At 58.8% G+C, this 46296-nt stretch carries 38 protein-coding genes (1 of these 38 cut by a window edge); 23 read left to right on the forward strand and 15 right to left on the reverse strand.

From position 1 onward, the window contains the following. The 4 genes from IQ265_RS30710 to IQ265_RS22265 form a co-directional block, all read left to right on the forward strand. On the forward strand, positions 1-364 hold the 3' end of the coding sequence (locus IQ265_RS30710; RefSeq protein ID WP_347405003.1) for a glycosyltransferase. The gene continues 662 nt to the left of window position 1, outside the view; 364 of the gene's 1026 nt are visible here — the last part of the coding sequence; its start codon lies off the left edge, out of view; the stop codon is at positions 362-364. Between the two features lie 23 nt (positions 365-387). Further along, positions 388-1680: a UDP-galactopyranose mutase gene (gene glf, locus IQ265_RS22255; RefSeq protein ID WP_194057669.1), complete on the forward strand. Its 1293-nt coding sequence runs from the start codon at positions 388-390 to the stop codon at positions 1678-1680. A gap of 60 nt (positions 1681-1740) precedes the next feature. Continuing rightward, a complete protein-coding gene (locus IQ265_RS22260) occupies positions 1741-4032 on the forward strand; it encodes a family 1 glycosylhydrolase (protein WP_194057671.1) in 2292 nt (763 codons plus the stop codon). A 272-nt stretch (positions 4033-4304) separates the two neighbouring features. Next, positions 4305-4769 carry a hypothetical protein gene (locus IQ265_RS22265; RefSeq protein ID WP_194057673.1) on the forward strand — a complete coding sequence of 155 codons (465 nt, stop codon included), beginning with the start codon at positions 4305-4307 and terminating at the stop codon, positions 4767-4769. 139 nt (positions 4770-4908) lie between these two features. Here the strand turns inward: IQ265_RS22265 and IQ265_RS22270 are convergent, their stop codons facing one another. Next, a complete protein-coding gene (locus IQ265_RS22270) occupies positions 4909-5673 on the reverse strand; it encodes a peptidylprolyl isomerase (protein WP_194057675.1) in 765 nt (254 codons plus the stop codon). A gap of 187 nt (positions 5674-5860) precedes the next feature. Here IQ265_RS22270 and IQ265_RS22275 point away from each other — a divergent pair, with 187 nt between their 5' ends. Next, a complete protein-coding gene (locus tag IQ265_RS22275; RefSeq protein ID WP_194057677.1) occupies positions 5861-6793 on the forward strand; it encodes an isopenicillin N synthase family oxygenase in 933 nt (310 codons plus the stop codon). Positions 6794-6863: 70 nt separating this feature from the next. Here the strand turns inward: IQ265_RS22275 and IQ265_RS22280 are convergent, their stop codons facing one another. Next, entirely contained in the window at positions 6864-8354 is a 1491-nt protein-coding gene (locus IQ265_RS22280; protein ID WP_194057679.1) for a site-2 protease family protein, read from the reverse strand. Positions 8355-8591: 237 nt separating this feature from the next. Between IQ265_RS22280 and IQ265_RS22285 the strand changes: the two genes are divergently transcribed. Further along, positions 8592-9923: a pentapeptide repeat-containing protein gene (locus IQ265_RS22285; RefSeq protein ID WP_194057681.1), complete on the forward strand. Its 1332-nt coding sequence runs from the start codon at positions 8592-8594 to the stop codon at positions 9921-9923. Positions 9924-9984: 61 nt separating this feature from the next. On the opposite strand, the gene IQ265_RS22290 is transcribed toward IQ265_RS22285, so the two are convergent. Next, on the reverse strand, positions 9985-10884 hold the full coding sequence (locus IQ265_RS22290; RefSeq protein WP_194057683.1) for a transglutaminase family protein: 900 nt from the start codon (positions 10882-10884) through the stop codon (positions 9985-9987). A 196-nt stretch (positions 10885-11080) separates the two neighbouring features. Here IQ265_RS22290 and IQ265_RS22295 point away from each other — a divergent pair, with 196 nt between their 5' ends. Further along, positions 11081-12946 carry an ABC transporter ATP-binding protein/permease gene (locus tag IQ265_RS22295; RefSeq protein ID WP_194057685.1) on the forward strand — a complete coding sequence of 622 codons (1866 nt, stop codon included), beginning with the start codon at positions 11081-11083 and terminating at the stop codon, positions 12944-12946. A 383-nt stretch (positions 12947-13329) separates the two neighbouring features. Then, on the forward strand, positions 13330-13674 hold the full coding sequence (locus IQ265_RS22300) for a DUF1815 family protein (protein ID WP_194057687.1): 345 nt from the start codon (positions 13330-13332) through the stop codon (positions 13672-13674). Between the two features lie 156 nt (positions 13675-13830). Here the strand turns inward: IQ265_RS22300 and IQ265_RS22305 are convergent, their stop codons facing one another. Continuing rightward, the gene (locus IQ265_RS22305) at positions 13831-15642 is read right to left on the reverse strand and encodes an aspartate kinase (RefSeq protein ID WP_194057689.1); all 1812 of its coding nucleotides are present in this window, start codon (positions 15640-15642) and stop codon (positions 13831-13833) included. Positions 15643-16028: 386 nt separating this feature from the next. On the opposite strand from IQ265_RS22305, the gene IQ265_RS22310 reads away from it, so the two are divergent. From IQ265_RS22310 to IQ265_RS22330, 5 genes are all read left to right on the forward strand, one after another. Continuing rightward, positions 16029-17429 carry an NAD(P)/FAD-dependent oxidoreductase gene (locus IQ265_RS22310; protein ID WP_194057691.1) on the forward strand — a complete coding sequence of 467 codons (1401 nt, stop codon included), beginning with the start codon at positions 16029-16031 and terminating at the stop codon, positions 17427-17429. A gap of 194 nt (positions 17430-17623) precedes the next feature. Next, positions 17624-17905, forward strand: a complete 282-nt coding sequence (locus IQ265_RS22315; RefSeq protein ID WP_194057693.1) for a hypothetical protein — start codon at positions 17624-17626, stop codon at positions 17903-17905. A 22-nt stretch (positions 17906-17927) separates the two neighbouring features. Next, the gene (locus IQ265_RS22320; RefSeq protein ID WP_194057695.1) at positions 17928-18233 is read left to right on the forward strand and encodes a hypothetical protein; all 306 of its coding nucleotides are present in this window, start codon (positions 17928-17930) and stop codon (positions 18231-18233) included. A gap of 88 nt (positions 18234-18321) precedes the next feature. Then, positions 18322-19506, forward strand: coding sequence for a hypothetical protein (locus IQ265_RS22325; RefSeq protein ID WP_194057697.1), 1185 nt, complete (start codon positions 18322-18324; stop codon positions 19504-19506). 32 nt (positions 19507-19538) lie between these two features. After that, positions 19539-21491 (forward strand): adenylate/guanylate cyclase domain-containing protein, encoded by a 1953-nt coding sequence (locus IQ265_RS22330; RefSeq protein WP_194057699.1) that lies wholly within the window; start codon positions 19539-19541, stop codon positions 21489-21491. Positions 21492-21606: 115 nt separating this feature from the next. Here the strand turns inward: IQ265_RS22330 and IQ265_RS22335 are convergent, their stop codons facing one another. The 6 genes from IQ265_RS22335 to IQ265_RS22360 all read right to left on the reverse strand — a co-directional run bounded on the left by IQ265_RS22335 (position 21607) and on the right by IQ265_RS22360 (position 29246). Beyond that, complete coding sequence (locus IQ265_RS22335; RefSeq protein ID WP_194057701.1) at positions 21607-24210, reverse strand: polynucleotide kinase-phosphatase; 2604 nt, start codon at positions 24208-24210, stop codon at positions 21607-21609. After that, positions 24207-25589: a 3' terminal RNA ribose 2'-O-methyltransferase Hen1 gene (locus tag IQ265_RS22340; RefSeq protein ID WP_194057703.1), complete on the reverse strand. Its 1383-nt coding sequence runs from the start codon at positions 25587-25589 to the stop codon at positions 24207-24209. Before IQ265_RS22340 ends, IQ265_RS22335 begins: the two co-directional genes overlap by 4 nt. A 240-nt stretch (positions 25590-25829) precedes the next feature. After that, the gene (locus IQ265_RS22345; RefSeq protein ID WP_194057705.1) at positions 25830-27164 is read right to left on the reverse strand and encodes an MFS transporter; all 1335 of its coding nucleotides are present in this window, start codon (positions 27162-27164) and stop codon (positions 25830-25832) included. Between the two features lie 467 nt (positions 27165-27631). Further along, positions 27632-28135: an AAA family ATPase gene (locus IQ265_RS22350; protein WP_194057707.1), complete on the reverse strand. Its 504-nt coding sequence runs from the start codon at positions 28133-28135 to the stop codon at positions 27632-27634. A gap of 139 nt (positions 28136-28274) precedes the next feature. Then, positions 28275-28802: a DUF1579 domain-containing protein gene (locus tag IQ265_RS22355; RefSeq protein ID WP_194057709.1), complete on the reverse strand. Its 528-nt coding sequence runs from the start codon at positions 28800-28802 to the stop codon at positions 28275-28277. 42 nt (positions 28803-28844) lie between these two features. Next, positions 28845-29246, reverse strand: a complete 402-nt coding sequence (locus IQ265_RS22360; protein WP_194057711.1) for a VOC family protein — start codon at positions 29244-29246, stop codon at positions 28845-28847. 372 nt (positions 29247-29618) lie between these two features. Between IQ265_RS22360 and IQ265_RS22365 the strand changes: the two genes are divergently transcribed. Beyond that, the gene (locus IQ265_RS22365; protein ID WP_194057713.1) at positions 29619-30866 is read left to right on the forward strand and encodes a tetratricopeptide repeat protein; all 1248 of its coding nucleotides are present in this window, start codon (positions 29619-29621) and stop codon (positions 30864-30866) included. A 202-nt stretch (positions 30867-31068) separates the two neighbouring features. Here IQ265_RS22365 and IQ265_RS22370 read toward each other — a convergent pair whose 3' ends face one another. The 4 genes from IQ265_RS22370 to IQ265_RS22385 form a co-directional block, all read right to left on the reverse strand. After that, positions 31069-31854, reverse strand: a complete 786-nt coding sequence (locus IQ265_RS22370; protein ID WP_194057715.1) for a PhnD/SsuA/transferrin family substrate-binding protein — start codon at positions 31852-31854, stop codon at positions 31069-31071. A 28-nt stretch (positions 31855-31882) separates the two neighbouring features. Continuing rightward, positions 31883-32533: a phosphatase PAP2 family protein gene (locus tag IQ265_RS22375; RefSeq protein WP_194057717.1), complete on the reverse strand. Its 651-nt coding sequence runs from the start codon at positions 32531-32533 to the stop codon at positions 31883-31885. 298 nt (positions 32534-32831) lie between these two features. After that, positions 32832-33623 (reverse strand): sulfite exporter TauE/SafE family protein, encoded by a 792-nt coding sequence (locus IQ265_RS22380; protein WP_228038306.1) that lies wholly within the window; start codon positions 33621-33623, stop codon positions 32832-32834. Between the two features lie 185 nt (positions 33624-33808). Continuing rightward, complete coding sequence (locus IQ265_RS22385) at positions 33809-34843, reverse strand: sulfate/molybdate ABC transporter ATP-binding protein (RefSeq protein WP_194057721.1); 1035 nt, start codon at positions 34841-34843, stop codon at positions 33809-33811. A gap of 367 nt (positions 34844-35210) precedes the next feature. Between IQ265_RS22385 and IQ265_RS22390 the strand changes: the two genes are divergently transcribed. From IQ265_RS22390 to IQ265_RS22415, 6 genes are all read left to right on the forward strand, one after another. Then, a complete protein-coding gene (locus IQ265_RS22390) occupies positions 35211-36287 on the forward strand; it encodes a sulfate ABC transporter substrate-binding protein (RefSeq protein WP_194057723.1) in 1077 nt (358 codons plus the stop codon). A gap of 93 nt (positions 36288-36380) precedes the next feature. Then, a complete protein-coding gene (cysT, locus tag IQ265_RS22395) occupies positions 36381-37226 on the forward strand; it encodes a sulfate ABC transporter permease subunit CysT (RefSeq protein ID WP_194057725.1) in 846 nt (281 codons plus the stop codon). Beyond that, complete coding sequence (cysW, locus tag IQ265_RS22400) at positions 37219-38094, forward strand: sulfate ABC transporter permease subunit CysW (protein WP_194057727.1); 876 nt, start codon at positions 37219-37221, stop codon at positions 38092-38094. The genes cysT and cysW overlap by 8 nt, the downstream gene beginning before the upstream one ends. 43 nt (positions 38095-38137) lie before the next feature. Beyond that, entirely contained in the window at positions 38138-38449 is a 312-nt protein-coding gene (locus tag IQ265_RS22405; protein WP_194057728.1) for an NIL domain-containing protein, read from the forward strand. A 187-nt stretch (positions 38450-38636) separates the two neighbouring features. Then, positions 38637-39434, forward strand: coding sequence for a Crp/Fnr family transcriptional regulator (locus tag IQ265_RS22410; protein ID WP_194057730.1), 798 nt, complete (start codon positions 38637-38639; stop codon positions 39432-39434). A gap of 12 nt (positions 39435-39446) precedes the next feature. Beyond that, a complete protein-coding gene (locus IQ265_RS22415) occupies positions 39447-40223 on the forward strand; it encodes a class II glutamine amidotransferase (protein WP_194057732.1) in 777 nt (258 codons plus the stop codon). 35 nt (positions 40224-40258) lie between these two features. On the opposite strand, the gene IQ265_RS22420 is transcribed toward IQ265_RS22415, so the two are convergent. After that, entirely contained in the window at positions 40259-41761 is a 1503-nt protein-coding gene (locus IQ265_RS22420) for a peptidase S10 (RefSeq protein ID WP_194057734.1), read from the reverse strand. Positions 41762-41981: 220 nt separating this feature from the next. On the opposite strand from IQ265_RS22420, the gene IQ265_RS22425 reads away from it, so the two are divergent. The 3 genes from IQ265_RS22425 to IQ265_RS22435 all read left to right on the forward strand — a co-directional run bounded on the left by IQ265_RS22425 (position 41982) and on the right by IQ265_RS22435 (position 46063). Beyond that, positions 41982-42842: a DUF1361 domain-containing protein gene (locus tag IQ265_RS22425; RefSeq protein ID WP_194057736.1), complete on the forward strand. Its 861-nt coding sequence runs from the start codon at positions 41982-41984 to the stop codon at positions 42840-42842. 134 nt (positions 42843-42976) lie between these two features. Further along, positions 42977-44509: an AAA family ATPase gene (locus tag IQ265_RS22430; protein WP_194057738.1), complete on the forward strand. Its 1533-nt coding sequence runs from the start codon at positions 42977-42979 to the stop codon at positions 44507-44509. A 414-nt stretch (positions 44510-44923) separates the two neighbouring features. Beyond that, positions 44924-46063 carry a patatin-like phospholipase family protein gene (locus tag IQ265_RS22435; RefSeq protein WP_194057740.1) on the forward strand — a complete coding sequence of 380 codons (1140 nt, stop codon included), beginning with the start codon at positions 44924-44926 and terminating at the stop codon, positions 46061-46063. Positions 46064-46296: the final 233 nt, after the last annotated feature.

Consider the following 46296-nt stretch of genomic DNA (forward strand, 5'->3'; position numbering starts at 1 on the left):
CATTAGCCCCACTAAAACGCCCGAGTACCTGGCGGCTGGCAAACCCGTGGTGTCTACCTCGATTCGGGATGTGGTGCGACCCTACGGCGACGAGAACCTGGTTCACATTGCCGATACAGTGCCGGAGTTTGTGGAGGCGATCGCCGCCGCCCTCGACCAGGGTCGAACCCCTGCCGACTGGCTCGACCGAGTTGATGCCTTTCTGGCTCAAACCTCTTGGGATTTGACCTGGCAAGCCATGAATGACCGGATCGAGGAGGCGATCGCCGCCAATGCCCGCAAGACCACCCCTTCCACAACCACTTCGTCCAAGACCAAGTATCCAACGGCGATCGCAGCCAACCTAGACCAGCTAGCGATCTAATTTTCACCGCAAGGAGTAGCCCCATGTTCGACTATTTAATTGTTGGTGCTGGATTTGCTGGCAGTGTTTTAGCAGAGCGCTTAGCCAGTCAGCAGAATAAAAAAGTTCTGATTGTAGATACTCGTAACCACATTGGTGGTAATGCCTACGATCATTACAACGAAGACGGAATTTTGGTGCACAAATATGGCCCCCACATTTTTCACACCAACTCCCGCGACGTGTTTGAATATCTGTCGCTCTTTACCGAATGGCGACGCTACGAACACCGCGTACTCGCCAGCGTAGATGGTCAACTGGTCCCGATCCCCATCAATTTAGACACCATCAATAAGCTGTACGGCTTGAACCTAACCGCCTTTGAGGTTGAGGAATTTCTAGCTTCCCTGGCTGAGCCTAAAGACTATATTCGCACCTCCGAAGATGTGGTGGTGAGCAAGGTGGGGCGAGAGCTATACGAAAAGTTCTTCCGCAACTACACTCGCAAACAGTGGGGCATTGATCCCTCCGAGCTGGATAAATCGGTGACCGCCCGTGTCCCCACCCGCACCAATCGGGACGATCGCTACTTCACCGATACCTACCAGGCCATGCCGCTCCACGGCTACACCCGTATGTTCGATCAGATGTTGACGCATCCCAACATCAACATCATGCTCAACACCGATTATCGGGAAATTCAGAACATCATTCCCTACAAGGAAATGATTTACACCGGCCCGGTGGATGGCTTCTTTGATTACTGCTACGGCAAGCTGCCCTATCGCTCCCTTGAGTTCAAGCATGAAACTCTGAATGAGGACGTGCATCAGCCCCAGGCCGTGATCAACTATCCCAACGAACACCTCTACACCCGAGTCACCGAGTTCAAATACTTGACCGGGCAGGAACATTCTAAAACCAGTATTGTTTACGAATATCCCCAGGCCGAGGGCGACCCTTACTATCCGGTACCGCGCCCCGAAAATGCCGAACTCTACAAGCAGTACAAAGCCTTAGCCGATGCCGAACCGGGGGTTCACTTTGTCGGACGACTCGCCACCTACAAGTACTACAACATGGATCAGGTGGTGGCTCAGGCGTTGGCACTCTACGCCCAACTGGCCGATCGCCCAACCTGGCACCCAAGGGAAGACCTGCCGGCGAAGCAACCCGTCACCCCAATATCTAACGGGTCCAATGGGTCCAATGGGTCCAATGGGTCCAATGGGTCCAATGGCAATCGCTCCTTCACAGCTGCTTCCAGCAATGGCTCCGGCCGTTCGGCTACTCCCGTGGCGGCAGGCAAAGCCGAACAAAACGGTAAGTCCCATTAACCACGTTGGCCCCTTGAGCCAAATGCCCATTAAACGCCAATTAAATAAGGTGAGCGAGTGATGAGTGCAAACCAGGTTTCGCCCCAGCTAGAACTGTGGGGTGGGGTTGAATGTACCGTTAACCGGGTGGGCGATCGCTACTTTGATCAGCTCCAGCGCAACGGTCACGACACCCGCATAGAAGACCTCGACTGCTTTGCCGACTTAGGTATCCAGGCCATTCGCTACCCTGTCCTGTGGGAACGCACAGCCCCCAACGGCCCCAAGCAGGCCGATTGGGGCTGGGCCGACCAGCGATTGACCTACCTAGACAATCTCGGCATTCGCCCGATTGTGGGCCTGGTGCACCACGGCAGCGGCCCGCCCCACACCAGCTTGCTAGACCCGGAGTTTGCGACTGGCCTGGCGCAGTTTGCCCAGGCCGTGGCCAGCCGCTATCCCTGGCTGGAGTATTACACCCCCGTCAACGAACCCCTGACTACCGCCCGGTTCAGCGGGCTCTACGGGCACTGGTACCCCCATGCCCAGGATGATCGCAGCTTTCTTCAAGCTTTGATCAATCAGTGTCGCGCTGTGGCGCTATCCATGCAGGCCATTCGCCGCATTAATCCGGCGGCGAAGCTGGTGCAGACCGAAGACTTGGGCAAGACGTTTGGTACGCCGCTGTTGAGCTATCAAATTGCCTTTGAAAACGTGCGGCGATGGCTATCCTTTGATCTGCTCTGCGGCCGAATAGACCAAACCCATGAACTATGGGGCTATTTGCGCCAAAACGGAGTCGATGAATCAGACCTAGCCTGGTTTCTCGACCATCCCTGCCCGCCCGATATTTTTGGCATTAACCGCTATCTAACCAGCGATCGCTTTCTGGATGAACGGCTCGATCGCTACCCGCCCCACACCCACGGCGGCAACGGTAAGCATGCCTACGCCGATGTGGAAGCGGTGCGCGTTTGCAGCGATGGGATTTGCCCCGTCGATACCCTGCTAAAGGAGGTTTGGGAACGCTACCAGCGCCCGATCGCCATTACCGAGGTGCACCTGGGCTGCACCCGCGAGGAGCAACTGCGCTGGTTCAAAGAAATTTGGGATGCGGCCCAACAGCTCCGCCAGGATGGGGTAGACCTGCGGGCCGTCACCGCCTGGTCACTCCTGGGAGCCTACGACTGGAACAGCCTCGTCACCCGCGACGAGTGCTTTTACGAACCGGGCGTGTTTGACGTGCGCCCGCCCTGCAGCAGCATTCTGCGATCGCCCCAGCCCCGCTCCACTGCGATCGCCACCATGCTGCGTCACCTCTCCAAAGGCGAACCCTACAACCACCCGCTGCTGGAAGTCCCCGGCTGGTGGCAACGGAGCGATCGCCTGCTCTATCCACCCGTGGCCTGCGGCCATACCTCAGAAGAGACCATAAACCCAGTGAAGTTAGCCTATGAGACAGCAGGTATAGAGCAAAAGGAAACTCATCCACTCATCCACCCATCCACCCCTTCACCCCTTCACCCATCCACCCTGCTGATCGCCGGAGCGACCGGCACCCTCGGTCAAGCCTTTGCCCGCATCTGTGAGCTGCGGGGCATTCCCTACCACCTGCTAAACCGCCAGGAGATGGACATTACCAACTCGACTATGGTTGAGCAGGTGCTGAATGACCTGCGGCCCTGGGCGGTGGTTAACGCAGCAGGCTACGTACGGGTTGACGATGCCGAGCGGGAGTTTGACCTGTGCCTGAGCATTAATGCCGACGGAGCCGCAGTTTTGGCGAAGCACTGTGCGCAGCGCGATATTGGGCTGATCACCTTTTCCTCGGATTTGGTGTTTGATGGCGATCGCCAGCAGCCCTACCTGGAAAGCGACCCCGTCGCGCCGCTAAACGTCTACGGCCACAGCAAAGCCCAGGCGGAACGGCGGGTGTTGCACCACCACCCTAGTTCTTTAGTCATTCGCACCAGTGCGTTCTTTGGCCCCTGGGATGACTACAACTTCTTGACCATTGCCCTGCGCACCCTGAAGGCCGGACAGCCCTTTTTAGCGGCAGAAGATGCGATCGTGTCTCCCACCTATGTGCCCGACCTGGTGCATGCCAGCCTCGACCTGCTGATCGATGGCGAGCAGGGCATTTGGCACCTGGCCAATCCAGGGGCGATCGCCTGGGTCGACCTGGCCCGCCAGACGGCGCAGCTAGCCGGACTGGATACCGCCGCCGTTCAACCCTGCTCTATCGACAGCTTTGGCTATGCGGCACCCCGCCCCGCCTACAGCGTACTCAGCAGCGAACGGGGGGTTTTGCTGCCCGATCTGGATCGGGCGATCGCTCAGTATTTGCGTGAGTGCGATCGGGTTCGCGTTTAGAGACAGCAGATTCTTCTGGGGCAAGACAAAGGCTTTTGTCGATTCTTCACCGCTCTGAAACCCGTTGCCAAACAGGGCCAAGCCTTCTTTTTCGTAACACTCAAAACCTTGAGATTTTTAGTGTTACGTTACTTCATAAAACCGGGTTTTAGGAGCAATACATTATTTAACACTTTTCTGCCGCGAGAACGCGTCCTATACCTCTTAAAGCAGTCGTCATTAAGGGCAGGTAACGCTACTTTGAAAGACATCAATTAGGAAAAAAGAGGCGAGTGGTGATTAAAACTAGCACCCAAATGAAGCATCATCCGTCAATTACAAGAACTAAAGACCACCTGTTCAGCACCTCTGATTTAGTTTATTTTTCCCACTTGCGGTGGGAACGGCTTCGCCAGCGATCGCGACGTACCCTGGGTGATTATGCTCAAAAACGGCGGGTATTTTTTGTTGAAGAACCTATTTATGAATTTATTGATTCGTGGTGGATTGATGTCAATCAGAAAGAGCGGGATGTATGGGTCGTTGTGCCCCACGTGCTCGATTGGGTGAATGACGATTTGCGTCAGGCCATGTACCAGAGCTTGGTGGACGAGCTATTTGAACAATATGCGATCGCTGCCCCAACGCTCTGGTACTCCACGCCGTCTGCTCCACCCTTAAGCCACCATCTAAAGTTTTCTGCCGTCATACACAACAGCACGAATGAGCTATTGACGGCCCAATCCACCTTGCCGTAGATCTAAACTCACGTTCCACATCCTGAGCTGGGGGTTAGGAGGCGCTCAAATCAAATCTCCCAGGTTCGCTGGGCTAGGAATTGCCCTAAAGGTATGAACCTAACACTCAACATTCCGCAACGTTCAATTCCCTCGGGGGCTACTCCGTTTCCGCCGAAGCATTGTCGTTTAACGCAGTTTGTACCTGCTCTAGCAGCCAGGTATTAAAGAGTTCGTCGGTTAGCCGCTGACGGGTGGCGTCATCGAGGCGGGCAGGCAAAAACTTTTCCAGGCGCACTACCACAAACCACTCGCCAACTCGGGTGGGAGGCCACAGCTGCCCCGGCTGGCTGATGGTCAGAATCCTTGACAGGGCCGGATGCGGCACCGACAGCTCGACAGGGCCAATCAGCCCGCCGGTTTGGGCCTCCTGCCCTTCGGAGTACTGTCGGGCCAGGTCGGCAAAGGGCTGGCCGTCATCTTGAATGCGAAAGAAAAGCTCCTGGGCCAGCCCAGCCTCTCGGGTGCGAATCAGAGAATAGAGCACCCGGTCGAGGTGACTCTTGCGCTGCAAAAAATAAGATTCAACCTTGGGGCCCCAGGTGTCGAGCTTGTACTGCTGCAGCTTTTGGGCCCGTTCGCCTAAAAATGCCAGATCGGCTTCGCTTAGCCCTCGCTGGTTTAAAAAGTTCTGGCGCTGCTCAGGACTGGTGATCTGGTTGAGCTGCAAAAACTGGTCTACGGCCTGGGTGGCCTGCTCTGGGGTGAGGGCAACAGCGGCGGTGGCCTGGTCAATCACAAGTTCTTTGACCAGGGCGGGCAGCAGACCGTATCGGCGCAGCAGGGGTACTACGTCGGTAGTAGCTAATTCCTGAGGGCCAATGCGTAGTACCGGGCTGAAATCGGGGGTCGAAGGCGTAGTCACAGCAAGAAGAGGCGAAACAGACCAGTTAGCCCAACCTTATCGCATTATGCGAGGTCATCCGCAGGGGACTGGGCTGAATTATAGTTCCCCTAAATCTAAAGCCAACGGAGTGTTGCCAGGGGCTATTTAGGGTTGACCAGGCTGCTACAATCCACCCAACTGTTTTATCGTCCCTAAGGACAACGCCATGACCCGGCCCGCCATTCCTGTGGTGTCCTATCCTGATTTGCTCAGCACAACGGCGGCGCGGCAGCGGGCGATCGCTACTCTGGGTGAGGCCCTGGAGACCGTGGGGTTCTTTATTCTCGAACCGCACCCGGTTTCGCCCGAGGTAGTGCGGCGCGCCTATCAGGTTGCCGCCGAGGTCTTTGCCCTACCGGAATCGGCCAAAGCCCGGTACACCCCTCCCCTCCAGCAGGGCTCCGGGGGCTTTTCTAGGCTGGGCAGCGAGCAGGCCAAGGGCTACACCGTTCCCGACCTGAAGGAGTTTTGGCATGTCAACCGCCACAGTTTGAGTGCCTCCGATGCGCCCTGGCCCCAGGAGGTGCCCTCCTTTCGCCCGGTGATGACGCGCCTCTACCAGCAGCTCATGGCCTGCGCCGAAGTGCTGCTGGCCGCCTGTGCTGACTACCTAGGCCAGCCCCAAGACTGGCTGGTGGCGATGGCTACCGGCGGCAATACCGTGCTGCGTCTAGCCCACTATCCTGCGGTGGGAATGGCCCCTCCCGGTAGCCTCAGGGCCGCCCCCCACGAAGATATCAACTTGATTACCCTGCTCTGCGAGGCCACCGCCCCAGGGCTCGAAATTTTGACCCAGCAGGGCAAGTGGCTACCCGTTCAGACTACCCCCGGTCAAATTGTGGTCGATACGGGCGACATGCTGCAAAACCTGACTAATGGTTTGTTTAGGAGCATCACCCACCGGGTTGTCAACCCCCAGTCGAGCAGCCAGGCTCGTCTGTCGATGCCGTTCTTTGTGCACCCTCGCCCGGAGGTTGATTTGACCCCCATCGACAGCCTGGTCGATCGCACGGGGGGCGTACCCCAGTTTCCGCCAATTACGGCAGCGGCCTATCTGGCCCAGCGGCTGGAGGAGATTCGAGTGGAGCCGGCAGCGTAGTGGGTAGGTGGGTGGATGGGTAGGTTTTCGGCCCTCAACCACTCGCCTACTCGCCCACTCAATCACCCGCCTACCCCCCGATGCCGAGCCGACCGGCGAGGCTAGGTGTAAGGGGTAATAGTACGGTCAAAGCCAGAAACAGGGCCAGCAGCCCCAGGGCGGCGCGGGCGTCGTTGGGCTCAGAAATATCGTTGAGGCAGGGGCGCTCGGGGGTGCGCTGCAAAAACACAATGACTGCCGCCCAGTAGAGGGCGAGGGGGTTCGCCAGCGCGACCAGGGCCAGCACCACCAGGGTAAACAGGGTCGTGCGGTTCAGGGTTCTGCGCCCGTAGATGCCCTGCACCATGCGGCCACCGTCGAGCTGCCCAGCGGGCATGAGGTTGAGGGCGGTAATTACCAGGCCAAGCCAGCCCATGATAGTCAGCGGGTGAATATCGACCAGCGGTTCCTGTAGAGCTGAGCCGAGCACCACGCGAGCCAGCGCCCCGATCAGTATTGAGCCCTGAAAGAAGCCAGAGGGAATCTGAAAGGCGCTGCCGGGGTGCGAGAGCAGCAGCCCGCCCAGCAGCATGGCCAGGGAAACCAGGCCGCCAGCAGCGGGGCCAGCCAGCGCAATGTCGAACAGCACGCTGCGGTTAGGCAGCAGCGACTCGAACCGGGTGAGGCTACCAAAGGCCCCAATTTGCCAGGCCGGAATGAGAAAAGGGGGGCTGAGGCGAATGTTGTAGCGGCGGGCGGTAACCCAGTGCCCCGCTTCGTGGGTGCCGAGGATGACCAGTAGAGCTACCAAAAAAGGCAGGGCCGCCCGCCAGCGGGAAAAGTCTTGCAGCAGATCAAATCCCTGCAAAATGGCCCCGGCCTCTAGCCCGGTAAAGAGGGTGGCGATCGCCAGTACCCCTGCCAATGCCCACTGGGCCGGGGTGGTTTTGACCGGGTCGGCGGTGGCGGGCAGCACGACCACGGTGGGCTTTTGCTCCAGGTTTTCGACTAAAAACAGGCGATAGCGATCGCCCAGCCGTTCCTTCAGCGATGCCGCTAGCTGGGCCTGGGTGGCCGCCGGTTCGCCGCGCAGGTTACCGCGAAAAATCGCCCCCTGATCGTAGGGGATAGTTTCGGTGCGAAAGTAAGTATCGAGGCCAAAAATGCCCTCAATTTGGGCTAAATCTTCAGCTGGAATAGAGAGTTTTGCGGTGTCACCGGGGGCGGGGGAAGGCTGGTCGGTCTGTTCAAGGCTTTCGCGATCGGCCTGATTGGCCTCCTCTGTCGCTGAAACCGTCGCTGGAAGCGGGCGCTGGGTGGAGAGCATGTCCTGGCCCAGGTCGCGCAGCCGTCGGCCTAGGTAGATATAGAGGCCCGTCGACCCCAGCACCAGCACCAGCACGCCGGCCAGGTTGATGTAAATGCCCAGGGCAAACAGCCCAAAGAACAATAGCCACGGCCCCATCAGCACCACCGACTGCAGCCAGGCCAAAATGCCTACGCTGCCGTAGGGTTGGGCGCGACGGTAGCCCCAGCCCAGAATTGCGATCGCGGCCAGCAAAATTAACCCAGTAACTACCATAGTGCTGCCGTTGCTAACCTCCTAAACCCACCTCAAAAGGCGCACAAAACCCCCATTAGTCTACCGTCGATAGGCTAGGGCGACTAGCCAGGGGCGACTTTGGCCAGGGCCAACGGGCTCTAGGGGCCATTCCAGGATTAAGGTGCTTAAATAAAGCAGACAACTCGCCCCGTGCTGTATTGATGTCAGGGGTTCGATCTAGTTTTGTCAGCCCATTTTTGCCCGCTGCCGCTCGCTATGACTTCACCGCCCCCAAATCCTGCTCAGCCCCAGCCGCCGACTCCAACCACCGACTCCACCCATGACCCCGGCAATGGCGCTGACGCTGCGATCGGTAAGCTGACCCCGCCACTTCACTCAGCCTCGTCAACCAGCGACAATCTGCCCGACAGCTCGCCTGGGTCACAGGCTCAGAGCTTCGAACGCGACCCCTCTGATCCCGCGAATGCTGGCCCTATTCTGGTTGACCCAGCGGTGACCTCGGCTAGCGCAATCACCATTGTGTCGGTAGCCGTGATTGGGTTGGGGCTAATTACCGGCAGCTTTTGGCTTACCCTAGCCGGGTCGCTGGTGGCCACACTCGTCTCCCTGCGGCTGATGTGGCCCTTTTTGCAGGAGGTGCTGGGGGAACTGTCGCCCCGGCAGCAGTCGCTGCTGATTGCCATTCCCGGCGTGATAACTGGGCTTGTGGGGCTGATGAACATCACCGGCATCAACCGCGCCATTTTGGTTTGGGGCCTGACCCTGCGGTGGGATATTCTCGGTGCCCTGGGCGATTTTCTGGGGGCGCTCGGGCAAATTTTTATTGCCTTTTTGGCTCTGTTTGTGGCCTGGCGGCAGTACGTTATTTCCCGCGATTTGACCCGCCAGCAAAACCTAATCACCCAGCAGCAGACCATCGACGCGTTCTTTCAGGGTATCTCAGAGCTGGTGCTCGATGAGGAAGGACTGCTCGAAGACTGGCCCCAGGAGCGCATCATTGCCGAGGCTCGCACCGCCGCTATTTTGGGCAGCGTCGATGCGGGCGGCAAGGCCAAGGTGATTCGGTTTTTGTCGCGATCTAAACTGCTCACCCCGCTGCGGCGTGACAATCGCCTGGGCCGAGCCATTCTAGACGGTCGGGGCGGTTACGAAGAAGACCGGCTCAACGGCACCCGCGTGATCGATTTAGGGGCCATGCTGGCCGCTGCCGACCTGTCGGGCACCGACCTGCGCTGGGCCGACCTCAGCGAGACCAACCTGATTCGAGCCGATCTGCGCCGGGCCGACCTGGTGCGCACCAACTTTGCTAGGGCCATTCTGTATCAGGCCAACCTCTCAGGGGCCGACCTGATGGAGGCGCGGCTGTTCTACGGCAGCGTAGACACCGCCACCCCCCGCACCCGCACGGGTGCTCCCGACTATGCTACCGGGGTCAACACTGGGGCCGTAGTCGAGGGTGCTAACCTGAGCGGGGTCTACCGTCTGTCGGAGGAGCAGCGCCGCTACGTCTGCGCCTGGGGCGGCGAGGGCACCCGCGCCACGGTTCCCGGCGGCTGTGCCGACATTCCTAACCGGCTGGGGCGCTGATATCCATTTTGGGTTTTGGACTTGTAGTGAGCTTGCCGAACTATTGGCGATCTTAGATTTTTTAGGCAAACTCTGGGATGCTGCCCAGTTTGCGCACCGCTACTGACACCTCCATGCCCAGGTAGTCGTCGGCATTGCCAAACCACGACCCGGCCAGCGGAATGGCCTGGCCGGGGTGCCGCGCGATCGCCACCGCAATCAGATCAAACCCCTCGGTAATGCGGTTGGTGGGGTCGTACACCAGCCAGCCGGCCCCCGGCAGGTATACCTGCAGCCAGGCGTGGGTGGCCCCAGACCCGGTCATGCCCACATCGCCGCCGTCGAGAGCTGAGTCGTAGAGATAGCCCGACACAAACCGACAGGCAAATCCCAGCCGCCGCAGGGTTTCGATCATCAGCCAGGCGTAGTCGCGGCAGGTGCCCGATTTTAGCCGCAGGGTTTCACCGGGGGGCTGGGTACCTTCTTCTTCGCGGCTCCGGTAGGTCAGAGTATCGCGAATGGTGTTCATAATCCGGCTCAGCACGTCGCTGGTGCCATCGCGATCGCCCCCCACAAAGTGCTTCGCCCAGGCCGCCACCGAGCCGTCGGGGTCTTCGGCGTGGGGCCTGAGGTAAACCGCCAAATCGGTCCATTCGTCGGGGGTGTACTGCACCGGCACCTCGTTGGCCCTGGGGTCGAGGGGAAAGGCTTCGATGCTGCGGGTGCCAAAGTGTTCGCCCTGAAAGCGACAGGTCACCGTTAGCTCCTGGGCGGGCTCCTTCACCTCAATCACCGCCACATTATTCGAGAGCGTATCGCTGACCCAGTGCACTTTCGCCGGTACATTGAGGTCAAGAGAATAGCTCAGCAACCGGCCGCTGTAGCTGCCTCGGGGCAAAAACACGGCCCGATGGAGGCCAAAGGTAACCGGCTTGGCGTAGCGGTAGCGGGTAACGTGCTCGACCTCGTAAATAACGGACATAAGGGCAGTCCTAGAATGCAGGCTCCCCTCTTTGTACTACGGGCGGCTGTCAGGCGGTGTAATTAGTTTGGCAAGGTAAGCGGCGCGGTTTTTGCAGAGCCAATCGGGGTTGAAGCAGACCCGCTGCTGCACAAAAGGGTTAACTTTTGTAAGATCTCCCCAGCACCCTTTGCACAGCGGGAGACGCAGCACCGGCATGGAACGATTTAACCTGACGGGGTTCAGACGGTTTTGGGCGATCGCAAAATCGTACTGGTTTGGCGACGAAAAGTGGAAAGCCGGGGGCCTGCTGCTGCTGATTGCGGTGTTTTTGCTGGGCTATACCGGCCTCAGCGTGGTGCTCAACAACAAACGCGGCGTGCTGATCTCGGCCCTGTCGGCCAAAGATGAAGCCCGCTTTTGGGAAACGGTGCTGGTGTTCATCGGCGTGCTGGTGGCCTACGCGCCGCTGCTGGCGGGTTACGACTACCTGCAAAAGCGCCTGGGGCTAGAGTGGCGGCGCTGGCTGACCGGGCGGTTTGTGGGCGACTACTTCCGCGATCGCGCCTTTTACGACATTCAGCAGTTTCAGCCCGACATTGACAACCCCGACCAGCGGATTGCCGAAGATGTCAAAAACTTTACCCAGCAGTCCCTGGCGCTGCTGCTGGTGGTGGTCAGCTCGGTGCTCCAGGTGATTGCCTTTAGCAGCGTGCTGTGGGGCATCTCGAAGTCGCTGGTGGGCTTTCTGGTGCTCTACGCCGTGGTGGGCACCCTGGTCACGGTGCTGGTGTTTGGTCAGCCCCTGGTGCGGCTCAACTTTGAGCAACTCAAGCGGGAGGCCAACTTTCGCTTTAGCCTGGTGCGCATTCGCGAAAACGCCGAAGCGATCGCCTTCTACCGCGGCGAAGCCCAGGAGGCCAACCAGGTCAACAACCGCTTCATGGCCGCCTTTGAAAACTTCAAACGGCTGATTATTTGGGAACTCAACCTCAACGTTTTGACCAACGCCTACGAGTTCATTCCCTTTGTGCTGCCCGCGATTGTAGTTGCGCCTGCCGTATTCGCGGGCGATCTCGAAGTGGGCAAAGTCTCCGAGGCCCAGGGGGCGTTTGTGCGGGTGTTCTTTTCGCTCAACGTGGTAGTGGCCCGGTTCTCAGAGCTGACCTCCTTTGGGGCCGGCATCGATCGCCTCTACGGCTTTGCCGGAGCGCTCAACCACGCCGAAATCGAGCCTGCCAAACCAGCCGCCACTAAAGACGCTATGCAGACAGAGGCCGCCAGCACGGCATCCTCCGAGCCCAAGAACACCGAGCCCAAGAACACCGAGCCAGAGAGCACCGAGCCAGAGAGCACCGAGCCAGAGAGCACCGAGCTAGAGGGTGCTGAGCCAGGGATTGCCGACCAACCCAAAATCGCCATTGCCACCGCCGACTCCCTGGCGCTGGAAGGCTTTACGCTGCAAACCCCCAACTACCAGCGCACCCTGGTCGAAAACCTATCCATAGCGGTGCCTGACCAGAGCGGGCTGCTAATCGTGGGGCCAAGCGGCTGCGGCAAAAGCTCTCTACTGCGGGCGATCGCGGGCCTGTGGCACTCCGGCAGCGGCACCATCCACCGCCCCGACCTCGACGACATTTTGTTTTTGCCCCAAAAGCCCTACATGATTCTCGGCTCCCTGCGGGATCAGCTGCTCTACCCCCACACCCACCAGGACGTAGACGATGCTGCCCTGCAAGCCGCCCTAGCAACGGTAAACCTAGCCGATTTGGCCGATCGCTTTGGCGGCTTTGACACCGTTGAAGAATGGGGTGACGTACTGTCCTTGGGCGAGCAGCAGCGACTCACCTTTGCCCGCATTCTGCTCAATCAGCCCAAGTTTGCCATTCTCGATGAGGCCACCAGCGCCCTCGATCTGGCCAATGAAGCCAAACTCTACGACCATCTGCGCCACACTGGCACCACCTTTGTCAGCGTCGGCCACCGCGAGTCGCTCCATGACTACCACCAGACCACCCTCGAACTCAACGAAGACCACACCTGGAGGCTTAAGTCCCCTGATTTGGCTCCTGTGGATTCCTAACCAGATTCCTTAAGATTGGATGACATTATGGCCCGGAACGCTCATTTAGTGGTGACAGCTACCGATTGACCCGGGGTTAGTGCTTACCCTAAATCGTTGTGCCTTGACCTGTGGGTGCGCCAAAGGAGGGATCCATAAGCAGCCTTCACGTTAAAACGCACAAGTTTTCAAGTTTTCACAATCTACAGAATGCTTTCCCAGCCTGCTTTCGTGGCTGTAGAGCAACCGTTAGACGTTTGATTATCGTTGAGAAGAGGCGTATTTGCGGCGGAGATCGTTAATATGGACGAGTTAGGAAAGCAGAAAATAAGCACCTTAGCCAACATCTTAAGAATTAATTAATTTTTAGGCTACAATCTCTATGAGTAACGAGGAGTGTCGTTATGTTTGTCCGATTAGCCGAGCAGCACCGTCAATTTGTTAGGGATCTGGTCATGAATCTGCAAGCGCTGGCCACAGTGCTTGAGGATATGGGCTATCTCGCATCCTGCTACACCTGCGGTGGCCAGCTCAACAGTGCGTCCTTTATGGTGAGCCTGGGCGATGACCACCTGATTCGCTTTTTGGTGTCCGACTACGGCATCACCTGGACCGAGATGCGCGACGATCGCGAGCTGATGAAGCTGGAAGGGGCCGAGGCCATTCACCAGCTGCAGGAGTTGGCCAATCTGGTCAAGTTTCGCATCAAGCCAGTGGGCTCCCAGGAAACCGTATCCACCAAAGCCTAACGTGGCTGCTCACTTCTAAACTCTGCCCCAAGGCCGACCCCGCAGTCGTGTTCCGTAGCTAACGATCAATTCTTCCCCCTAGGGGGAAAGGCACCGGTGGATACCAGCGGTGTTTTTGAGTTGGCTAACCGCTCTGCAGCGCCCTGCGGCCGCCTGCTAGGCAGGCACTACCGTGCGCTTAAGCCCGGCCAGGCCGAAAGCATTGTGCACCGCTCGCAGGGCCGTAACGCCCTCTGTCTCAGCCACCACGCAGCTAATTTTGATCTCTGAGGTGGCAATCATTTGCAGGTTGATCCCCTGCTCTGACAGCGCCTTGAACATGCGGGCGGCCACGCCAGGGGCGTAGATCATGCCCGTGCCAACGACGCTGACCTTGGCAATGGCCTCATCCACCGCCACATCTCCAAAGCCCAGTTCGGCAGCGGCAGACTCAACGACGGCTTTGGCGGTTTGGGCATCGGCCTGGGCCACGGTGAAGGCAATGTCGCGGGTGCCCTGCCCGTTGACCAGGCGACAGCGCTGCGACTGAATAATCATATCGACGCTGACGCCGTGGGTGGCCAGCAGCTGAAAGATTTTGGCCGCCATACCGGGGCGATCGGGCACGTGGCGAATGGCGACGCGGGCCTGCTTGATATCGAGGGCGGCCCCGCGCACCTCCGGGGCTGGAGCGCTAGTCGTGGGCGAATCACCCTGGGGCACGGGCGAGGAGGTGACCTCAAAGGCCTCGCACAAAACCGCAATGGCGCGATCGCAGTCGTCCACATCAATGGTGCAGCTCACCTTCACCTCCGAGGTAGAGATCAGCTGAATGTTGATCCCCGCCGCTGCCAGCGACGAAAACATCTTGGCGGCCACCCCCGGCCGACCAATCATGCCTGCTCCGGCAATGCTGATCTTGGCCATTCGCTGGTCGACCATCACCTCGGCCTGGGTGGTGTCGGTGGGGTTGCTGCGCAGGGCCGGGCCAATCGCCTCGGCCACCGCCTCGGCCTTGGCCAAATTTGCCTTCACCATGGTGAAGGCAATGTCGTTGGTGTTGCCCTCGTGGATGGATTGAATGATTAAATCGACATTCAGCGCCTGGGTAGCCAGTTCGCCAAACAGCCGGGCCGCAATGCCGGGGCGATCGGGGATGCGCAGCAGCGCCACCTTAGCCTGATCGGTGTCAAACTCGACGGCATCCACCGGGTGGGCCAGCTCTAGCCCCTCCAGCGGTCGCGGCTGGGGCCGGGGCGAGATCACGCGGGTGCCGGGCTCGTCGGTCCAGCTCGATCGCACCACCAGCGTGACGCCGTAGTTGCGGGCAATCTCCACCGCTCGGGGGTGCAGCACCTTGGCTCCCAAACTGGCCAGCTCCAGCATTTCGTCGCTGGTGATCTCCTCCATCAGCTGGGCCTCGGGCACCAGACGTGGGTCGGTGGTGAGAATTCCAGGCACATCGGTGTAGATTTCGCACTTTTCTGCCCCCAGCGCCGCCGCCAGGGCCACCGCCGAGGTGTCGGAGCCGCCCCGGCCCAGGGTAGTAATTTCGAGATCGGAGGTCTGGCTAATGCCCTGAAACCCCGCCACTACAATTACCTTGCCTTCGCTGAGGTGACGCTGCAGGCGATCGGTTTTGATCTTCAGAATGCGGGCGCGGGTGTGCTCGGCCTCGGTGACAATACCCACTTGCGCCCCGGTCAGCGAAATCGCCTCCTGCCCCTGGGCGTGCAGGGCCATGGTCAGCAGCGCAATGGAGACCTGCTCGCCCGTCGACAGCAGCATGTCCATCTCGCGGCGGCTGGGCTGGTTGGTAATATCGGCGGCCAGTTTTACCAGGCCGTCGGTGGTTTTGCCCATAGCCGAAACCACGACCACTACCGAGTTGCCGGCCTGTACCGTCGCCTTGACCCGCTGAGCCACCGCCTGAATGCGCTCCACGGTGCCTACGGAGGTGCCCCCATATTTCTGTACGATCAGCGCCATAGTGTTGTCGTTCGCCTCCCTGCGAGGGTTGAGCCCTTCCCTACGGGCATTGCGGCCTGGTCTAGCCACTCCGGTTACGTCCTGGGTGTTAAGAAACCAGCCTGGGGGTATTAAAGTTCTCCAAATTTTAGTCCTAATTCCATCACTCCAGAACGCCACCTGGGGCTGTTTCTGGGGCTATTTCATCGCGAAAACGCCTAGGACAGGTGCTAAAACCGGATCTTCTAATCTACCAGCCCAACCCCTACCAGCAACACCCCCCAGCAACCTCTTGGTGCAATCTTGGTCAGGCCTTAGCCAGGTTGCAGGGATATAGCACAGCGCACAGTATTTAGCGGTATTGTGTTTTATAACAAAAAGTAACAACTTGCTTCCTCGGTATTGTCATGCAGACCGTTCAACGTCCCCTCGACTCCACCGCTATGGCCTCAAACGTGGTTCTTGAAGATGCTGCTTCCACCGTTGATGTGCCGCCGGTTACCCCTGGTAAACCCCAGGTGGTGATTATCGGGGGCGGCTTTGGCGGCCTCTATGCAGCCCAGCAACTGGGTCGCGCCGATGTGGAAGTGACGCTGATCGACAAGCGTAACTTTCACCTGTTTCAGCCGCTGCTGTACCAGGTGGCCATGGGCGGGCTCTCGCCGGGCGATATTGCCTCCCCCCTGCGCGGCGTGCTGAGCGCCCAAAAGAATACTCGGGTGCTGATGGGCGAGGTGGTCGATGTTGACCCCGAGCAGCAGCGGGTCAGCCTCAAGGACGGCCGCACCATTCCCTACGACAGCCTGATTGTGGCCACGGGCATGAGCCACTTCTACTTCGGCCGCGATGACTGGGCCGACGTAGCCCCCGGCCTCAAAACCGTAGAAGATGCGCTGGAGATGCGGCGGCGCATTTTTGCGGCTTTTGAGAAGGCAGAAAATACCAGCGACCCCGAGCTGAAGCAAAGCCTGCTCACCTTTGTGATTGTGGGCGGTGGCCCTACCGGGGTTGAACTGGCCGGGTCGCTGGCGGAGCTGGCCTACCACACCCTGCGCAACGACTTTCGCCACATCGACACCACCGCCAGCCGCATTCTGCTGGTCGAGGGTATGGACCGGGTGCTGCCGCCCTTTCCGCCGGAGCTGTCGGCCCGCGCCCACGCCGACCTGGAGAAACTGGGGGTTGAGGTGCTGACCCAGTCGCTCGTGACCGATATTGCGGGCCACCAAATCACCCTGAGGCAGGGCGATCAGCTGACTACCCTGCAGGCGGGCACGGTGCTGTGGGCGGCGGGGGTGCGCGACCCCGGCATGGGCGGGCTGCTGGCCGATCGCACCGGAGCTGAGCGCGATCGCTCGGGCCGCGTGATCGTCAGCAACGACCTCAGCCTGCTGACCTATCCCAATATTTTTGTGGTGGGCGACCTGGCCCACTTTGCCCACCAGGAGGATCGCCCCCTGCCCGGCGTTGCCCCGGTCGCTATGCAGGAGGGCAAGTACGTGGCCCGGCTAATTCAAAAGCGGCTTAAATCCGAAACGCTGCCTCCCTTTGCGTACAAAGACAGCGGCAGCCTGGCGGTGATTGGCCGTCACGCCGCCGTGGTCAACCTGCCCTGGGCTAAGCTCACCGGCTTTCCGGCCTGGTTTGTGTGGCTGTTTGTGCACATCTTTTACCTGATCGAGTTTGACAACAAACTGATGGTGATGACCCAGTGGGGAGCCAACTACCTGACCCGCAAGCAGGGGTCACGCCTGATTACCGAAAAAGTGGTGGAGAAGGTTGAGGTCACTGCGGCAGGCGATCGCTAGCGATTTTGGCTAAGCCAAACTGGCAGCAAGTGATGCGATCGGGCGTTGGGCGTGGGCCTAGCGCCCGATTGGTTTTCCTGGCTCAATTCTGAAGGATCGCTTAAGAAGCCCCTTCACCCCGGCAAAGCCTGGTTAACTGCTACAGGGTGCAACTCTAGTCAGTACAGGCAACTTCACTCATCGGGAGATAGATTGTGCTGAGAATTCCGCAGAAGCTGTTCGATCGCGCGTCGTCCTTGGGCTTTGAATGCACGACTGACGATCAGCAGCACCTGATTCGACCGTCTCAAGCAGGCTGGCATTTGGTCTATGACAAGGGTCACTGGGTGCTGGTCGTCAACGGTATTCCCCAAATGCGCTTTGGCTACGACGACGTGATCGCGTTTCTCGATCGCCTGGCTCACGATTCTGGAACAGACCGCCTTAATCGAGAAAAAATCCAGTTCAACGCCACCTCACAACAGCTAGTGTCATAGGGGTACTCTGCACACCCCCGATATGCCCCTCAATTCTCAAGCGCTGCCCGACTACGAACGCCACCTGCTGGCGGCCATGGCCTTCTTTTTAGGGCGCGATTCAGATGCCCAGGCCCGCGCCTGCCTGTGCATGTACCTGCGTCAGGCCGAGCCCCGCATTATGGCCCAGGTGCGCTACTACGCCCACCAAATTTCTACCCAAACCGGAAAGCAGATTGAAGCCTACGACCTGCTCCAGATGATTGTCGAATCGCCTGAGGCGGTGGCGGCTGCCCTGCCCCACCTGGGTCGAGTACATGACGACGACCAGCCCGACGTCTTCAGCTGAAAAAACATGGGTTAAGTTTCGCAATCTCTGCTGAATGTGGAGGGTTGCCTGTGTATAGATTTTATCAGGCAACTCAGTGGAAGTTATGATGGCGTCTTTTTTGCTACAGGGGTTTCGGTTAAGATCTAGCACCCGTTGGGGACGATTTGTAGGGCTGATGGGGGTCACTCTGGCGGGCAGTGTGCTGCTGGCCCTGCCGGGGTACGAGGCCGAGGCGCAGACCAGCTCTGCCGCCACCGTCACCGAAATTTTAGACAGCAACCAGGTTTACATTCAAAACCGCGCGGCCCAGGTGAACAGCGTGGCCCAGCAGCGGCAGCAGGTTAGAACTCGGGCCGCCCGCACCTCGCTGCGGTTCAACAACGGAGCCGTCGCTCGCCTGGCCCACAACTCCAGTCTGGTGGTTGGGCAGTGTGCCCAACTCAACCGAGGCACGCTGCTGGTCAATGGCACCCTCAACGGCTGCTCGACCTCCACCGTGGCTGGGGTGCGCGGCACAATTTATACCATCGAGGTGACCGACACGGGCGAAACCATTATTCAGGTGTTTGAGGGTGAGGTGGTGGTTGAGCGCAACCTTAACCCCGTCACGGTTGACCCAATGGCAGACGAGTTCAACCCCCTCGATCCATCCCTCGACCCGGTGGTACCTGGCACCGACCCAGTGGTACCCTTTGCCAACCCAACGGAGCCGCCCGCCAGTCCAGGTACCAGTCCTGAGATCAATTCCCCTGGGGCGAGCCCAGGCATTGAGCCACCTACCACGGGGCCAGGCAGTCCAGGCTTTGAGCTGCCCTTAGAGCCCAATCCATCTACCCCGCCTACAAGCCCACCCCCCGGCCCCACGACAGATCCCCTGGGCTCCCTGGGTAATAAGCCTGTCGAGGGGCTTCTGGTAGCCGCACAGCCTGGGCTCAAGCAAGATGGCTCACCGAGCAGCGACGTAGACTCTGATTCTGCTTTGCCCGAGGAGAATGTTGAGGAAGCCGACGGAGAAACCGTAGACTTTAGCGAAGACGACTCCCTGACGATCGCGGAGGGGCAGCAGGTGATTATCGATGCCGACAACGATGAGGCCGTGATCCTGGCACTCTCGCCAGAAGACTTTATTGACCTGCTGGAAGGCCCGCTGATTGAGGGGTTTGTGCTGGAAATACCGGGTATGGCCAACCTGCGACGGTCCTTTGAGCAGCTATTCCCTGGGGTGCCGTTGCCCTACTACTGGGTGCCGTCGATCCCCAGTCCGCCCATTCGTTTTCCCTTTCCGTTCTAGAGGGGCGGTCGTGATCTCAAGGAAGAGTTGCCGTGGTTAAGTCCTACCGTCGCCTGGTTCAGCTGGGGCACGGGCTGATGGTGAGCTGGGCCGTGTTTGGCGCGATCGCCCTCACCTCCCAGCATCCGTGGATTGTGCTGATTGAGGGACAGGCTCAGTCGTTTTTGCTGCGGCTGCGGGGGGCAGTGCCGCCCCCTGAGGAAATCGTGATTTTGGGCATTGACGAATACTCCCTCAGCCAGGGCGATCTGTACCGGGCCGACCCAGAGCGCTATCCCTTTTTGGCCCCCCTAGAGATCTGGCCCTGGCAGCGGCAGGCCTACGCCCAGGCGATTGAGCAGCTAATGGCCGCTGGGGCTAAGGCGGTGGTGATTGATGTGCTGCTGGTAGACCCCAGCGGCTACGGCCCCGCCGACGATGCGGCCCTAGAGGAAACCCTGGCCCGGTGGGGCGATCGCGTGGCCCTGGCCGCCGCCTACGACGTATCGAGCAGCGACTTTGGCCTATTCACCAGCCTGCTAGAGCCGGTCTACAGCAGCCAGTCTCAAGTGGGGCTGATTAACCTGGAGGCCGACGTGGACGGCAAGTACCGCACTTTCCCCGATCGCGGCATTGAAACCCTGCGCCAAACCCACGGCTTTGCCGATGGTTTGCCCTCCCTGGCCCGAGCGGCCCTGGCCGCCGCCGACTACCCCCCGCCCGTTCGCCAGAGCCAGGATCTCTTTTTCTACGGCCCGGCGGGCACGTTTCCGGTGGTGTCGTTTGTGCAGGTGCTCGACCCCACCAACTGGCCCCTGATTGCCGACCAGTTTGAGGGCAAAATTGTGCTGATTGGCCCGATGGCCGAGTCGTTTCAGGATCGCAAGCGTACCCCCATCGACAACACCATGCCGGGGGTTGAAATTCACGCCCACGCTCTGGCCGCGCTAATGGAGGGCAAAACCCTTGGTGTGGCGGTACCCAATCCTCTAGCGCAGGGGCTATTGACGGCGATCGCGATCGGTGCGATTGGGCTGGGGCTGGGCTATCGATTTACTCAACCCGTGCCCAGGCTGGTGGGCTTTTTGGCCGCGATCGCCACCTGGGGAGCGCTGGCCTACCTGCTGATGGTGCACCGCGATCGCCTGGTGCCCGTAGCGATCCCCGTTGCCTGCCTGGGCATGGGCGGCGTCACCTACATCGCGACTGGGGCCGTTAGCAACCGGTTGGAGGAACAGCGCCTGCGCCGCACCCTGGAGCGCTACGTGGCCCCCTCGGTGGCCCAAGAAATTCTCAATCAGCCCGAAGACTTTACCAGTCTTACCGTGGGGCAGCGGTTTCAGGCGGCGGTGCTGTTTTCAGACATTCGCGGCTTTAGCCGCATTTCGTACCAGCTCGGGGCCGAAGAAACCGTCAGCCTGCTCAATACCTATCTCGATGTGATGGTGGCCGCCATTCTGGAGTACCGGGGCACCATCGACAAGTTCATTGGCGATGCGGTGATGGCCGAGTTTGGCGCGCCTACATCTCTGGGGCCAGAGCAAGATGCTCTGGGGGCTGTATCTGCTGCATTGGCGATGCGAAAGGTTTTAGCGACTCTGCGTACCACGCTTGAGGCCCAGGGGCTGCCGCCGCTTTTCAACGGCATTGGCATTAGCTACGGTGAGCTGGTGGTGGGCAACGTGGGGTCGGTGCAGCGGCTGGAGTACACCGCCATTGGCGACACCGTAAACGTGGCCAGCCGCATTGAAGGGCTGACCAAACTGATCGGCACCGATATTTTGATTACCCAGCCCTGCTACGACCTGGTGAAAGACCACATTGTGACCGTCGACCACGGCACCCACTTTTTGGCCGGACGCGAGCAGGAAGCGGTGCAGGTCTACGGCGTGATCGCCCTCAAGGGCGAAAGCGATGACCTCTACCACCAGGTGCAAACAGATCTAGTTCAGCACCTCAGCCAGCCCAAGGCGATTACCTTCCCTACCCAGCCCCAGAAGACCTGAGACAGCGATCGCCACATCGGTTAGGGCGCTGGGCCAAAGGATGGTTGAGCTTTTCAGCGATCAGCTCATGTCCAAAGCTGCCGAGCCAACGCCCTGAGAGTGGTGGTTCACTGCCCTATAATCTGGGGTCAACTGGCTCGCTCTCCAGCGCTAAAACTCCAAAAACACATTCGTGGACCTGGCGCAGTGGGGCACCAGCGACGAACCGCTCCAGAGCTTCAATGCCGAGGGCAAACTCTCGCAACGCCAGCGATCGCTTCTTAGACAACCCCCGCTGCCGCAGGCGCTCCAAATTCTCGGGTGTGGAATATTCAGGCCCGTAGATGATGCGTAGGTAGTCTTGACCCCGGCATTTTACCGCCGGTTGTACTAACCCCTTGGCGGTGTGGCTAACGAACTCTATGGGCTTGACCACCATGCCCTCGCCGCCGCTGGCGGTGCGATCGCACCACCAGTCAATGCTGTTCGACTGGCTGGCGGCATCATTTAGATCGACTACGTGGTACGGGGTAGCTAGCAGGAGATCGGGGTCGCTTTGGCAGAATTGGGCGATCTGCTGCATGTGCCAGGTATGGGTTTTATCGGTGTGCACGGCCCCCTCGGTGGCCAAAATATGAAAGGGCGCGAGTTTGAGATCGGCAATGGAGGTGACCGGCCAGCAGTAGCGGCGATAGGCATCGACATACTGGTGGGCGAGCTGCTGGCGCTGCTGGCAGTAGGGTAGCAGCGCACCGACATCGACCCCGCGATCGCTGGCCTGCTGCAACTGGGCCACCGCCTGGCTCAGGGCCTGGTTGGCCGCTGCCCCCACCGCCGCATACTGCTGGCGCAGCAGCCCCTGGGCTTTCACCGACCAGGGCATCAGCTCACAGTCGAGGCAGACCCAGTCGGTTTGCAGCTGCTCCCAAAGGCCGCTGCTGGTCAGGGCGGCATTCAGGCGGGCTAGCAGCTCGGCTTCCAGGGCGGGGTCGGTAAAGAACCGGCGACCGGTACGGGTGTAGCAGATGCCGATGCCTTCATCTGAGACGCCAAAGCGGCGGTGAGCCACGGCTTCGTCGCGGCAGACGATCACCACCGCTCGTGACCCCATGTGCTTTTCTTCGCAGACGACGGAGGTGATGCCCAACTGCTGGTAGTAGGCAAAGGCCTCGGTCGGGTACTCCAGGTAGCCGGGGTGTTTGGAGGTGGCTACGGGAGACATGGTGGGCGGCAGATAGATTAGCCATTTAGGGTTGGCGGCGAAGCGGCTCATCACCTCTAGGGCGGCGATCGCATTCTCATCGCGAATCGTGACCTGCCGCTGGAGGCGAGTTGAAATGAGCCGTTTGCCTAGCACGTCGGCAATGTCGAGCAGGTCGTCGTGCTGCTGCTGGGCCGTGAGCGGGGGGGCGGCGATTGTCCGGACACCCGCCGGGGCGGCCAGGGGCTTGACAGGTTCGCAGTAGACGCGCTGGGCCGGGATGCTGACCAAGGTTTTTTCGGGATAGCGCAGGGCCGTCAGCTGACCGCCGAAGACGCAGCCGGTATCGATGTCGATGGTTTGATTTAGCCACTCGGCGGTGGGGACGGGAGTGTGCCCGTAGACAACCATGGCCTGGCCCCGATATTCTGCGGCCCAGTTGTAGCGGACGGGTAGGCCAAATTCGTCGATTTCGCCTGTGGTTTCGCCGTAGAGGGCAAACTCTCGCACGTAGCCCGAGCCCCGCCCCTGTAGCTCGGCCTTCATACCGGCATGGGCGACGACAAGACGGCCGTCATCGAGCACCAAATGGCTAATCAGGGCGTCTAAAAACTGGCGCATGGCCGCGATCGCCTCATCCCGCTGATCACTGGGCAGGGCATCAATTTCTGCCAGGGTTTGCTCTAGGCCGTGGTTGACTTTGACATTCTTGCCCTTCAGCTTGCGCAACAGTTTCATGTCGTGGTTGCCCGGCACGCAGAGAGCCGTGTCTGCGGCGACCATATTGTGCACCAGCCGCAAGGTGTCTAAGCTGCGCGGCCCGCGATCGACCAGGTCGCCCAGAAAGACGGCCCTGCGCCCCTCAGGGTGGCGGTAGGTGGGGAACTGCCAGAAGGGAGCATCGGCCTGCTCGGTCTCAACCGCTCGATAGCCAAGGGTTTCTAGAAGCTGCTCTAGCTCATCGCAGCAGCCGTGCACATCGCCGATGATGTCAAACGGTCCCCGTTCGGCCTTGCGGTTCGTCCAGAGGGGCTGCCGTTCGATGGTTGCCGAGTCAATATCCTCTAGGGAATTCAGCTCATAAATGTGGCGAAACCCTTCCCGCTTTAGCGATCGCAGCGATCGCCGCAAATTTTGCACGTGGCGCTGCACCACGTGGGCACCAAACTGGCGATCGGGGCGCTGCTGATTGCGATCGCTGCACAACCGCTCGGGCAAATTCAGCACGATGGCGACGGGAATGCAGTGGTACTGCCGGGCCAGGGCAATTAAGGGTTTGCGGTCCTGGGGCTGCACATTGGTAGCATCTACCACCGTCAGTCGGCCAGCCGCCAGCCGTTTGGCGGCAATGTAGTGCAGCACCTCAAAGGCATCGCGACTGGCGGCCTGGTTATTTTCATCGTCTGAGACCAGCCCCCGAAAGGTGTCGGAGGACAGGACTTCTGTAGGCAGAAAGTGGCGGCGAGCAAAGGTCGATTTACCAGACCCCGAGGCACCCACCAGCACCACCAGCGCCAGTTCAGGAATTGTGATGTTCATCGTTCAAATACTCCCATCTGTGTCGGGGTGCCCACGGCGAGGTCTTCTGCACCAATGCCGTGAAACTGGACCCTGTACCCAAACCGCTCGGCCACCTGGGTTGCCCAGGTCTGAAATTCTGCCCTTGTCCACTCAAAGCGGTGGTCTGAATGGCGCAGGGTGCCAGCGGGCAGCCCGGCAAACCGGGAGTTGTACTCAATATTGGGCGTCGTGATAATTACCACTTGAGGCCGCGCAAACTCAAACAACACCCGTTCTAACGAGGCCAGACGATCGGGGTCGAGATGCTCGATCACCTCTACAACGGTGGCCGCATCGAACCCGCTCAACCGTTCGTCCCGATAGGTGAGCGAACCCTGAAACAGGTTCAGCCGCGATCGCTGCGTGGGCGAAAAAAAGCCTCGCTCTAGCCGCTCCTGAGCCCGTTCGAGCGCTCGATGGGAGACATCGACCCCGGCAATGTGCTCGAAGCCGGGGTCTTTGAGCAGCGATCGCAGCAGCTTGCCCTCGCCACAGCCCAGATCGACCACCCGTTTCGCACCGCTCGCCTTAAGGGCCGCCACCACCGCCGCCATGCGCTGCTGGTTGAGGCTGATCGGCTGTTCGAGCTGTTCTTCTGCCTGAGCCTGAGGGGCCTCTTCTGCATCGGGGTCAGGGCGATCGCCCTCGCTCAGCTGCTCTAGCGCCAGTCGGGTTAGCTGCCGCTGCTGCTTGAGATAGCGTCGGGTAATGGTTTCGCGAGCCGGATGGTGGCTGAGCCAGCCGCTGCCGTGGCGCAGGAGCTTTTCGACTTCCTCATCGCCGACCCAGTAGTGCTTCTCGTCATCCAGCACCGGAATCAGCACGTAGAGATGACTCAGCAGATCGGCCAGGCGAACGGTGTGGTGCAGATTCACCGCAAAATACGGGCTATTTCCCCAGTCGGGAAACTGGTCATCTAACGGTAGCGGTTGGGCCGTAACTTCATAGCCCAGGGGTTCAAACAACTGCCGCAAAACCGCCTCGCCGCCGCGACAGGGTAAGACCGGCAGGCTAACGGTCAACGGAATGGCCGTTGCAACCAGCTCTGGACGTTGGTTACACTGCCCGGCTAGAGCGGTGCCAAACACCTTGGCGATCGCCACACTCAAAAACGAGGAGGCCACGTAGGGGCGGTCGTTGACGTACTGCTCTAGGGATGTTGACTTGCCCCGCACCAGCCCCACCGGGTCGATGTCTAGCATTAAAGCGGCTGTACAGCGCTCTGCCCCCGCCTCGGGGTAGAAAACAAACGCCTGGCCAAAGGACATCGGAAAAGCCTGGCAGCGATCGGGGTGTTTGTGGAGCAGATAGCCCAGATCGGTAGCAGGCCCATAGGTTGTGGTCAGGGTGAGCAGCATGAGTGGTTTCTTAAATGGGTCGCGGGCGATCGCGTTTCAAAACAGCACAGGCCAGAGCAACACTCTCTAGCCCAGGATAGTGCCGGAATAGGCTCTAGCCTGAGGTCGTCAACTATCTTAGCCCTGGCCTTAATACCTAAAAGATTCCCCTTTTTATTCCTTTAGTTCCCAAGGTTTGGTTCAGAGATGTGGTCAACGGCTATTTAAGCCTGACTGGAATCAGTACGCCGTGCGAACGTCTCATACCGACTTCCCAGCCTCAAGCTGAACCGTATCGGCGTAGCGCCGCTGGTAACCTGCCGATAGATTGCGGTAGGCGCGCGATCGCATCGCCAGCACCGTCACCACCAGCCCCACCAGACCCGTTAGGGTAAACAACAGCGCAATGCCGCGATCGGTGCCCGTGCCAAACCAGGGGCCAATCAAATCGACCCCGGCCCCGGTGGTCATAAAGGGAATAAACAAAAACTGGGCGATCGGGCCAATCATAAATGCCGTGAGCGGAGAGGCCGCCTGCTCAATACTTTGGGCAAAGCCAAACACCCGTCCCTGACGCTCCAGCGGAATCATCGTCTGCAAGATCAGTTGCTCTGAGGCTTCGACCACAGGAATGAGGCACAGGTACACCAGCAACCCCACCGCCAGCAAAATAATCGACGGCTGAATCGTGAAGCCCATCGCTACTATCCACATCACAATGTTGGATAAAAACATGGTGCGCAGGGGGCTTTTGCCCAACCCAAATCGAGCCACCCCCAGCCCGCCCACAATAAACCCCAGACTCAAAACTCCCCACACAATGCCCCAAACCTGCACCGACACCAGCGATAACCCATAGGCATCCATCAGCGACATAAAGACGCCGCCCAAAAAGTTGTTGAAGCAGTTGAAAAAGATCAGCGCAAATAAGCCCGGCACCAGACGAATCACCTGAATCGTGCCTCGAATATCAACGTGATCAGATTTCGCCCCGGTCTTAACAATTCGCTGTTCAGGAATAGCGATCGTGCACAAATGAAGAATGGTCAGGACGGTGAGCGCGATCGCCATCACCAGCATCCAATACATACCCAAAAAACCGATCGCCAGTCCGCTGACGACCGAAGCTCCCAAAAAGGCTACGCCGTTGATGGTGCCTACTAAACCATTAGCTTTGTCGCGTTCTGCTTCAGCAATCAGTATTGTGACCAGGGTTGGCAGGGCGATGGTGCGCAGGTTGCCGGCGATCGTCCCCATCAGCGCCAGAACAATAAATCCCCACAGCATGGCGCTAGACGCGTCGGCAAAAACAGCCGCTGGCGTAGATGCGTAAATCAGGTAGGCGAGAGCGTACATCACCAGCGAACCAACGCTGGAAATCAGCAGGGATATCTTTTTGCGGTAGCGATCGACCAGCGAGCCCAAGAAAAAGCCGGAAACAGCGACGGTGACTAGATATATTCCAGCCATCACCGAGGTCGCCAGCACCGACTGAGTTTGCAGGTAAACCCAAAACGTGATTCCAAACCAAACCAGGGTGTTGGTTAGGATTGCCACCAATGAGTTGGCCAAAATTTCGTAAAAAACGGGTTTCATTCAATACTGCAGGTAGAAATTTGAGAATGGCACTGATTTAAAGCACAGCGTCTCTACCGGTGAGACGCCTGACCTACACAGCATGATTCATGGCGGCTCGCTAGGTGGCGATCGCAGCCAGCGCTGCGACGTTAGGACTATTCTCTATCAAGCCCGTGGGTGTGCGCCCGAAGGCTTGAAGTAACCCACCTGGTTGTAGCATCAAACCACTCTTGAGCTAAGGTCTGTGGGTCTCAGAAAACTTCTCCAACAAATTTGTAGTATATATGCTACATCGTAGTGCCGCAAGCTTTTTGTCGGTTTGCTCATTGAGCCGGAGGTGTCATCCACTGCACCTGATGCAGACACATCATCGACGTTAAGCGAAATCGCCGAAGCTGTAATGTTCATAGTTTCTCCTTGGGGGGCTGGTTGCGATCGCCGCCACTGTGGCCGCTAACTCAATCGGTGCCCCTATACATGAATAGTCAGTACCCCTGGAGGCGTAATGCTTCAATCATGTCCGCCATGCTCTGCTCCACAGACCGACCTGCGGTGTCAATCACAATCGGGGCCATGGGCCACGGTTCGTAGGTTCGACAGAGCACGTCTTGCCAGGTCGGGAGCTTTAAGCCAGCAATGTCGGTCGTTCTAGATTTGACTCGGGTCCGGTGCTCCTCGCTATCCGAGCAGATAATCTCAATCTCTACAAACGGGCGATTGGCCAAAACGGCAGTTTCACGCCAGGCCATCCGTGTGATATCTAACGGATTGACGGAATCTGTCACTACATCTAGCCCCAAGCGCAGATTCTCCAACGCTATGCCGTAGGCCACCCCATAGCCCTGAGGGCCAATATCGTCGATACCTGCCCTTCTAATCGCCTGCTCAATCGTATCAATGCGCAGGTAAACCGCCCCCCGCTGACTAGCTAGCCTAGACGCCAGCGACGATTTTCCAGTTCCTGGGAGACCGCCGAAAATGTAAAGCATGGGTTGTTGCCTAAACTTCACGGCTCTAATCGTGTTTTAGCTCATAGTTGAAGACGACAATTTCGAAGGCTCCGGTCTAGCGTAGGTGGGCAATGGCACTGCCCGCCAGCTTTAATGCAGTGCCAGTCCACCTTACGGTTCAAGCCTGGGGTTTGAGTAATTGGCGGTGGTAGTTTGCTGTCATAAACTGCTGCCACTCGCCGTCGCTAGTTAGGTAAAAGGAGGTCAGTACTCGGTGATCAGGATGCTTGAATTCGATCACGTCTTTGTACTGGCTCATTTCGGCTTCGCCATTCATGGCCGGGCCTTCAGAATGCAGGGTGAGCACCCGTTCGGCGGCGTCGAGTTCGCCGTCGTAGACCCAGAGATGGGGCATTATCGACCCCACCCAGGTGCCGACAAAGCGCTGCTTTTGCGGGTTGTAGCCCAGGGTCATGATGGTGGTGGCCATGGTGCCACACATTTCGCCCTGGCCTTCGGCGACCACCCAGAGGTCACCCAAGGATTTTACGCTCTCTGTTCCGGTGGATTTTTCTAGAGGCCGATCGGGCTCTGTTATCCCTTCAATCTCATGGGTCCACTCGCCTACCAGTTGTTGAAGCCACTGGTGTTCTTTAGTGGGCTGTTCTACTGCGGGCGAGGGTTGTTGCAGGTCTGTTGTTGTCATGGTTTTGCTCCACTTACATCACATTGCGCTGGCGCTATTGAACTACTCGCAGTTGATCATCCAGGGAGTGCCAAATTTGTCGACGACCATGCCAAACCGCTGCGCCCAGAAGGTTTTTTCTAGGGGCATTTGAATGGTGCCGTCTGCGGCTAGGGCTTGAAAGATATGCTCGGCTTTATCTGGGTCGGAAATTTGCAGGGAAACTGAAAAGCCTTTGGGCGCGTCGTACTGTTCAGGGGGGCAGTCAGATCCCATGATCGCCCAGTTGCCCAAAGTCAGCTGGGTGTGCATGATTTTTTGCGCAAATTCGGGGGGTACGGCGGCCTCGGCGGGGGAGCCAGCGAAGGTCATCATATCGTCTAACTCTCCCCCTAAGACCTGGTGGTAAAACCTGAAGGCGGCTTCGCACTGACCATCGAACATCAGGTAAGGATTGACTTGCATAGCGCTTTCCTCAAATAGAACAGCTACATCAAACGGATGTGAACGGCTCAGGACACCTCTTGGGCTGTCAGAGCGGATAGGGACAACGCTCATCCCTGGCTCTATCCATTAGTCGAACGGCAGGACACGAAATCGACAGAGCGGTCAATGTTTTCCTTAATTAATTCGTTGCGCAGGCGGGTGGCGCAGAGCAGCGCGCTTGCACAGATAGGACCTCAACCCCGCCGATGGCCTCAGCTGCTGGGGGCTGTAGGGGCGATCGCGTGGAAACCTTGATCGAAAAATTTTTCAATTGTTTCCTGGTTGACTTGAAAATATTTTGAATTCCTAGATAGTGGTAGCACTCTATACTAATAAGCGGCTACCACAACCATGATTCAGGACGCTCAAGGGCTTGCTGTCACCACCGATGTGCCCCAGGCTGTAGAGGCCATCAACGAATTTATCGACCAGGCGCTGACTTACGATCGCCGGGCCGAAGCTACCATTCTTAGAGCTATTGAGGCCGATGGCGACTGCGCGATCGCCCACGCCTACGCTGCCGCCTACTACCTCAGCCAGGAAAACTGGGCTGGTCGGGTACGGGCCAAATCTTCCATCAGACGGGCGGTGGCCGGGGCGGAGCGGGTTTCTCGCCGGGAGCAGCTCTACATTCGCGGCATCAACGCCTGGGGGCAGGGCCAGATTGAGCAGGCGATTGACTACCACGTCGCGCTGGTGCAAGACTTTCCGCAGGATTTGCTGGCGGTGCAGCAGGCCCAGTACCACTATTTCTATCAGGGCGACAGTCAGGGGCTGCTAGAGGTTGCCCTGGTAGCACTTATGGCACAGCCCAATCACCCACTGCTTTGCAGCATGGCGGCCTTTGGCCTGGAGCAGTGCCACCAGTTTAGCCAGGCCGAGGCTTTGGGCCAGCGGGCGACGGAACTTCGCCGCCACAACCCCTGGGCGCACCACGCCGTGGCCCACGTGCTCGAAGCCCAGGGTCGCCACCAGGAAGCCGTGGACTGGATGACAGCCTACGCCGACACCTGGGGCGACTGCAACTCGATGCTCTACACCCACAACTGGTGGCATGTGGCCCTGGCCCACCTGGCCCTAGGCGAAACAACGACAGTGCTCCGGCTCTACGACAGCCACGTGTGGGGCCGGGCGCAAAAACACACGCCAAAGGATCAAGTTGGGGCGATCGCACTTCTGATGCGGCTTGAGCTGGCTGGGGTAGAGGTTGGGTCGCGCTGGCGATCGCTGGCCCGCCCCCTTCAGCTCCGGCTGGCAGAGCATGCCCTACCCTTCCAAGATTTGCACTACGTCTACGCCCTGGCCCGCGCCGGAAACATCGACGCCGCCTACACCATGATCGAGACCATGGTAAGCCACGGCCACAGCCTAGTCGGGCCAGCCCAAAACCGGTGGCTCAAGCTGGCAGTTCCGGCGGCCAGGGGGCTCATGGCCCACGCCCAGGCCGATTGGGAAAGCGCGATCGCCCACCTGACCCCGGTGCTGCCCCACCTCTATCGGTTAGGCGGCAGCCACACCCAGCAGGCGCTGTTTCGGCAGTTGTATCGCCATGCCATAGAGCAGCCAGAGCGGTTTACCGTGCAGCAGGCATTAGCTTAAAGGGCTTGGGGGAGCAGAGAAAAAACGGTGTTGCTGACTTGAAGCATGAGTTTAGGCTAGGGGCAAACGCCGTTTGCCCCTACGGAAGACGTTGCAGTTTTGATCCACACCCGTATCCAACAACCCCAAAAACTTTACTCACCCACCCTCCCACTCATCCACCCTCCCACTCACCCACCCTCCCACTCACCCACCCTCCCACTCATCCACCCCCTACCCCCYCACTCTCCCCATACATCGCCAAAACCGGCCCATAGGTGCCACAGTCCACCGCCGCAAAGTGCAGAATTCCGGCCTGGGTCAGCTGCCGCTGCAGCGTGGCATCGGGCTGAAGGAGCGCTGCCTGCAGGGTTTGCACCACGTCCTGGCCCAACCGTTGTGAGACCACGATGGGCGGCATGGGCGAGGGGCCAAGGCTGGCGACAATGCGGAGCTTTTGGCCCAGGGTCGCATCTTCGCGCATGGCCTGGTCGAGCACGGTGCTGTCGATTGCCGCGCAGTCGGCCCCACCCGCAAGAATGGTGTGCAGCGATCGCCCATGCCCCCCCGACTCAACCTTTTGCCCAAAAAATCCCCAGTCTAGCCCTCGCTGGCTCAGCTCGTAGCCCATGCGGCTGTAGCCGCTGTGGGAGCCGCGATCGTTGTAGCAAAAGACCGTCTGGGCCAAGTCATCCCAGCTAGAAAGCGTGCTATCTGCCCGCACCACCACGTCTGAAAAGTACACCGGCTGCCCCCCGTAGCGATCCTGCGCCATCACCGGAGCCACCAGGGGCCGCAACTGCTGCGGAACCCGCTGTCGGTAGCGCATCAGCGGCAAACCGCAGATAAAGATCAGATCCCAGCGATCGCCCGCCAGAGCCGGATCATCCAGCGGATCGCACTCGCCCTGCACCACAGTCACCGAGCCGCCCAGACGACGGCCCAAATAGTCGCCCACGGCCTGGTAGAGCCAGAGCAAGTTAGGAGAAAGGTAGGAGAYAGCAAGCATGGGCAGGGGGTGGTGGGGTGGTGAAAAGTTAGCTCGATGCCTGCGATCGCAACCATGGCCCCCAGTGAAACATCAGCTGGTGTAGACCGATCGCCCAGGCGATCGCCAGCAGCCAGCCCCCCAAAATATCGCTGGGGTAATGCGCCCCGAGATACACCCGACTGGCCCCAATGCAGAACACAAACAGGCCGCCCAGCCCCAGCAACCACGGGCGCTTAGGGTTCTCCCAGTTCAGTAGAACCAGGGCCATTACAAAGGCCATTGAGTAGGTAGCATGGCCACTCGGAAAGCTAAAGTCGGTGTGGGGTGGAATGCCATCCCACAGCGCAGGACGCACCCGGTGCCAGAGCTGCTTGGCGATTGGGTTTAGCACGGCACTGCCCGCCATCACAAAGGCCAAATAGCTGGCCGGTTGCCAACGGCGATGCCAGAGACCCAGGGCCATCAGGCCAAGCGACGCTGGCAGCACGCCCCAAAAGGTGCCCAGGTCAGTGGCGATCGCCACAGCTTGGTTCAGCGCTGGGCTGGCGTAGCGGTGCAGTCGCAGCAAAAAAGCTGCATCCCAGGCGGGCAGGGTGGGGTGGGCTGCCACCAGCAGCCCCAGGGTGACTAGCCCGGCCAGCGGTAAAGCGACGCCTAGCCACAGGGGTTTAAGGGGGGTGAGGGTGGAGTAAGACATGGGTAAGTAGAGGAAGGGGCGACTGGCTGGGTAGCCAAGCTAGGGGCCGTCATCAATGAGCTGCTAAGCGCCCAAGTTCCACCAGCAGAGGGGCAGGAACAGGTGGCCCACCAGCAAAATGTCGCCCCACAGTCGGCGCAGTCGGGCTCGGCTGCTGGCACGAGAGTGGTTAGATCATCGGCAAGCTCAACCGGTTTTTCACCCGCCTGGGGAATGAGATGTCGGGCGGGGGTGGGGGTGCCGTTATCGTCAAGCGCCGGACGCTAGGACAGAGAACGACCAGGGATACCCATCTCGGTCATAGATTTAGCAGCAGTTTCAGGGCTAGAACAGCAACGGTGACCACATAAATGCGGCGCAGCCAGCGATTGGGCCAGTGCAGTACCACCCGGCCTCCCCAAAATGCGCCGAGGAACATGGCTACCCCCAACAGTAGGCCGAGGCCAAAGTTGACCAGCCCCAGGTGAACAAAGATCGCGGTGGCAATGAGAGACGAAAAAATGTTGACCAGCTTGCTGGTGGCGATCGCCTCTATAAACGTATGGCCAAAGCAGCCTACAAAGGTGGCGGTCAGCAGGGTCACGTAGCCACCGCTAAACAGCCCCCCGTAGATCGCCAAAAAAAATGTAGCCAGGTAACCGACTACAACCCACCGGGGAGACAGCGCTTGGGGGAGGGGCTGCACGCCGCGATTGCCCAGCAGCAGCGATGCCCCCACTACCACCAGCATTGAGGCGGCAATAAAGGGTGATAGGGCCGCGTCGGGCAGCCGCCTCAGCAGCACCGCGCCCAGGGCCGAACCCACTAGGGTAAGGCCAATCAGCCAGGGGGCGCGGCGGGTGTCGAGCTTGCTTTGACCCACAAAGGGCAGGGTGGCACCGAGACTCATCAGGGTGAGGGCGGCCATATTGGTGGCGATCGCCACTTGAGGCTCAACCCCCGCCTGCATCAGCATGGGCACGGTAATCAGCGAAGTGCTGCCGGTCACCATGCTGACGGCGCTGGTGAGAAAAAACACCCCCGCCAAAAGCACCAGCATCCAGAGAGAAAGCTCAAGCTCACCGCCGCTAAACAACGCCGTAGTTCCCAAGAAGAATGCAGAGTAAACCCTAGGACGTGTTATCCATTCTGGCCACAATCCTGAATCCATCAGCATTGCCACGCCCGACCCAGCAAACAAGCTAGGGGCTGTAACGGCTGGTTCTTGGGCTATCAGCTGTTAATTGATGACAGCCCCTAGACAGCCAAAACTAGAAGAATTTTACTGCACAAACCTCAAGCCACCGAGGGCGCGTAGCTGGGCGACTCTTCAAAGGTGCGCAGCAGCTTGGCCCGCAGGTAAACCCGCTGGTGGGGCTGAATAGCCAGCGTCTTGTACTGCTCACGGTTGATGTGGGCGGTCACGGGCTGCCCATTCTCCAGGCTCAGCTCCAGGCGAATCGTCCAGCCCAGGTGAATGATGTGGTTGATGGTGGCAGGCAGACTGCCGTCGGTAGAGGCCGTAAAGACTTCGATGTCATGGGGGCGTAAAAACACCTGACCCGCCGTCTGGGGCAGTTCCTGATGGTGCGCCTTCCAGGTGTGGTCAGGGGAGAGCACGTTGACGGCCCCGATGAAGCTCATCACAAAGGGGGTAGCGGGGTTTTCGTAAACCACTTCGGGGGTGCCCACCTGCTCGATTCTGCCGTTGCTCATGACCACGATCTCGTCGGCAATTTCCATTGCTTCTTCTTGGTCGTGGGTAACAAATACCGTGGTGACGTGAACATCGTCGTGGAGGCGGCGCAGCCAGTCGCGCAGGTCTTTGCGCACCTTGGCGTCGAGGGCACCGAAGGGTTCATCTAACAGTAGAACTTGAGGCTCAATCGCCAGGGCGCGGGCCAGGGCCACGCGCTGGCGCTGGCCGCCGGAGAGTTGAGAGGGGTAGCGATCGCCCAGGCCCTCCAGCTGCACCAGGTCGAGCAGGGTGTCTACCCGATTTTTAATGCGCTCTTGGGACCACTTCTGCAGCTCCAGGGCAAAGGCCACATTTTTACGCACGGTGAGGTGTTTGAACAGCGCGTAGTGCTGAAACACAAAGCCTACCTGACGAGCCTGCACCGTTTTGTAGGTAGCGTCCTGGGCCGAAATGTAGATTCTGCCGGTATCGGGCTGCTCTAGGCCGGCAATCACCCGCAGCAGGGTGGACTTACCCGAGCCCGACGGCCCCAGCAGGGCCACCAGAGAGCCACTCTTGATATCCAGGTTGATGGGCTCAAGAGCCTGAAAATCTCCAAACCGTTTTGAAACGTTGTCTACTCGAATTCCCACGGGTGCTTTCCAAAATCGACATTGTGCTTCAACCAGGGCGCGGCACCGAAGCTTAGCGAAGTCGTGCCGCTTTCTCCAGAGCCACTCTAAAACCAAAACCTCGGCAGCAGGGCCAGTGCGCGTCTCGGTGTACGCCTCAGGCCTGTAGGGGCGATCGCTCACTGCCCAGGCTGCAACGTGATATCACGCTACCCCACACAGAATAAAAATGCAACTTGTCCTAAAAACGAGCCAGCTCAGGTTTGAGAAAATGTGCAAATAACTTCAATTTCATTTTGAATCTAAGCACAAAATTTTATGATACAGTCCATAAACGTAATCCTCGAAAACCCTATCGAGTTACCGGAGATTCTTTGGAGAGCTACCCATGACATCACCTCAACGTTATCTTTCGCGGCGATCGGCAGTTTTGTTTCTGGCGGGGCTGGGTCTAGCGGGCAGTCTGGCCGCCTGCGGTAGCACCACATCCTCCCCCGAGGCCAGCACGGGCGAATCGGCTACCGCCGCCGCTGGCCCCGTAGAGCTAACGCTGGTCTCCTACGCCGTCACCCAAGCCGCCTACGAGCAAATCATTCCTAAATTTGTCGAGCAGTGGAAGGCCGAAACCGGCCAGGATGTCACCTTTAATCAAAGCTACGGCGGCTCTGGCTCCCAAACCCGCGCCGTGCTCGATGGTCTAGAAGCTGATATCGTCGCTCTGGCCCTGGCCGGAGACACCAAAAAAATTGAAGAGGGTGGCCTAATCGAGCCCGGCTGGGAAGGCGAAGCTCCCAACAATGCGATCGTGCATTCCTCAGTAGCGGCGCTGGTTACTCGAGAGGGCAATCCTAAAAATATTCAGGGTTGGGAAGACCTGGCTCGCGACGATGTAGCGGTAGTAACTGCCAACCCCAAAACCTCCGGTGGGGCCAAGTGGAACTTCCTAGGGGCCTGGGGGTATCAGACCCAAACCGGTAAAGATGACGCCGCTGCCCTAGACTTCGTCACCAAGGTCTATCAAAACGTGCCGGTGCTGCCCAAGGATGCGCGGGAATCCACCGATGTGTTTTTCACCCGAGGCCAGGGCGATGTGCTGATTAACTACGAGAACGAAGTGCTGCTGGCCGCCCAAAATGGCGAAGAGCTGCCTTTTATCGTTCCCGATGTGAACATTTCCATTGATAACCCCGTTGCCGTCGTCGATGCCAATGTGGATAAGCACGGCACTCGCGAGGTCGCTGAAGCCTTTGTAGAGTTTCTGTTTACCCCAGAGGCCCAGGAGGAATTTGCCAAGGTCGGTTTCCGCCCCTCTGACCCAGAAGTGGGTGAGCAGTTTGCCGATCAGTTCCCTAAGATCGACACCCTATTTACCATCGCCGACCTGGGCGGTTGGGAAGAGATCGACAAAAAGTTCTTCGCCGACGGGGCAATCTTTGACCAGGTTCAATCCAAAGTTGGCAAGTAGGTAGATGCCCCTTACCTCAGCCCTATGCGATCGAGAGCAGGCTGGGGTGAGGGGCGATCGCGACTGACTAATCGACATGTTTTCTCTGCACCCATGACTTCATCCCCACCGTCTTCATCCCCAGGTCTTTGGCACCAAATTCTCCACGCCCCCTGGACTTGGCGGGTCACCTGGTTCTATCTCACTCTGTTTTTGTTTTTGCCGATGGCGGCGCTTGTGCTCAAGGCACTCACCCTTAACCCGGCAGAAATTTGGCGCATCGCTACCGATCCGGTGGCGATCTCGACCTACAACGTCACCTTTTTTACGGCGCTGGTGGCCAGCATTATCAACGGCTTTGCTGGGCTAATTATTGCCTGGGTGCTGGTGCGCTACGAGTTTCCGGGGAAGCGGTTTTTAGATGCCATCATCGATTTGCCCTTTGCTCTGCCCACGGCGGTAGCCGGTTTAACCCTATCGACTATCTACAGCAGCAACGGCTTGATTGGCGGCTTTCTAGAGCCCTTTGGCATCAAGGTGTCGTTCACCCGTCTGGGGGTGCTGGTGGCGATGATCTTCATCGCGCTGCCCTTTTCGGTGCGGACGGTGCAGCCGGTACTGCAAGACATGGAGGCGGAAATGGAGGAGGCCGCCTGGTCCATGGGGGCTTCCCAGTGGCAGACCTTTTGGCGGGTAATTTTGCCGCCGCTGATGCCGGCTATTCTCACGGGGGTGGCCATGGGCTTTTCGCGAGCGGTGGGCGAATACGGCTCGGTAGTGATTATTGCGGGCAACATTCCCTTTCAAGACTTAATCGCACCAGTGCTAATCATTCAGCGTTTAGAGCAGTTTGACTACGCCGGGGCCACGGTGGTTGGCACGGTGCTGCTGCTAATTTCGCTGTCGGCACTGCTGGTGATCAACCTTATTCAGGCTCGCGGGAGGCGCTTTTATGGCTGATTCGTCTTTGAGGCAACCGATCGCTGTCGCCGGGTCCAGGTCTCGGAAGGCAGGCAAATTTCAGTGGGGCAAGTGGCTGCTGGTAGCCTTTGTGTTTGGCTTTCTGGGGCTAATTTTGCTGGTGCCCGCCCTCAACGTGTTTATTCAGGCGTTTAAGGCGGGGCTGCCCGGCCTGCTCGACACGTTTACCAGCAAGTTCTTTTTGAATGCGGCAAAGCTGACGTTGATTACGGCCGTGATTACGGTGCCGCTGAACACGGTGTTCGGGCTCTGTGCGGCGCTGTCGTTGGCCAACAAAAATTTCCCGGGGCGATCGCTCCTGATCAGCATTATCGACCTGCCCTTCTCGATTTCGCCGGTGGTTGCGGGTCTGATGCTGGTGCTGCTGTTTGGCAACCGGGGCTGGTTTGGGCCTTTGCTCGAGGCCAGCGGCATCAAGATTATCTTTGCGCTGCCGGGCATCGTCATGGCCAGTATCTTTATCACCATGCCCTTTATTGCCCGCGAGGTGCTGCCCGCTCTCGAAGAAAACGGTACCCAGCAGGAGGAGGCCGCCGCCACCCTGGGGGCAACCCAGTGGCAGACCTTTTGGCGGGTCACGCTGCCGTCGATCAAGTGGAGTTTGCTCTACGGCCTAATTTTGACTAACGCACGGGCCATGGGTGAGTTTGGGGCGGTGACCGTAGTTTCGGGCAACATCGTGGGCAAAACCCAAACGCTGCCCCTCTTTATTGAAGAGGCGCACATTCAGTACAACAGCCAGGCGGCCTACACGGCCTCCCTACTGCTGGCCTGTTTGGCCGTGGTCACCCTCGTGCTGAAGTATCTGCTAGAGCGCAGGGCCGGCATTCAGCATCGGGGACATTAACTAGCGGTTACATATTCCTAACCCAACTATACGGAGACTCGCAATGGCATCGGTAATTCCCGACTATGGCCTGGAGGCGCTGCACCTCAAAAACCCTGAAAGCCTGGTGCAAACCCAGGTCAAGATCCGCATTCCCAAAGAGCGGCACCCCGACCCGGTGATCTCTAACTTGATCAACCGCTACGGCCTCAAGGTGAATATTTTAGGCGCGCTGCTGGGGGCCAACGGTCAGGAAGATGGCTGGTTTGACCTGGCGATCGAGGGCCGCGCCGCCACCGTCCACGAGGCTTTGTTGGATCTGGTGGAACTAGAAGCCGACCTGTGGTTTGACACCGATGCTGACGACGGCTACTGAAGCTGGGTGTATAGCCAAGGCGTAGTCACGCTGGTTTGCGCGCCGCTTTGCCCCCCACTAAACGTTGGTCAGCTAGTTCCATACCCGCCATTGCCCAACCCCAACAAAATTGGCAAAACCGCAGCGTTACTGAGGTATAACCGTAGTTTCGAGGGACAATGGCAGAGTATGGAACCTACAACACCCCATGGCAAAGGCAAAAAGCCCCAGCTTGGCTTCAAAAACGATCGAAACGTTGACGACCCAGAGCTTTTTGTTTCGTGGGCTGGGGCAAGACCCGCGGCTCAGCAACCTCGACCCCGATGGGCTAACCGTTGAAAAGCTCTACTCCAACCGCCCGGTCTACACGGCCTTTCGGCCCCACACCTGGCAAGAGCACCTGTACGTGGTCATCGACGGCGGCCCGGTGATCATGCGTAGCACTCCCCTCGATCGGGTTTTAGCCCTCACCTACCCCGGCGGCTGTTTTGGTATGCGCAGCCTGCCCGTGGGTGTGGGTGCAGCGACGCGGTCCTTCCCCAGCCTGGTCGAAGCCTACAAAACCACTAACGTAGTCAAGGTTCCAGTGCAGGTGGTGCAAGATCTCTACGACCACAGCGAAACCTTTCGGGAGCGTTACACCCTGCTGTTTGAGCTGCGCGAAAAGTTTCAGTACCATCTGCTCAATTGCAGCACTTACCCTCCCCAGGCGGTGGCGGCAGTGCTGCGGGGGCTGATTTTTCAGGAGCGCAGTCTGGGTGCCCAGCCCCAGGGCGACAAGCCCGAATACGTGTTTGATCTGCCCATCGACCTGATTGCCCGCGCCTGCCAGCTCAACCACCGCACCGTAGAGCAGGTGCTGAAGGGCTTAGCCAAGGCGGGCTACATCAAGACCGACAAACTGGCTGAGTCGGCCAACGATTTGGTGAAGGTAATCGACCCCGAGGGGCTAAAGGAAGTCTACGGGGCCACCCGCGACAAAGTCTCCTGGTGGCCGCTGAAATAGGGCACAACCGCTATGTGTCAACTCCTGGGGATGAACTGCAACGTGCCGACGGATATTTGCTTTTCCTTTGAGGGCTTCTGCGCCCGGGGCGGCAAAACCGACGACCACAAAGACGGCTGGGGCATTGCGTTTTTTGAAGGGCTGGGCTGTCGGGTGTTTCTCGATGACAGCCCCTCCAGCACCTCTCCTGTGGCGGCTTTGGTGCGCCAGTACCCGATCAAATCGATGAACGTGATCGCCCACATTCGCAAGGCCACGGTGGGGCCGGTGGGGCTAGAAAACTGTCACCCCTTCAAGCGCGAGCTGTGGGGGCGCTACTGGGTGTTTGCCCACAACGGCGATGTGCCCACCCTGGCGGCAGACCCCACCGGCATTTACCGTCCGGTGGGGCAAACCGACAGCGAACGGGCGTTTTGCCTGATGCTCAACGGCATTCGCCAGCGGTTTCCCGATCGCAAGCCCCCCATTCAAGACCTGTACCTGGCGCTGCAGGAGATCACCGCTGCGATCGCAGCCCACGGCATCTTCAACTATCTGCTCTCCGACGGCGAGCACTTTTTCGCCCACTGTTCCACCAAGCTCTGCTACATCGTGCGGCAGGCCCCCTTCGCCGCCGCCCACCTGATCGACGAAGATCTGACGGTCGACTTTCAGGAGCTGACCACCCCCAGCGATCGCGTTGCCATTATTGCCACCACCTCACTGACCGACAACGAACAGTGGACTCCCATCCAGCCCGGTGAGCTACTGGTGTTTGAAGATGGCATGCCGCTGCTGGCACTGGACTGAGTCTACAGCTAGATCATGGGGCCACAAACAGAACTTCAATTTTTCCCCGCTGCCTGGTGATAGAAGCTCTGCATATCGTCAAACCACTGTTGCCGCGACTCCTCCCAGGTGTAGAACATGTGCCCCCCCTGAAAATGGCGCAGGGTGAGGTTGGGGCGCAGCTCATCGTTGAGCGCCATTTGATCAACTAGGTGGTTGGATGAGAAGTAAGGTGTTACCAGGTCGTAGATGCCGTGGGTGATATAGACCTTCAGGTAGGGGTTGAGGGCCATGCCCACCCGCAGGTCATCCACCGAGCCCACAAAACCCTGCCGGTAGTCGCTCTCGGGCAAAAATTCCCAGGCTTTGAACACCTCAAAGCTGAGCAGGTTGTAGGTCAGGGTGGTATTGACCCCCAGGGTAGAGCGCAGGTGGCTGTTGATTGCGCCGGTAAACAGGCGATCGATGCCCTCCAGGGTGGGGTCGGTGCCCTCGTGCAGCACGCGATCGGGAAAGGGGTCGATCGCCGTTACCGAACCGTCGTAGAGGCCGAGAATGCGCTGCTGGTGGCGCAGTAGCTCGCGGGCAAACACCGCAATATCAATGCGGCCCCGGTGGCGCTGCACCACATCAGGGGCTAGGCCAATCAGCTCGGCCAGCTCACCAAAGACGCGCTGCTGGTCTTCGGCGGCGGCGGTGCGACCCAGGGCCAGCAGCGGAATCAACGTTTTGCGGGCAAACTCGGCGGCTTTGTTCCCGTGGGCGGCGGGGCTGTCGGCAGTGTCTACCCGACCGTGGTAAACCGCTGTGGCCGCCATCGAAGGGATCACCGTGGCCCAGCCGCTGAGGTTGTAGTCATTGCCCTCCAGCAGCATAAACTCCATCACAGGCGAAATTAAAACGGCCCCGCACAGGCCCACGCCGTAGTCCTGCTGCAGCTTACGGCAGAGTTTAGCCACCCGAAAGCCGCCGTAGCTCTCGCCAGCAATAAACACGGGCGACAGCCAGCGATGGTGGGTCGATAGGTAGGCCTGAATAAACTCGCCCAGGGCGTTGAGGTCGCGATCGACCGTCCAGAATTTCTTGGCGTTATTGTCGGCGCTGTCGTCGGGTTTACCGTTGGACTTTTCGGTCGGTTTGTCGTCTGATTTAGCGGACTTGTCGTCATCTTTGGGCAGGATGCGGCTGAAGCCAGTGCCCACTGGATCGATAAATACCAGGTCGCTAAAGCTCAGCCAGCTCTCGCCGTTGTCGACCACCTGCACTGGCGGACGGGGCAGGCTGCCGTCGGGGTTAAACACCACCCGGCGCGGCCCCAGGGCCCCCATGTGCAGGTAGGCCGAGGCCGCCCCAGGGCCACCGTTAAACACAAAGGTAATCGGCCGCTGGGCCGGGTCTTGGTCAGCAATGGTGTACGCCACATGGAACAGCTCCGCCACGGGTTTGTCATTTTCGTAGAGCGTCTGCCACTGGGCCGAGGCGGTGTAGGGGTGGCTACCGTGGGGGGTAGTTAGCAGGTGCTCGGTGGTGTTGCCCTGGCGCTGAGGGTTGTCTGGCATGGCGATGCAGGTAAGAAGACTCTCCTTGTTATAGCGCGGGTGCTGCTGAGCAATGGGCACAATTCTTCAAGCGATACTCGTTCTGAGTCGGTTCCCGTTTCTGGGATGCCGCAGGCTATACGCTTTGCAAACAATCCTTGACTCATTCAGGAACGGACACATTGCGCTTTGAAGATTTAGATTGGGTTAAATTAAATTTTGCTTTAGGAGTTAAGACCCGATGAGATGGCTCCTGCCCAACATTATCAGCGCCTTTGATAACGTCTACAGCGGCTGGATTCTATGGAACTTGTTTTTGGCGGCGATTCCGCTGCTGCTGAGTTTTAGTTTGTTTCGTCGCCAGAGTTTAGCCAACCGATGGTTTTTGGCGGCCTGCGTGCTGGTGGGGATAATTGGCGTGCTGGGGCTGGGGCCTCGCATCCCTCGTGCTGTGCAAGGGCTCTACAACCTGCTCAGAGACAACTCCGGCGGCGGTTTACTCTCCTTACTAGAGCTGCTGTGGCTGCTGCTGGTCGCGGCCTTTGCCGGTCTGCTCAGCCTGAAGATTTTCAAGACCAAGCAAAATCCCCAGGGCTGGCTGTGGTGGGTGGGGCTGGTGGTGTTTTTGGTCTTTTTGCCCAACGCGCCCTACGTACTCACCGACATTATTCACCTGATTCGAGGCACCAGCTCTGGGGAGATTCGCATTTTGGTCGTGGCTCTGGTGTTCATTCCCCTGCACGCGATCGCCATCCTGCTGGGGTTTGAAGCCTACGTTGTCTCGATTCTCAACCTGGCTGCCTACCTCAAGCAGCACGGTGCCAAAGCGATGATCTTGCCCCTCGAGCTGACGATTCACGCGCTCAGCGCGGTGGGCATCTACCTGGGCCGCTTTCTGCGCTTCAACAGCTGGGATCTGGTCATTGATCCCACTGGCGTCATCGCCTATACCCTCGACGCCCTAACCTCAAAGCAACCGGCGGCGGTTATCTTCGTCACCTTTGTTATTTTGACTAGCCTTTACTGGGTCATGAAGCAAATTACCCTGGGGCTAAAGCTGCGCATTCGCTACGCCCGCCAGGGCATAGACGCGCTCGACTAGGGCGATTCCCAAAGGGATACTTGTTTCGAGTCGGTTTCCGAACGCTGCGCGAATCGCCTCAGCCTCCGGAATTCGCCATGCAGCAAGTGTAGGAGGAAGCGGGCACCTTAGGCCTAGCGTTACTTTCGGCAGCTATGTCTCTCAAAACCAGCGTGCAGCATTTTCAAACCCTGGTGACCTCCTTTCACCCGGTCGTAGTTATCGACACTGTTGAAGAGGAGCGGGTGCAGGGGCTGATCAAGGCGGCCTGCAGAGATATGCAGATGGCAGTATTTGAGTGGAGCATTGCCCAGGGGCTAATGCGATCGCCTGAGAGCCCCGACAACCGCTGGCAAAACGAGTACGCGCCCCCCGGCAGCAAGCGCGGTCAGGCGCTGCCCAAAACCACCGAACCCGTGGACATGCTGCGCCATATTCAGGATCTAAACTTTAAAGCCATCTTTTGGCTCAAGGATTTTGCCCACCACCTCAAAGATCCGGTAGTGGCGCGGCTGCTGCGGGAAGTCGCCGATCAGTTTTCTCACCACCGCTCTACTCTGGTCATCAGCGGTAGCGGTCAAACTCTACCGCCTGAAATTGCCCACGATGCCGTCTACTTTGACATTAAGCTGCCCGAACCCGAAGAGCTGTACGGGGCGGTCTCCGATGTGGTGCGGGTGCTCAAGGGGCGCGTCAAGGTCGAACTGACCCCCGAAGATATTCACGCCCTGGTCAAAGCGCTCCAGGGCATGACCCTGAGCCAGACCCGCAAAGTTGTTTCCTATGCCGCCCTCCATGACGGCAGACTCAACGCCGACGATGTGAAGCGCGTGCTCGAACGCAAGGCCCGCGTTATCCATGAAGAGGGGCTGCTCGACTACTTTCCGTCCGAGACTAACCTGGCCCAGCTGGGCGGCTTTGAGGGTCTCAAACGCTGGCTCGACTATGCCAGGGTGGGCTTTACGCCCCAGGCCCGCCAGTACCACCTGCCCGCCCCCAAAGGTATTTTGATCGTCGGCATCCAGGGCTGCGGCAAGTCGCTGGCGGCCAAAACCATCGCCCGCCAGTGGAGTTTGCCCCTGCTCAAGCTTGATGCCGGTCGCCTTTACGACAAGTACGTGGGCGAGTCTGACAAAAACTTTCGCCGCGCCGTCACCATGGCCGAGACCATGGCCCCCTGCATTCTGTGGATTGACGAGATCGAAAAGAGCCTGGGCCAGGCCAGCGGCGAGGCCGATGGGGGGTTGAGCCGCCGCATGTTTGGCTATTTTCTCACCTGGCTACAGGAAAAATCCCAGGAAATCTTTGTGGTCGCCACCGCCAACGATCTGTCGGCCATTCCGCCCGAGCTGCTGCGCAAGGGTCGCTTTGACGAAATTTTCTTTGTCGATCTGCCCGAGGCCGACGAGCGCCGCGATATTTTGCACATTCACCTGGAGCGCCGCCAGCAGGGCCTGGCGAACTTTGACCTGGAGGAGCTGGTCGTCGCGACCGACGGCTTTAGCGGCGCTGAGATCGAGCAGGCTGTGATTACCGCCCATTACCACGCCCTGCMCGAAAACCGCCCCGCCGACACCGCCCTGCTCCTGGCCGAGATTAAGCGCACCGTGCCCCTCTCAATCTGCCGCCGAGAAGATATTCAACGGCTGCGGGACGTGGCCCGGGAGCGGTTTGTAGCGGCCCGATAGGCTGGGCAAGACCTGGAACCTGCGGGCAATTCCTGAGGTCTGTGGACTAGCCCCCATTCCTGAGGCCGTTACTGGCTGTCTCAGTTCCACACTGTCCCTCCTTTATAGGGGGTTTAGGGAAGATTGCCTGGGAGCGGCTCTATTGGGCCGCCCAGTTTTGCAGTGCCGGTATTGTGCCAAGTTCGAGTTCCGAAAACCCCGGATCAAAACAGGTACCTCGTAGGGGCAAACGGTTGTTTGCCCTGAACTAATCGGAGGTAGGTAACCAAACTTTAGTATTAGCGATCGCTGCAGCAATTTTCTGGAATCAGCAACGCTTCTCCTGAAGCACTCCATAACCAAAAACCTGCGGCAAAAACTGTTTGAGCGCGGGCTGAGCAACCTTTGCAATCTATATTTCAGGGAGCCTCCACCATGACGATCTGGGAACCTTCTGCCGTCTTTAAGCAAGATCCTGATCTCCGTTTAGACCCCCAGCAAATTGCCAGTATTCAGCACAACTTACCTATGGCGAGCGATCGCAGCTACTACGTAGACGCCGTCTTTGAAGGCGGCGGCGTTAAGGGAACAGCCTTTTTGGGGGCGCTGCGCTGCTTCGCCGACGCTGGCATAAAATTTCGCAAGGTCGCTGGCACCTCTGCCGGGGCGATTACAGCGGCAATGGTGGCGGCAGGGTTCACCGTCAAGCAAATGGAGGAGGACGTGCTCGGCCCCCTAGATTACGAGGGCCAGATTCTCAGCCAAAAGACCAGCCGATTGATCTGGAATGGGTCGCCCTCAGACGACATGAAGCAATTTCACTGGATGCTGCTGCGCCTGCTAATTGCTCGACGCAGTGGCCAGTACTCAGCGGAGCCGTTTAAGGCCTGGTTGTCTGGGCATTTGGACCAAAAGCTGCCCACCTTCGCCCCGTTTTTGCAGGAACAATCCTCTAACCTGGCGTGGCACCAAAAGCGGGATCTAAAAGTAGTGGTCTCAGACATTAGCTGCCAAGAAATGCGGGTGCTGCCAGAAGATTTGCGCTTCTATGGCCAGGAACCCTCTCAGTTTTCGGTGGCTGAGGCGGTGCGGCTGTCGATGAGCATTCCACTGTTTTTTGAGCCGGGGCAGTTGCAAGATTCAACCATTGTCGATGGCGGCGTGCTGAGCAACTTTCCGCTGTGGATCTACGATGCCGAACCCGGCCAAAGACCCTGCTGCCCCACCTTTGGCTTCCGGCTAATGGAGACGGTAGAGGAGTGCAAACCCAGCACCGCTGAATCCGCAAAACCCGTAACAGGAGCTTTAGGGATTCTGCGGGCCATGGTTGAAACTATGCAGGTGGCCCGCGACAATCACCACATTCGCAAGAACGAGATGGGCCGAATCATTAATATTGCTACCGGCAAGATTTCGGCCACCCAGTTCGATTTGACCAATGCAGACAAAGACAGTTTGTATAGGTCAGGTTATGCAGCTGCCAAGGCATTTTTGCTGCGGTGGAGCTGGGAGGCACATCTGCGCGATCGCGGGTTTGAGCTGGAGGCGGTCCCGGTCGCAGTGGGGCAATTGTAGCGGGTGCGGGCGATCGCCTGCGCCAGTCTACGGAAGCCTACCGAATTTTCGGTAGGCTTCTGGCTAGGTACGGGCAGAGCTGGGGCCAGCGCTTGAGCCCGCTAGGCAGGGCAAACGCATACTCACCCTGCGCTAGCCAGGACTTTGGTGAGATAAGTGTTATCCCAGCCAGCTTTAAGGCGTTTCGCCTTTTTGCCAACCTTGGCCGAGGATTCTTGAGAGAGCAGGTTGAG

The sequence above is a fragment of the Nodosilinea sp. LEGE 06152 genome (genome assembly GCF_015207525.1).
Lineage (GTDB): Bacteria > Cyanobacteriota > Cyanobacteriia > Phormidesmidales > Phormidesmidaceae > Nodosilinea.

Coding starts and splice junctions, on each gene's coding strand:
- glf (WP_194057669.1), top strand. CDS start 388: ATGTTCGACTATTTAATTGTTGGTGCTGGATTTGCTGGCAGTGTTTTA.
- IQ265_RS22260 (WP_194057671.1), top strand. CDS start 1,741: ATGAGTGCAAACCAGGTTTCGCCCCAGCTAGAACTGTGGGGTGGGGTT.
- IQ265_RS22275 (WP_194057677.1), top strand. CDS start 5,861: ATGACCCGGCCCGCCATTCCTGTGGTGTCCTATCCTGATTTGCTCAGC.
- IQ265_RS22280 (WP_194057679.1), bottom strand. CDS start 8,354: ATGGTAGTTACTGGGTTAATTTTGCTGGCCGCGATCGCAATTCTGGGC.
- IQ265_RS22285 (WP_194057681.1), top strand. CDS start 8,592: ATGACTTCACCGCCCCCAAATCCTGCTCAGCCCCAGCCGCCGACTCCA.
- IQ265_RS22290 (WP_194057683.1), bottom strand. CDS start 10,884: ATGTCCGTTATTTACGAGGTCGAGCACGTTACCCGCTACCGCTACGCC.
- IQ265_RS22295 (WP_194057685.1), top strand. CDS start 11,081: ATGGAACGATTTAACCTGACGGGGTTCAGACGGTTTTGGGCGATCGCA.
- IQ265_RS22300 (WP_194057687.1), top strand. CDS start 13,330: ATGTTTGTCCGATTAGCCGAGCAGCACCGTCAATTTGTTAGGGATCTG.
- IQ265_RS22305 (WP_194057689.1), bottom strand. CDS start 15,642: ATGGCGCTGATCGTACAGAAATATGGGGGCACCTCCGTAGGCACCGTG.
- IQ265_RS22310 (WP_194057691.1), top strand. CDS start 16,029: ATGCAGACCGTTCAACGTCCCCTCGACTCCACCGCTATGGCCTCAAAC.
- IQ265_RS22320 (WP_194057695.1), top strand. CDS start 17,928: ATGCCCCTCAATTCTCAAGCGCTGCCCGACTACGAACGCCACCTGCTG.
- IQ265_RS22325 (WP_194057697.1), top strand. CDS start 18,322: ATGGCGTCTTTTTTGCTACAGGGGTTTCGGTTAAGATCTAGCACCCGT.
- IQ265_RS22335 (WP_194057701.1), bottom strand. CDS start 24,210: ATGAACATCACAATTCCTGAACTGGCGCTGGTGGTGCTGGTGGGTGCC.
- IQ265_RS22340 (WP_194057703.1), bottom strand. CDS start 25,589: ATGCTGCTCACCCTGACCACAACCTATGGGCCTGCTACCGATCTGGGC.
- IQ265_RS22345 (WP_194057705.1), bottom strand. CDS start 27,164: ATGAAACCCGTTTTTTACGAAATTTTGGCCAACTCATTGGTGGCAATC.
- IQ265_RS22350 (WP_194057707.1), bottom strand. CDS start 28,135: ATGCTTTACATTTTCGGCGGTCTCCCAGGAACTGGAAAATCGTCGCTG.
- IQ265_RS22355 (WP_194057709.1), bottom strand. CDS start 28,802: ATGACAACAACAGACCTGCAACAACCCTCGCCCGCAGTAGAACAGCCC.
- IQ265_RS22360 (WP_194057711.1), bottom strand. CDS start 29,246: ATGCAAGTCAATCCTTACCTGATGTTCGATGGTCAGTGCGAAGCCGCC.
- IQ265_RS22365 (WP_194057713.1), top strand. CDS start 29,619: ATGATTCAGGACGCTCAAGGGCTTGCTGTCACCACCGATGTGCCCCAG.
- IQ265_RS22375 (WP_194057717.1), bottom strand. CDS start 32,533: ATGTCTTACTCCACCCTCACCCCCCTTAAACCCCTGTGGCTAGGCGTC.
- IQ265_RS22390 (WP_194057723.1), top strand. CDS start 35,211: ATGACATCACCTCAACGTTATCTTTCGCGGCGATCGGCAGTTTTGTTT.
- cysT (WP_194057725.1), top strand. CDS start 36,381: ATGACTTCATCCCCACCGTCTTCATCCCCAGGTCTTTGGCACCAAATT.
- cysW (WP_194057727.1), top strand. CDS start 37,219: ATGGCTGATTCGTCTTTGAGGCAACCGATCGCTGTCGCCGGGTCCAGG.
- IQ265_RS22405 (WP_194057728.1), top strand. CDS start 38,138: ATGGCATCGGTAATTCCCGACTATGGCCTGGAGGCGCTGCACCTCAAA.
- IQ265_RS22410 (WP_194057730.1), top strand. CDS start 38,637: ATGGCAAAGGCAAAAAGCCCCAGCTTGGCTTCAAAAACGATCGAAACG.
- IQ265_RS22415 (WP_194057732.1), top strand. CDS start 39,447: ATGTGTCAACTCCTGGGGATGAACTGCAACGTGCCGACGGATATTTGC.
- IQ265_RS22420 (WP_194057734.1), bottom strand. CDS start 41,761: ATGCCAGACAACCCTCAGCGCCAGGGCAACACCACCGAGCACCTGCTA.
- IQ265_RS22425 (WP_194057736.1), top strand. CDS start 41,982: ATGAGATGGCTCCTGCCCAACATTATCAGCGCCTTTGATAACGTCTAC.
- IQ265_RS22435 (WP_194057740.1), top strand. CDS start 44,924: ATGACGATCTGGGAACCTTCTGCCGTCTTTAAGCAAGATCCTGATCTC.